At 66.1% G+C, this 57671-nt stretch carries 43 protein-coding genes (1 of these 43 running past the window's edge); 25 read left to right on the forward strand and 18 right to left on the reverse strand.

Annotation, left to right across the window (positions count from 1 at the left end):
• Window positions 1-143 precede the first annotated feature (143 nt).
• From ACT3SZ_RS07440 to ACT3SZ_RS07475, 8 genes are all read left to right on the forward strand, one after another.
• On the forward strand, window positions 144-3581 hold the full coding sequence (locus tag ACT3SZ_RS07440; protein WP_444617898.1) for a translation initiation factor IF-2 N-terminal domain-containing protein: 3438 nt from the start codon (window positions 144-146) through the stop codon (window positions 3579-3581).
• A gap of 314 nt (window positions 3582-3895) precedes the next feature.
• Entirely contained in the window at window positions 3896-4198 is a 303-nt protein-coding gene (gene rplU, locus ACT3SZ_RS07445) for a 50S ribosomal protein L21 (protein ID WP_301441726.1), read from the forward strand.
• A gap of 59 nt (window positions 4199-4257) precedes the next feature.
• Window positions 4258-4524: a 50S ribosomal protein L27 gene (gene rpmA / locus ACT3SZ_RS07450; RefSeq protein ID WP_038549531.1), complete on the forward strand. Its 267-nt coding sequence runs from the start codon at window positions 4258-4260 to the stop codon at window positions 4522-4524.
• Between the two features lie 113 nt (window positions 4525-4637).
• Window positions 4638-5618, forward strand: a complete 981-nt coding sequence (locus ACT3SZ_RS07455; RefSeq protein ID WP_444617900.1) for an ABC transporter substrate-binding protein — start codon at window positions 4638-4640, stop codon at window positions 5616-5618.
• Window positions 5619-5714: 96 nt separating this feature from the next.
• Entirely contained in the window at window positions 5715-7229 is a 1515-nt protein-coding gene (gene obgE / locus ACT3SZ_RS07460; protein WP_444617902.1) for a GTPase ObgE, read from the forward strand.
• Window positions 7230-7409: 180 nt separating this feature from the next.
• A complete protein-coding gene (gene proB / locus ACT3SZ_RS07465; RefSeq protein WP_444617904.1) occupies window positions 7410-8717 on the forward strand; it encodes a glutamate 5-kinase in 1308 nt (435 codons plus the stop codon).
• A 79-nt stretch (window positions 8718-8796) separates the two neighbouring features.
• A complete protein-coding gene (locus ACT3SZ_RS07470) occupies window positions 8797-10137 on the forward strand; it encodes a glutamate-5-semialdehyde dehydrogenase (RefSeq protein WP_444617906.1) in 1341 nt (446 codons plus the stop codon).
• Between the two features lie 446 nt (window positions 10138-10583).
• Window positions 10584-11435, forward strand: a complete 852-nt coding sequence (locus tag ACT3SZ_RS07475) for a hypothetical protein (protein ID WP_444617908.1) — start codon at window positions 10584-10586, stop codon at window positions 11433-11435.
• A gap of 3 nt (window positions 11436-11438) precedes the next feature.
• On the opposite strand, the gene ACT3SZ_RS07480 is transcribed toward ACT3SZ_RS07475, so the two are convergent.
• On the reverse strand, window positions 11439-12377 hold the full coding sequence (locus ACT3SZ_RS07480; RefSeq protein WP_444617910.1) for a YwiC-like family protein: 939 nt from the start codon (window positions 12375-12377) through the stop codon (window positions 11439-11441).
• 183 nt (window positions 12378-12560) lie between these two features.
• On the opposite strand from ACT3SZ_RS07480, the gene nadD reads away from it, so the two are divergent.
• From nadD to ACT3SZ_RS07525, 9 genes are all read left to right on the forward strand, one after another.
• Entirely contained in the window at window positions 12561-13322 is a 762-nt protein-coding gene (gene nadD / locus ACT3SZ_RS07485) for a nicotinate-nucleotide adenylyltransferase (RefSeq protein ID WP_444618066.1), read from the forward strand.
• A gap of 120 nt (window positions 13323-13442) precedes the next feature.
• Window positions 13443-13931 (forward strand): ribosome silencing factor, encoded by a 489-nt coding sequence (gene rsfS / locus ACT3SZ_RS07490; protein ID WP_444617912.1) that lies wholly within the window; start codon window positions 13443-13445, stop codon window positions 13929-13931.
• A gap of 12 nt (window positions 13932-13943) precedes the next feature.
• On the forward strand, window positions 13944-14708 hold the full coding sequence (locus ACT3SZ_RS07495; RefSeq protein WP_444617914.1) for a histidine phosphatase family protein: 765 nt from the start codon (window positions 13944-13946) through the stop codon (window positions 14706-14708).
• Entirely contained in the window at window positions 14705-15997 is a 1293-nt protein-coding gene (locus tag ACT3SZ_RS07500; RefSeq protein ID WP_444617916.1) for a DegV family protein, read from the forward strand. Before ACT3SZ_RS07495 ends, ACT3SZ_RS07500 begins: the two co-directional genes overlap by 4 nt.
• 624 nt (window positions 15998-16621) lie before the next feature.
• Window positions 16622-17362 carry a ComEA family DNA-binding protein gene (locus ACT3SZ_RS07505; RefSeq protein WP_444617917.1) on the forward strand — a complete coding sequence of 247 codons (741 nt, stop codon included), beginning with the start codon at window positions 16622-16624 and terminating at the stop codon, window positions 17360-17362.
• A complete protein-coding gene (locus ACT3SZ_RS07510) occupies window positions 17343-19421 on the forward strand; it encodes a ComEC/Rec2 family competence protein (RefSeq protein ID WP_444617918.1) in 2079 nt (692 codons plus the stop codon). The genes ACT3SZ_RS07505 and ACT3SZ_RS07510 overlap by 20 nt, the downstream gene beginning before the upstream one ends.
• A 53-nt stretch (window positions 19422-19474) precedes the next feature.
• The gene (locus ACT3SZ_RS07515; protein ID WP_444617919.1) at window positions 19475-19948 is read left to right on the forward strand and encodes a TIR domain-containing protein; all 474 of its coding nucleotides are present in this window, start codon (window positions 19475-19477) and stop codon (window positions 19946-19948) included.
• 40 nt (window positions 19949-19988) lie between these two features.
• Window positions 19989-20969, forward strand: a complete 981-nt coding sequence (holA, locus tag ACT3SZ_RS07520; protein ID WP_444617920.1) for a DNA polymerase III subunit delta — start codon at window positions 19989-19991, stop codon at window positions 20967-20969.
• Window positions 20970-21197: 228 nt separating this feature from the next.
• Window positions 21198-23024: an FAD-dependent oxidoreductase gene (locus ACT3SZ_RS07525; RefSeq protein ID WP_444617921.1), complete on the forward strand. Its 1827-nt coding sequence runs from the start codon at window positions 21198-21200 to the stop codon at window positions 23022-23024.
• A 48-nt stretch (window positions 23025-23072) separates the two neighbouring features.
• Here ACT3SZ_RS07525 and ACT3SZ_RS07530 read toward each other — a convergent pair whose 3' ends face one another.
• The 4 genes from ACT3SZ_RS07530 to ACT3SZ_RS07545 are packed head-to-tail and all read right to left on the reverse strand — an operon-like array spanning window position 23073 to window position 28209.
• Complete coding sequence (locus ACT3SZ_RS07530) at window positions 23073-24197, reverse strand: alpha/beta hydrolase family protein (RefSeq protein WP_444617922.1); 1125 nt, start codon at window positions 24195-24197, stop codon at window positions 23073-23075.
• Between the two features lie 41 nt (window positions 24198-24238).
• Entirely contained in the window at window positions 24239-25282 is a 1044-nt protein-coding gene (locus tag ACT3SZ_RS07535; protein WP_444617923.1) for an alpha/beta hydrolase family protein, read from the reverse strand.
• Between the two features lie 21 nt (window positions 25283-25303).
• The gene (locus ACT3SZ_RS07540; RefSeq protein ID WP_444617924.1) at window positions 25304-26539 is read right to left on the reverse strand and encodes a Zn-dependent hydrolase; all 1236 of its coding nucleotides are present in this window, start codon (window positions 26537-26539) and stop codon (window positions 25304-25306) included.
• Complete coding sequence (locus tag ACT3SZ_RS07545; RefSeq protein ID WP_444617925.1) at window positions 26536-28209, reverse strand: amidohydrolase; 1674 nt, start codon at window positions 28207-28209, stop codon at window positions 26536-26538. The genes ACT3SZ_RS07540 and ACT3SZ_RS07545 overlap by 4 nt, the downstream gene beginning before the upstream one ends.
• A gap of 145 nt (window positions 28210-28354) precedes the next feature.
• Between ACT3SZ_RS07545 and ACT3SZ_RS07550 the strand changes: the two genes are divergently transcribed.
• The gene (locus ACT3SZ_RS07550; RefSeq protein ID WP_444617926.1) at window positions 28355-29536 is read left to right on the forward strand and encodes a helix-turn-helix domain-containing protein; all 1182 of its coding nucleotides are present in this window, start codon (window positions 28355-28357) and stop codon (window positions 29534-29536) included.
• A 188-nt stretch (window positions 29537-29724) separates the two neighbouring features.
• The gene (locus ACT3SZ_RS07555; RefSeq protein ID WP_444617927.1) at window positions 29725-31083 is read left to right on the forward strand and encodes an MFS transporter; all 1359 of its coding nucleotides are present in this window, start codon (window positions 29725-29727) and stop codon (window positions 31081-31083) included.
• Between the two features lie 22 nt (window positions 31084-31105).
• On the opposite strand, the gene ACT3SZ_RS07560 is transcribed toward ACT3SZ_RS07555, so the two are convergent.
• Window positions 31106-31363: a hypothetical protein gene (locus ACT3SZ_RS07560; protein ID WP_444617928.1), complete on the reverse strand. Its 258-nt coding sequence runs from the start codon at window positions 31361-31363 to the stop codon at window positions 31106-31108.
• A gap of 107 nt (window positions 31364-31470) precedes the next feature.
• Here ACT3SZ_RS07560 and ACT3SZ_RS07565 point away from each other — a divergent pair, with 107 nt between their 5' ends.
• Window positions 31471-33006: an NCS1 family nucleobase:cation symporter-1 gene (locus tag ACT3SZ_RS07565; protein WP_444617929.1), complete on the forward strand. Its 1536-nt coding sequence runs from the start codon at window positions 31471-31473 to the stop codon at window positions 33004-33006.
• Here the strand turns inward: ACT3SZ_RS07565 and ACT3SZ_RS07570 are convergent.
• The 9 genes from ACT3SZ_RS07570 to ACT3SZ_RS07610 all read right to left on the reverse strand — a co-directional run bounded on the left by ACT3SZ_RS07570 (window position 32972) and on the right by ACT3SZ_RS07610 (window position 45381).
• The gene (locus ACT3SZ_RS07570; RefSeq protein WP_444617930.1) at window positions 32972-34183 is read right to left on the reverse strand and encodes an acyl-CoA dehydrogenase family protein; all 1212 of its coding nucleotides are present in this window, start codon (window positions 34181-34183) and stop codon (window positions 32972-32974) included. The genes ACT3SZ_RS07565 and ACT3SZ_RS07570 overlap by 35 nt on opposite strands.
• A 39-nt stretch (window positions 34184-34222) precedes the next feature.
• On the reverse strand, window positions 34223-37462 hold the full coding sequence (locus tag ACT3SZ_RS07575) for a UvrD-helicase domain-containing protein (protein ID WP_444617931.1): 3240 nt from the start codon (window positions 37460-37462) through the stop codon (window positions 34223-34225).
• Window positions 37459-40242, reverse strand: a complete 2784-nt coding sequence (locus ACT3SZ_RS07580; RefSeq protein WP_444617932.1) for a PD-(D/E)XK nuclease family protein — start codon at window positions 40240-40242, stop codon at window positions 37459-37461. The genes ACT3SZ_RS07575 and ACT3SZ_RS07580 overlap by 4 nt, the downstream gene beginning before the upstream one ends.
• A 117-nt stretch (window positions 40243-40359) precedes the next feature.
• Complete coding sequence (rpsT, locus tag ACT3SZ_RS07585) at window positions 40360-40626, reverse strand: 30S ribosomal protein S20 (RefSeq protein WP_444617933.1); 267 nt, start codon at window positions 40624-40626, stop codon at window positions 40360-40362.
• 206 nt (window positions 40627-40832) lie between these two features.
• On the reverse strand, window positions 40833-41852 hold the full coding sequence (locus ACT3SZ_RS07590; RefSeq protein WP_444617934.1) for a hypothetical protein: 1020 nt from the start codon (window positions 41850-41852) through the stop codon (window positions 40833-40835).
• Between the two features lie 46 nt (window positions 41853-41898).
• Window positions 41899-42507, reverse strand: coding sequence for a DNA-3-methyladenine glycosylase I (locus ACT3SZ_RS07595; protein ID WP_444617935.1), 609 nt, complete (start codon window positions 42505-42507; stop codon window positions 41899-41901).
• Window positions 42508-42511: 4 nt separating this feature from the next.
• Window positions 42512-43180 (reverse strand): alpha-ketoglutarate-dependent dioxygenase AlkB family protein, encoded by a 669-nt coding sequence (locus tag ACT3SZ_RS07600; RefSeq protein WP_444617936.1) that lies wholly within the window; start codon window positions 43178-43180, stop codon window positions 42512-42514.
• Window positions 43180-43713, reverse strand: coding sequence for a type II toxin-antitoxin system PemK/MazF family toxin (locus ACT3SZ_RS07605; RefSeq protein WP_444617937.1), 534 nt, complete (start codon window positions 43711-43713; stop codon window positions 43180-43182). Before ACT3SZ_RS07605 ends, ACT3SZ_RS07600 begins: the two co-directional genes overlap by 1 nt.
• Window positions 43714-43911: 198 nt before the next feature.
• Complete coding sequence (locus ACT3SZ_RS07610) at window positions 43912-45381, reverse strand: APC family permease (RefSeq protein WP_444617938.1); 1470 nt, start codon at window positions 45379-45381, stop codon at window positions 43912-43914.
• Window positions 45382-45489: 108 nt separating this feature from the next.
• On the opposite strand from ACT3SZ_RS07610, the gene ACT3SZ_RS07615 reads away from it, so the two are divergent.
• Window positions 45490-46404: a LysR family transcriptional regulator gene (locus ACT3SZ_RS07615; RefSeq protein WP_444617939.1), complete on the forward strand. Its 915-nt coding sequence runs from the start codon at window positions 45490-45492 to the stop codon at window positions 46402-46404.
• A gap of 150 nt (window positions 46405-46554) precedes the next feature.
• Here ACT3SZ_RS07615 and hisD read toward each other — a convergent pair whose 3' ends face one another.
• Window positions 46555-47868: a histidinol dehydrogenase gene (hisD, locus tag ACT3SZ_RS07620; protein ID WP_444617940.1), complete on the reverse strand. Its 1314-nt coding sequence runs from the start codon at window positions 47866-47868 to the stop codon at window positions 46555-46557.
• Window positions 47869-48660: 792 nt separating this feature from the next.
• Here hisD and lepA point away from each other — a divergent pair.
• Complete coding sequence (lepA, locus tag ACT3SZ_RS07625; RefSeq protein ID WP_444617941.1) at window positions 48661-50511, forward strand: translation elongation factor 4; 1851 nt, start codon at window positions 48661-48663, stop codon at window positions 50509-50511.
• A gap of 570 nt (window positions 50512-51081) precedes the next feature.
• On the opposite strand, the gene ACT3SZ_RS07630 is transcribed toward lepA, so the two are convergent.
• Both ACT3SZ_RS07630 and ACT3SZ_RS07635 read right to left on the reverse strand, forming a co-directional pair.
• Entirely contained in the window at window positions 51082-52023 is a 942-nt protein-coding gene (locus ACT3SZ_RS07630; protein ID WP_444617942.1) for a hypothetical protein, read from the reverse strand.
• A gap of 110 nt (window positions 52024-52133) precedes the next feature.
• Window positions 52134-54935, reverse strand: a complete 2802-nt coding sequence (locus ACT3SZ_RS07635) for a class I SAM-dependent DNA methyltransferase (protein WP_444617943.1) — start codon at window positions 54933-54935, stop codon at window positions 52134-52136.
• 674 nt (window positions 54936-55609) lie between these two features.
• Between ACT3SZ_RS07635 and ACT3SZ_RS07640 the strand changes: the two genes are divergently transcribed.
• The 3 genes in view from ACT3SZ_RS07640 to uca are tightly spaced (at most 11 nt apart) and all read left to right on the forward strand, a layout consistent with a single transcriptional unit that may run on beyond the window.
• Entirely contained in the window at window positions 55610-56521 is a 912-nt protein-coding gene (locus tag ACT3SZ_RS07640) for an urea amidolyase associated protein UAAP1 (RefSeq protein WP_444617944.1), read from the forward strand.
• The gene (locus tag ACT3SZ_RS07645; RefSeq protein WP_444617945.1) at window positions 56521-57228 is read left to right on the forward strand and encodes an urea amidolyase associated protein UAAP2; all 708 of its coding nucleotides are present in this window, start codon (window positions 56521-56523) and stop codon (window positions 57226-57228) included. The genes ACT3SZ_RS07640 and ACT3SZ_RS07645 overlap by 1 nt, the downstream gene beginning before the upstream one ends.
• 11 nt (window positions 57229-57239) lie before the next feature.
• On the forward strand, window positions 57240-57671 hold the 5' portion of the coding sequence (gene uca, locus ACT3SZ_RS07650) for an urea carboxylase (RefSeq protein ID WP_444617946.1). The gene runs 3231 nt beyond the window's last position; 432 of the gene's 3663 nt are visible here — the first part of the coding sequence; its start codon is at window positions 57240-57242; its stop codon lies beyond the right edge, outside the window.

Genomic DNA, 57671 nt, shown 5'->3' on the forward strand with positions numbered 1-57671 from the left:
TACCCCGGGAACCAGTTCGGGGCCGTCGGCCGGGACGTCCTACCGGAGGACGCCGCGACCCCACCTCCCCGACGAGAGCGTCGGTGCGGTGGGCGGTCGCGAACCAACGTTTTTCCGCGCGTGGCAGGTCAAGAGGAGAAAGCATGGCAAAGACAGGCCAGGAACTCGCCGCAGCGGCGGCGGACGTGAAGGTCGCAGACCTGGGGGAGAAGGTCCGTGTCCACGCACTGGCCAAGGCCCTCGGGATCCCGAGTGCGCAGATGATCACCGTGCTGGGGGAGCACGGTGTGGAGAACAAGCGCGCCGCGTCGACGGTGACCAGTGCCGAGGCGGAGCGGGTGCTCGGGGAGATCAGTGGGGCAGGGAAGGCAGAGAAGGCTGAGGCATCTGAGCCTGCTCCCGCGAAGAAGGCTCCGGCGAGGAAGCGGTCCCCGCGAAAGACGGCGACGAAGGCGAAGCCCGTTGCTGAGGTCGCCGAGCCAGCTGCTGAGTCAGTTGAGCCTGCCGTTGAGGCAGAGCCCGCAGCAGAAGCCGCGGCCGAGCCCGCAGTCGAAGCAGTGCAGCAGCCGAAGGAGCAGGCCGCACCGACGCGTCGTCGGGCACGTTCCAGCAAGGTGACGCGCAAGGCCGCGGCCCCGGTCACTCCTGCTGAGCCCATCGAGCCCGCCGAGCCTGTTGCGGCTGCGGAGCCCGAGGCGAAGCCCGCACAGCAGTCCACCGCGGCAGCACCGGAGGCATCCGAGAACGCCGAGACGAAGAACACGGGGTCGGCGTCGCGCCGTCGCCGGCGTCGGCGCGTGAGCCGTCCGGCCGAGCAGGACGCCACCGCTACCGAGCACGTTGCAGAGCAGGCGCCGAAGCAGCAGCCGAAGAAGCAGGCCCCGAAGAAGCAGCAGCCTGAGCCCCAGCCGGAACCGGTGCAGGAGCCGGTGCAGGAGGCCGCGGCGGAAGCACAGCCGGAGGCCGAGGCAGCGCGTCCGGTGGTGCGTCGTCGGATCGTCCGACGCGTCGGTTCGCGTAGCGCGGCGGCCGGTGCGGAAGCACTTCGTCGTGAACGCGAGGAAGAAAACAGCGGCAACGCCGGAAGCAACGCCCCGGCGTCCGATGAGCAGGGCGAGGGGGCGGCGTCCTCCCGTCGTCGTCGCGGCAGCCGTGGTCGCGGCCGGGGGCGTGCTGACCAGCAGGACCAGAACGAGCAGGCCAAGCAGGACGAGCCGAAGCAGGACCAGAAGCAGCAGTCCAAGCAGGACACACAGCAGGACGCGCAGCCGGAGAAGTCCCAGGACAAAACCCCCGAGAAGGCCCCGGAGCCGACCCCCGTGGTCGATGAGCCGGTGAAGCTCAAGGGGTCCACGCGGCTGGAGTCGAAGCGTCGGTGGCGTCAGGAGCAGGGCAACGAGAAGCACCGGGCGGTCACCCGCGCGGAGTTCCTCGCGCGCCGCGAGAACATTTTCCGCTCCATGGTCGTGCGCGACGCCCACCGTCACGACGGCAACGGCTGGACCACCCAGGTCGGCGTCGCGGAGGACGGTTTGCTCGTGGAGCACTTCGTCACCAGCGACGATCAGCAGTCCACCATCGGCAATATCTACCTGGGGCGCGTGCAGAACGTGCTGTCCAGCATGGAGGCCGCCTTCGTCGACATTGGAACGGGCCGCAACGCCGTGCTCTACGCCAGCGAAGTCGACTGGCGTTCCGGGCACGTCCGCGGCCGGTCGCGGCGCATCGAGTCGGCGCTGAAGCAGGGTGACCAGGTGCTCGTGCAGGTCATCAAGGAGCCGCTCGGACACAAGGGTGCCCGGCTGACCAACCGCGTCAGTTTCGCCGGACGCTACCTCGTGTACGTCCCCGGCGGACGCACGCAGGGCATCTCCCGCAAACTGCCCGAGGCCGAGCGCAAGCGTCTCAAGGCGATTCTGCAGCGCGTGGTGCCGGAGGACGGCGGCACGATCATCCGCACCGCCGCCGAGGGCGTCAGTGAGGACAAGATCGCCGAGGATGTCGACCGTCTGCACCGCCGCTGGGTGGACATCACCGAGCGCGAGGAGAAGGAGCGCGCCAAGAAGGGCGCCTCCCCGGTCACCATGTACGAGGAGCCGAACCTCCTGGTCAAGGTGGTTCGTGACATGTTCAACGAGGACTTCAACGAACTCGTCGTCGACGGCAATCGGTCCTGGCAGCGGGTGCGCGACTATGTGCACCGCATGGCCCCGGACCTGGAGTCGCGCGTGGTGCGCTGGAACCCGGAGGAGCACGGCGGCGACGACGTCTTCGCCGCCTACGAACTCGACGCGCAGCTCTCCAATGCGCTGAGCCAGAAGATCTGGCTGCCGTCGGGCGGCTACCTGATCATCGACAAGACCGAGGCGATGACGGTCATCGACGTCAACACCGGCAGCTTCGTCGGCTCCGGCGGCAACCTCGAGGAGACCGTCACCAAGAACAACCTGGAGGCCGCCGAGGAGATCGTGCGCCAGATGCGCCTGCGCGACATCGGCGGGATGATCGTGGTGGACTTCGTGGACATGGTGCTCGAGGAGAACCGTGACCTGCTGCTGCGCCGCCTGCACGAGTACCTCGCCGCCGACCGCACGAAGCACAAGGTCTCCGAGGTCACCAGCCTGGGTCTGGTGCAGATGACGCGTAAGCGCCTGGGCGTTGGCCTGGTGGAGAACTACTCCTCGCAGTGCGAGGCTTGCAATGGCCGCGGCATCATCCTGCACGACGATCCCGTCGAGCACGAGGAGGTCGACGACCGCCAGGAGCGCCGCGACCACGGTGGCCGCGAGGGTCTCAAGCAGGCCCGCCACGAACAGGAGATCCGCAAGCGCTACGAGGACAGCGCCATCGAGGATGCTCCGGCGCCCGCGCAGGAGGACCAGCACACCACCGCGGAGACCACCGCTGAGGTTGCCAAGACCGTGCACGGTGCCGACGCGCAGGGCGGTCGCCGACGCCGCAAGGGGTCGGGTCAGGATTCGGGTCCCGAGTCCGTGCAGGACATCGTCGCCTACGCGCTGAGCCGCGCCGGCGAGGAAGATCCGGACGAGCCCAGCGGCTCGGACTACGTGTCGGACGAAGAGTTCGGCGACGACGCCACGGAGCAGCTGCTGCGCGGCATCGTGCAGGACGAGCCCGCGCAGGACGCACCGACGCAGGACGCTCCGGCGCAGGACGCTCCGGCGCCGGTGGCGACGTCGCGTGGCAAGGACCGTCGCGGTCGCCGCGTGGTGCGCCGCGTGGCCCCGGCCGAGCCGGTTGTTGAGCCCGCCGCCGAACCAGTCGCAGAACCGGTCGCTGAGACTGCCGTTGAAAGCACCGGTGATTACGAGTCGGCGAAGGAGGCGTTCGAGCGCTCGCCGCGTCGTCGCCGTCGCGTCCGCGGCAACTCGCGTTCCGACGTCGCCCCGCGGCCGCAGGACTACGGTGCCGCGGCGTCCGACGCCGGGCGTCCTGCTGAGGCGGCGGCGTCCACCGAGGACGTCGCCGAGGCGTCCTCCCCGGAACCCGCGCGCGCTGCGGCACCGCAGGTGCGTTCGGACCGTAGGGGCCGGCGCCGGGTGGTGCGCAGCACCCGGTAAATCACCGGCGTGTCATTCCCCGTGAGGCCCGCACCCTGTGGAAGAGGTGGAGATTTTGTTTTCCCGGGGTAGGGCGGTAGCCTTGCATAGTCGCTGTTCGACCATTGGTCGATCGTGTCCGTCGGCACCCTGGAAATAACCGGGGCACCACGGTTGCGCCGCACGTCCGGCGCAGAATCGATCGGGTCGGACGCAGTGAAATAAGCAATGAAGTCCAGTCAGATTGCCTTTTCAGGCCGTGTCCTGCCTCGTGCGGGAATGATCGGTGGAGGGGCGGCCTGAGCCGAGTAGAGAAACAAAGGGGTAGCCCTTCCATGTACGCGATCGTCAAGACCGGCGGAAAGCAGTACAAGGTTGCCGAAGGTGACCTCGTCAAGGTCGAGAAGATCGAGGGAGAGCCCGGTTCGTCCGTGGCCCTCACCCCGGTTCTCCTCGTCGATGGCGCTGACGTCACTTCCGGTGACAACCTCGCCGATAAGACCGTTGCTGCCGAGATCGTCGACCAGACCAAGGGTAAGAAGATCAACGGCATGCACTACCGGAACAAGACCGGTTACAAGCGTCGTTACGGCCACCGTCAGCAGCTGACCGTCCTCAAGGTCACCGGCATCAAGTAAACCCAGCGACCGCTGCGTCCCGCGCGGCGGTACGACCTTTTCCGAGGAGGGAAAAGACCATGGCACACAAGAAGGGTGCTTCCAGCTCCAGCAACGGTCGCGATTCCGAGTCCAAGCGTCTCGGTGTCAAGCGTTTCGGTGGTCAGCAGGTCAAGGCCGGCGAGATCCTGATCCGTCAGCGCGGTACCTCGTTCCACCCCGGTGAGAACGTCGGACGCGGCGGCGACGACACCCTGTTCGCCCTGAAGGGCGGCGCCGTGCAGTTCAGCACCCGCCGTAACCGTCGTCTGGTGAACATCGTCGAGAACGAGACCGTCGAGGCCTAAACCTCCGGTCGGCGCCCCCTCGGGGTGCTAGGAACCCCAGGACATCCCAGATGTCCTGGGGTTTTGTTCTGTGCTTTGCGTAGGCACATGTGGTGAGGCTATCTTTACTTCTGATGACTACGCCGAACAACACAGTATCAGCGGCAGGGATTACCCGCCGTGCCTTCTTCGCCGGGGCCCTTGGGCTCGGCGCCGCCGGACTCCTCGCCGCCTGTGGCAGCAGCGGAAACAGCGGAAGCGGCGGAAGCGGTGACGGGGACGCACAGTCCTCCGGCGCGGCCAGCGGTTCGGGGGACCAGGCCCTGCGCGTCGTCGCACTGAACACCGGGCAGTTCGAGACCTGCCTGGCCCTCGGCGTCCTGCCTGTTGGTATTGCCCTGGCCAGTTCCGTTGGGACGGTCTCTGACGGTATCCCGGACTTCGTCAAGGACCGCTTCGGTGCTGACTTCGATCTGGACTCCGTGGAGTCCGTGGGCGAACGCCAGTCGCCGGACATGGAGGCCGTCGCCCGGCTCGAGCCGGAGCTGATCCTGTCCAATAAGCGTGCCGACAGCACCATCCTGGAGCAACTCGAACAGCTGGCCGAGGTGGTCCTGTCCAATGGCGGCTCCGAGGAGTGGAAGGCTGATCTGGGCATCATCGGCGAAGCGCTCGGGGCGAGCGAAGCGGCCGATGATCTTCTGAGCAGCTACGAGGAGCGCGCCGCTGACTGGGCGGAGCGCCGCGGCAGTGACGGAACCGTATCCCTTGTCCGCGGCAAGGGTGACGAGTACCTGATGATGGGTGCGCGGGCGCTGGCGAGCATCGTCGCGGTCGATTCCGGACTGACTCGCCCGGAGAACCAAACCTTCGACGACGCCCCGGGCCACGACATCTCCCTGGAGAATGCCGCCGATCTCGACGCGGACTGGTTGTTCTACGGCTTCCCGCAAGGGGCCTCCGAGGTGACTTCCAGCAACTCCTGGACCGCGCTGCCCGTAGTGGAGGACGGACGGTCCTTCGAAGTCGAGGTCGACCCGTGGTTCCTCAACGCTTCCGTCGTAGCCGCTGACCGGGTGTTGGACGACATGATGGAGTTCATCGGGGATGCCTGACCTGCGGTGCTGAGGTCTGTGTCCGGAGCGGGTGGTAGGATCGTCGGGATTCTCCAACCACCCCTTTTAACCGCCTGAACTGGAGGGCGTCCAATCATGTCACGCTTCGTGGACCGAGTCGTCCTGCATCTGCAGGCCGGCGACGGCGGAAACGGCTGCGCCTCGGTGCGCCGCGAGAAGTTCGTCCCCCTCGGCGGCCCGGACGGCGGCAACGGCGGGCACGGCGGGGACGTGGTCCTGGAGGTTGATCCGCAGGTCCACACCCTGCTCGACTTCCACTTCCACCCGCACATCAAGGCCGAGCGCGGTGCCGCCGGTTCCGGCGACCACCGCCATGGTGCCCGCGGCAAGGACCTCGTGGTCCAGGTGCCCGCCGGCACCGTCGTGCTCGACAAGAAGGGCGAGGTCCTCGCCGACCTCACCACCAAGGGGCAGCGCTACATCGCCGCCGCCGGTGGCCACGGTGGTCTGGGTAATGCTTCGCTGGTGTCGAAGGCGCGCAAGGCGCCTGGTTTCGCCCTGCTGGGTGAGCCCGGCGATATCGGCGAGGTCACCCTGGAGCTCAAGTCCATGGCGGACGTGGGCCTCGTCGGCTTCCCGTCGGCCGGTAAGTCCTCGCTGGTCAGCGTGCTGAGCGCGGCCAAGCCGAAGATTGCCGACTACCCCTTCACCACGCTGCAGCCCAACCTGGGCGTGGTCAACGTGGGCCATGAGGTCTTCACCATCGCCGACGTGCCCGGTCTGATCCCCGGTGCGAGCCAGGGCAAGGGCCTCGGCCTGGACTTCCTGCGCCACATCGAGCGCACCGCCGTGCTCGTGCACGTGGTGGACTGCGCGGCGCTGGAGTCCGACCGTAACCCGGTCGACGACATCCGCGCCCTGGAGACCGAGCTCAAGGACTATGAGTCGGAGCTCTCCGCCGACGCTGGCCTCGGCGACCTCAGCGACCGCCCGCGCCTGATCGTCCTGAACAAGATCGACGTGCCGGACGCCCGCGAGATGGCCGAGATGATGCGCCCCGAGCTCGAGGAGGCCTTCGGCTGGCCGGTCCTGGAGATCTCGACGGCCACCCACGAGGGCCTGGACCCGCTGCGCTACGCACTGATGGGGATCGTCACCGAGCACCGGCTCGCCCACCCCGTCGAGGAGGTCGCCCCGCAGGTCGTCACCCCGAAGAACCTGCGTGGCAAGGGCCGCGGAAAGTTCGCCGACTTCGAGGTCACCAAGGACCCGGAGTTCGAGGACGCCTACATCGTCTCCGGGTCGAAGCTGGAGCGCTGGATCATCCAGACCGACTTCGAGAACGACGAGGCCGTGGGCTACCTCGCCGACCGCCTGGCCAAGGCCGGTGTCGAGGAGGCGCTGTACAAGGCTGGTGCTTCGGCCGGCGACGAGGTGACCATCGGTGCGATCACCTTCGAGTGGGAGCCGCAGACCTCCGCGGGTGTGGACCTACTGCCCTCCGGGCGTGGCACGGACCGCCGCCTGGACCGCACGGGACGTTCCACCTCCGACGAGCGCAAGCGTGCCTCCCAGGCCCGCCGCGGTCTGATCGACGAGTACGACTTCGGCGACGGCGAGGAGCCGGACCGCGAACGCTGGCAGGGCTGACGCCAGCTAGATATAGCTAGAGCCAGCTAGAGCCAGCCACCCCGACACCCGATTCCGGGGGAGGGGAGGGGGCCTCGCGATGTGGGAGTTTCGTCGGATGTGTCCGAGTTTCCTCCCGTTGCGGGGCCCCTTCGCCTGTCTCGTGGCGAGGAACGGTGCGACTGGTCCATAATGAAAGGCATGTCTGACACCACTGATGCCTCTGACATGTCCGCAGAGCCCACGGTATTTGAGTACCCTGCGCCACTGGAGTTCGGGACGGATGCCGTGCATCAGCCTGGACCCGTTATCCCGGCGACCTCCAAGGAGTTCCCGGACGCCGAGGTCAGTGAGGATTCCCCTGCCTATGGCCACCATTCCGATGTGCGTGAGACGATCCGCAGCGCCAAGCGTGTGGTCGTCAAGATCGGTTCGTCCAGCCTGACCGACGAGACCGGCCTGGTTAGCCCGGACCGGATCGACGTCATCGCCGACGCGCTGGAGGCGCGCATGGACCGCGACACCGATGTGATCGTCGTGTCGTCCGGCGCTGTGGCCTGCGGCATGGGCCCGCTGGGCCTGGCGCAGAAGCCCACCGACCTGGCGACGAAGCAGGCCGCCGCGGCGTCCGGCCAGGTTCTTCTCGCACAGGAGTGGGCGCGCAGTTTTGCGCGCTACGGACGCTCCGTCGGCCAGGTGCTGCTCACTGCGTCGGACGCCGCGCGGCGTGACCGCGCGCGCAACGCGCAGCGCACCATCGACCGGTTGCGCCAGCTGCGCGCCGTGCCGATCGTCAACGAGAACGACACGGTGGCGACCTCGGAGATGCGCTTCGGCGACAACGACCGCCTGGCGTCCCTGGTGTCCCACCTGACCTACGCCGATGCGCTGGTGCTGCTCTCCGACGTCGCGGGCCTCTACGACCGCAACCCCGCCGAGCCGGACGCCCGCTTCATCGCCGAGGTGCGCACCAGCAAGGACCTGCGCGGCGTTGTCGCCGGCGACGGAGGACGGCTCGGCACCGGCGGCATGGCGGCGAAGGTGTCCGCCGCCCGCCTGGCGTCGCGCGCGGGCATTCCGGTGCTGCTGACGTCCACCGAGAACATCGGTGCGGCGCTGGACGAGGCACTGGTCGGTACGTGTTTCTGGCCGCGGGAGGACCGCCTGTCCGCCTGGAAGTTCTGGGTGCTCTACGCCGCCGACTCCGCCGGCACGCTGCACCTTGACGCCGGTGCGGCCGCGGCGATGGAACGCCACAGTTCCCTGCTCGCCGTCGGTGTCGCGCGGGTGGACGGTGCCTTCACCTCCGGCGAGGTGCTGGACATCGTGGGCCCGGACGGCGACCTGATCGGCCGTGGCGAGGTCAACTACGACTCCGCGACGCTGGAGGGCATGGTCGGCAAGTCGACCACGGACCTGCCGGAGTTTGCGCAGCGTCCGGTGATCCACGCCGACTACATGGCGACGTACTCGAACCGTCAGTCGCGGGTCTACGGGGCTACGAGCTAACCCCTCGCTCGGGCCGATCACCCAGATTGTTCAACAATCTGGGTGATTTTTGCGTGCCGGTCACGTAACCTTGGGAGTCATGACCGACGCGAACACCGCCCAGAACCCGTCCGCCGCTACCGCAACCTCCGGTGACACCGCCGGGCTGACCCCGGTGCGTGCCGCCGAGCGCGAAGAGGTCCTCGCCAAGGCGCAGAAGGCCCGTGAGGTCTCCCAGCGTCCCGCGCTGACCACCACGCAGAAGAACGACCTGCTCCTCGCCGCCGCCGACCGCCTCGTCGCCGAGACCGACTCCGTGCTCGAGGCCAACGGCCGCGACATCGACGCCGGACGCGAGCGCGGCATGTCCGAGTCCCTCATCGACCGCCTCAGCCTGGACGCCGCCCGCGTGGAGGGCATCGCCGGCGGCCTGCGCCAGGTCGCCGACCTCGCCGACCCGGTGGGGGACGTGGTGCGCGGTTCGCGTCGTCCCAACGGCCTGGAGATGCGCCAGGTCCGCGTGCCGCTCGGCGTGATGGGCATGGTCTACGAGGCCCGCCCCAATGTCACCGTCGATGCCTTCGGCCTGGCCGTGAAGTCCGGCAATGTGCCGCTGCTGCGTGGCTCGAAGTCCGCGCAGAACTCCAACGCCCGCCTCGTGGAGATCCTCCAGGACGTGTGCGAGGAGCACGGCCTGCCGCGCGAGACCGTGCAGCTGCTTCCCTGCGAGACCCACGACTCCGTCCAGGACCTCATCACCGCCCGCGGCCTGGTCGACATCGTCATCCCGCGTGGCGGCGCGGGCCTGATCAACGCCGTGGTCACCGGCGCCACCGTGCCCGCCATCGAGACCGGCACCGGCAACTGCCACTTCTACGTGGACGGCTCCGCCGACGTCGACGAGGCCATCGAGCTGGTCATCAACGGTAAGACGCGCCGCTGCTCGGTGTGCAACGCCACCGAGGTTGTCCTGCTCGACGCCGCCCTGTCCGACGAGGACAAGAAGCGCGTGCTGACCTCCCTGCAGGACGCCGGCGTCACCGTGCATGGCGAGGTCTCCGAGCTCTCCGCCCTGGGCGTGGGCGACGTGGTCCAGGCCGAGGAGAAGGACTGGACCGACGAGTACGGCTCCTTCGACATCGCCGCGGCGATCGTGGACGGGGTCGAGGCCGCGGTCGCCCACATCACCCGCTACTCCACGGGCCACACCGAGGCGATCAGCGCCACGGACTACAAGGCCACGAAGTACTTCGAGCAGAACGTGGACGCCGCCGCGGTGATGATCAACACCTCCACCGCCTGGACCGACGGTGAGATGTACGGCTTCGGTGCGGAGATCGGCATCTCCACCCAGAAGCTCCACGCCCGCGGTCCGATGGGCTTGCCGGAGCTGACGAGCACGAAGTGGATCGTCAACGGCGAGGGCCAGGTCCGGCCGTAGTCTCTGTTTCATTGCGGAATAGTCGCCCCTCCAGGTAGGCAATCGAGCTGAAATGCTGCCTGGAGGGGTGATCGCTCTGCGAGTGGGGGCTGGGGCGAGTTGAGGAGTGCTGGGCTCCGCTCGTAGGGGAGTCACTCGCGGGGAACGGCAAGGTGGCAACCCCGGAGGTTGGTGTGACCGACCTCCGGGGTTGCTGTCTGCGCGGGAACTCCGAGTCAGCTGCCCGTCCCCGTGCTGCAGGATTCGAAATTGTCGCCCCTCCAGGAAGGGATTCGGGCTGAAATGCTGCCTGGAAGGGTGATCGCTCTGCGAGTGGGGCTGGGGTGAGTGGCGAGCAGAGCCGGGGTGAGTCGGGAAAGGGGAGGGGGCCTACCGTCGCGGCGAGGGAACAACGCAGGCGGGTGGTGTGAGAGATCTAAGAAATTGCTCTCTGTAGGATGCCTTGCATGACGAAACATTCTCGGGAGACTCTCACCACCATGGCACTGACCGCCACCCTGGTCACCGCCATCGCCACTCCGGCGACAGCTCAGGCAACCACCCAGGCCACGCAGCACACCCAGGCAACAGCCCAAGCGACCACAACACCCCAGTGCCCCTCGGTGGTCACCCTCGTCGCCCGCGGCAGTGAGGAGGAGGAGACGTACGCGCCTGCGGCGTCCAACGGGTACTCCAACGGCTACGAGGGTGAGACGATCCACCGCTTCCTCGACTACGCCAGCGCCACTCATCCGGGCCTATTCGCCGCAGGTGAGCGCACCGTGCTGGCGATAGACGCCGAGCACTATCCGGCACGATTCCCCGTCGGGGAGGCCGGCGAGGATCCTGACCCGGCGACGATCGTCAACGGGGTGGGTCTGTTCGTCGACTCCATGTCGCGCGGACTGCCCGGCGGCATCGAGATGGTCGAGGAGTACGAGCGCGAGTCAGGCTGCCGTCCGGAGTATGTGGGTGTGGGCTATTCGCAGGGTGTCGCGGCGCTCGCCCCGGTGCAGCACATGCTCGCCGCGCAGGGCCGGCTGCGTGGCGCGGTGTACCTGGGCAATCCGTTCCACCGCGCCCCGGAGCTCATCGGTGGCGGGGCGATGTCGGACGTCCCGGTGCATAGTTTCTGCCTGCCGGACGACTTCGTGTGCGATACGGGCCCGCGCGCGATCATCACCGCCTTGCAGGACGACGAGGGCGCAGGTGCGCACGACACCTACTTCCACGACGCCGCCGCGAACCCGGACGCCGCAGGCCCCGGTGAGCAGCAGGCGGCGGACGTCCTCGCCGGTCTCGTCCAGAAAACCCACTAGAACTCAGTGGATGAAGAGGACCAGCGGGCCGGAGTACAGCAGCGCGGCCATGATGCATGCCACGGTGACACCGAGATGCAGCGGCATCTCGCGCATGCCGACCTTCTTCGGTGGCCAGGGCGTCCCCGCCGCGGCGGACGCCGGCACCGCCCGTGAGCGCCACAGGGCGACTGCGAAGACGATCACGGCGAGTAACCATGCAGCCCAGTGCACGTGGTTGACGAACAGCGTCGCCACCACGATAAGCAGCGCGGCGAGGTGAAAGATCTGTGATCCGAGCAGCCAGGCGCGGTCGCCCTTCTTGCGGATCATGGTCTTCACGTAGGGCACGGTGCCCACGGTGTACAGCAGCAGCCACAGGAAACTCACCCACACCGCCGTCGGCAGCGCGTCGACGACGTCCGGCGTGAACAGGTTGGACGTCCACGTCACCCCGGCACCGACGGGGGAGGACGCCCCGAGCGCGACCGTCGCGCCGACGGGCACGATGAACGCCGAGGCGGCCGTGGTCGCCACGCCGGACGCCAACGACCGCGGCGTCCCCCGCCATGTCTCGTACACCGCGATCGCGACGAGCGGGCCGAAGACGAACACCCACCACAGCAGGTGCGGCTGCAGCAGCAGCGCGGCGAGGCCGGCGAGCGCGGCGAGCGTCCCGTAGACAAGCGCGGGCGTGCGCGCGCGGCGGCGCATCGTGGGGTTGCGGGAGCGCAGGAACAGGCCGATGGCGAAGAACGCCAGGTAGCCGACGGTCCAGGCCACCGTCACCGCCAGGAAAGTCAGGGTCATACCGGCGGTGCCGTGCAACCCGTCGCCGCGGTTGGCAGGGGTGAGGGTGTCCCAGATCTTCAGGCACCAGAACAATGCGATGACCGGTGGGATCACCACCATCGGCCATGCGCCGTGCTGGTTGGGGATCCACGGGTTCAGTCTCGTCGCCATGGGGAAAGGATATCGCGGCGAGATACGTTCGTTGTGCTTTCTTTCGTACCTGGGTTACCCGTAGCATGGGCGGACGTGAGCCAGAACCGCCTACCGGAACAGCGTCCGGAACACCGTCCGGAACAGCCTCCGGAGCACCGTCCCGACCGTTTCCCGGACAAGCCGCCGGAGCGTATCGGGGTGATGGGTGGCACGTTCGACCCGATCCACAACGGGCACCTCGTCGCCGGCAGCGAGGTCGCCGACCGGTTCGGGTTGGACGTGGTGATCTACGTGCCTACCGGACACCCGTGGCAGAAGCGCGACAAGGTCGTCACCGCCGCGGAGGACCGGTACCTGATGACCGTCATCGCCACGGCGGCGAACCCGCAGTTCCTGGTGTCGCGCGTGGACATCGACCGGCCCGGGGCGACGTACACCGTGGACACGCTCAAGGACATCCAGCGCCGCTATCCGGACGCCGAGCTGTACTTCATCACCGGGGCGGACGCGCTGGAACGCATCGTGACCTGGCGGCACTGGGAGGACGTGTTCAATCTCGCGCACTGCGTGGGCGTGACACGTCCCGGCTACGACCTGGCGGACGCCGGGGAGGCGCTGCGCAGCCAGGTCGACTCCGACCGGCTGAGCCTGGTGAACATCCCGGCGATGGCCATCTCCTCGACTGATATTCGTGAGCGCGCGCAGGACGGACGCTCGGTCTGGTACCTCGTGCCCGACGGGGTGGTGCAGTACATCGGCAAGACCGCGCTGTACCGGCGCAGGAACAAGGACAGCCACGGCGGGCTGCCGTGGGCGGTGTCGGATCCGGAAGAACTGGAAGAACTGGGGGACCCGGCGGCGTCCGGTGCGTCCGGCGGTACGGAGCCCGACGCAGACGTCGAGCCGGACGTGGACTGGAACCCCGACGAGGACGGCGACCGCTTCCCCGACGGCTGGTTCTGAGCCCCTGCGCCACGCCGCCCGGGTGCTCCGGGATGCCTGATGCTGCGATCCGACGTCCGGCTTGTAGAATCACTGGCGGAAAACATCTGACCTCTACTCCCATGAAGGATCCGGCACCACGTGACCGCTAGCTCCGACGCCATCAACCATGCGGGCATTGCCGCCCGCGCCGCCGCCGAGCGCCTCGCCGAGGACATCGTCGTACTTGACGTGACCTCCCGAATGCCGCTGGCGGACTGCTTCGTGCTGGCCACCGGCGACAATGAGCGCATGGTCAACTCCATCGTCGACGAGGTGGAGGAGAAGCTCGCCGAGGTCGGCGTGAAGGCCCGCCTGCGCGAGGGCCACCGCGACAACCGGTGGGTCCTGCTGGACTACAGCACCATCGTGGTGCACGTCCAGCGTCGCGACGAGCGCGAGTACTACGCCCTCGACCGCCTGTACCGCGACTGCCCGACCGTCGAGGTCGAGGGTGTGGAGCAGGCCGACCGTGGCTTCTGGGCCAGCGATGTCAGCGCCGAGGAGATCGAGGCCGATGATCCCCTCTCCGCGCAGAGCGTCGCCGACCTGCCGCTGGCAGGCCCGGCACCCGACGAGGACGAGCTCTAGGACCCGGTGCCCGTGTCCTCGGGTGTATCTTCCCAGGTCCAGGGGACACGTCTGCCCGAACGCCGGCTGATTCTGATCCGCCACGGGCAGACCGAGTTCAACCTGGCCGGACGCATGCAGGGTCAGCTCGACACACCGCTGACCACCGCAGGACGCGCCGAGGCCGAGGCCGCCGCAACGGAGTTGGGCACCTGGCCGATCGGCACGGTGGTCAGCTCGGATCTGCAGCGTGCCCGCGACACCGCCGCCCTGCTCGCCGATGCGCTCGGCATGGGATACACCACCGACGCGCGGCTGCGCGAGACCGACCTCGGTGACTGGTCGGGCAAGGCGCACGAGGACGTGGACGCGGTCTTCCCCGGCCAGCGTTCGCACTGGCGGCTGAACCCTACGTGGGCACCGCCGAACGGCGAGACCCGCCTGGAGGTCTCCGACCGTGCCTCCGAACTCGTCGACGAACTCATGGCCGGCAACGCGTGGGACGCTGGGACGGTGATGCTCGTCGCGCATGGCGGCACCATCGCCGCGCTGACCTCCCGCCTGCTCGGCATCCCCACCGAGCACTACCCGATGTTCGGTGGCCTGGGGAACGCACGCTGGTCGCAGCTGGTCGCGCGTCCTACTGCGGATGTCACGAACGCTGCGTCCGACGGCTCGTCCGACGCTGATCTGTGGCGCGAGCCCCGCTGGTTCCTGGAGGGGTGGAACGTGGGCGTGGCGGCGCCGAAGCCGGTGGCCGTGGTGAACGCGGACGAAGGTGAGGTGACCGGGCGATGAGCGTACTGGTGGTCACTGACTCGTCGGCGTGCCTGCCCCCGGCGCTGGCCACGGAGTACGGCATCACCGTCCTGGACTTCCACGCCGAGGGCGAGGGGGAGGACGAGACGACGGCCGGGCTCGGGGCACTGGAGCTCACGGCCTGTTACGCCCGGCTGCTGGAACGCGGCGGGGACGACGGGGTCGTCGCCCTGCACATCTCCAAGGAACTGTCCGGCACCTGGTCGTCTGCGTCGCAGGCCGCCGCCGTGCTCGACGGGCGCGTGGAGGTCATCGACACCATGTCCGGTGGCATGGTCATCGGGCAGGCGGCGATTGCAGCGGCCCGCTGTGCTGACGACGGTGGCTCGCTGGAGGAGTGCCGTGGGGTGGCACAGCACGCCATCGACACCGGTCAGTTGTGGCTGTTCGTGAACCGGCTGGACACCTTGGCCCGCGGTGGACGTCTCACCGCAGGTCAGCGCCTGTTGTCCACGGCCTTGGCGATCAAGCCCATCATGCACCTGGCGGGTGGACGCCTGGAGCTCGCGGCGAAAACCCGCACCCGCTCGAAGGCGATGGAGCGCATGGTGACCCTCGCCGCCAACGCCTACCGTGACGTGGCCGAGGCGTTGCTTCCCGCGGAGGAACTGGACGAGCCGGATGAACTGGTGGCGGCTTCGGAGTCGGACGACGTCGAATCGAAGGCCCAGGATTCTGCCGCGACCGTAGCCGCGTCCGAGTCAGACGAGGTGACCTCCCCGGTGGACACCGACGGTGCCGACGACGTTGAGGATTCCTCTGGCGCAGGTGAGGACCTTGCAGTGTCTGACGACGAATCTGTAGAACCCGCCGAAGACGCTGAAACTGCCGACAGCGACGAGGCCACAGAGGTTGCGGAGGCCGCAGAGCCTGCGGGTGTCGCAGAGTCATCTGAGGTACCCGATTCCGCTGCTCCGTCGGATCGTCCCCGCATCTTCAACTTCGGCGGTCGCGACAGGGCCGATAAGACGGAGAAGTCAGATAAGACCGACAAGGCTGAGAAGACTGACAAGTCGGACAAGGCCGAGTCCGAGCGTTCGCGGTCCCGACGTCGTAGCGAAGAGCAGGTCGTACTCGTCGATTTGCCCCGCGTGCCGATGCACCTTGCCGTGCACCACCGTGAGGCGGAGGAAGCCGCCGAGCAGTTGCGCGCGAATTTGCGCGAGAAGCTGCCGGACTGTGTGGTGATCTCCGTGGTGGACATCTCCCACGCGATGGCCGTGCACACCGGACCGGGCGCCCTCGCGGTCTCCCTCGTCCAGGACTAGCCCGAGGCTCCAGCCACATCGCTCCAGCCACGCACCGGTGAGATCCTCACCCTTCCAGGTAGGCAATCGGCCCGATTCGCTGCCTGGGAGGGTGATCGCGCTACACGAGGGTGTGCGGAGGCTGCCGGCCTCGGTGGATTACGAGAGATCGCGGAGTCAGTGATGGACCCTTCCGTGCGACAGCAAGCCCGGAGGGGCACTGGGGGTCGCTCTCCTCACATCGACACGCGCCGGTAAGATCCTCACCCTTCCAGGTAGGCAATCGGCCCGATTCGCTGCCTGGGAGGGTGATCACGCTGCATGGGTAGGTGGCAGGCAGGGAGGCACCTGCGGATCACCGTCCGAGGAGCAGGACTGAGTTCTATCCACAGCCCCCAGGTTGTCCACAGTGTCATGGGCCGATGGGCGGCATGGGGGAAAGTGGTGTCCGGGCATGCACTTACATGGTGACCCATGGGCGGAGACGCAGAGCATAGGACACCGGCATCACGCCGGCGAGGCGGCACACGGCAGGCGGTGGCTGACAGGGTGGAAGCCCTGACCCAGCCGGTGCCGGGCCATGAGCTGGCGGATGTTCGGTTTGAGCGTCGGACCGTGATCGGTCCCCGGTCCGCCCGGATCATAATGGCAACGGTCGCGGCCTTGGTGGTCGTGGTGGGAGGGGTGATGCTCGTCAACGATAGGGACGGTGACGGAGCCGGTGACAACGCCCGGGGGGATGTTGTGGCAGGGCTGTCGCCAGGGGAGGACAGTGAGGCAGGAGAGGCCGGAGCGTCGGGAGCGTCAGGGGTGTCGGGGGTCGCCGGGGTAGAGCTGGCGGGGGACACCGGGGGAGCTGACGCGGACGCTGGTCAGGACGGTGGTAAGGACGATGCTGCAGGTGTGGGGCCTGTGGTGGTGTCGGTGCAGGGGTTGGTGCACCGGCCGGGTCTGGTCACCGTCGACGCCGGGACCAGGGCAGGTGAGGTGATCGACCGCTCGGGAGGGGTCCGGGGGGACGGTCGTGTGGAGGGGATCAACCTCGCCGAACCCGTGGTCGACGGCATGCAGATCGTGGTGGACCCGGAGGGGTCGCGGGTGCTGTACCCGGGGGAGCGCGGCGAACCCGCGCAACAACGGCAGCAGACACAGCAACAGAATCAACAGGACCAGACAGGCAGCACAGAAAGTACGGGCCTGGTGAACATCAACACCGCAGACGCGACCGGGCTGACCACGTTGTCCGGGGTGGGCCCGGCGACGGCGGAAGCGATCATCGCCTGGCGAGAGGCCAATGGGTCCTTCGCGGCGGTGGAGCAGTTGATGGAGGTCAAGGGCATCGGCCCGGCGAAGTTCGAGGCGTTGCGTGACGGCGTCACGGTCTGAGTCACCGTCTGAGTCACGGTCTGACTGGTCGGTCAATCCTGACCTCACCCCGCACCCGGGTTCGGGCACGCCGTGGTCGGCGAAGGACCGTGATCCGGTCAGTCCGGACGTGGTGCGTGCGCGTCGGGGCCCGGATCTGCGGTTGGTGCCGTTCGCGGTGGCGGTGTGGTTGGCGGTGACGCTGACCATCGTGGTGCGCACCCCGTGGATTGCGGCAGCCCTACTCGTTCTCGCCGGTGTGGCGGGGGCGATTGTGGTGTATCTGGGGCCGTTTCGTCCTGGGTCGTCGGTGGCGGAGGACCGTCCACGGGTGATCGTGCGCACGTGCGCGTTGGTCGCGGCGGTGGCGGCGGCGTCGTCGGGCCGGGCGTCCTGGCTGGTGGCGCGGGTGGACCGCCATGAGTTGCGTGGCATATCGACGCGCCTGGCGCAGGACGTGGAACTGGCGACGGCGCCGAAGCGGCTGTCGGGAGGCAGCGTCCTGCTGAATGTGCGGGTGGAGGACCTGGGCACGGTGCCGGTGTTCCTCGACGCCCGTGACGTGGAGCCGGCGGTGTTGTCGTGGCAGCCGGGGACGACGCTGGCGCTGCAGGCGGTGGCGTCGGGGACGCAGGACGCCGCGATGGTGCCGCTGCGGCTGTCGGCGTCCGGCGTCCCGCAAGTCGTCGCCGCGCCGGACGGTCTGGCCGGGGTGACTGCGCATCTGCGCGCCGGGTTGGCGCAGGCGGCGCAGGATCTGCCCGGTGGGACCGGTGACCTGGTGCCGGGCATGGTGGTCGGCGATGTGAGCATGCAGGACCCGGTGGTGCGCGAGCAGTTCCTGGCCACCGGGCTCACGCATCTCACGGCCGTGAGCGGTGCCAATCTGGCCATGGTCACGGGCAGCGTGCTGGTGTTGGCGACGGCGATGGGCTGGCCGCTGTGGACGCGCTACGCGGCCGCGGCGTCCTGCTTGGTGGCGTTCGTGCTGTTGGTGGGTCCGGAGCCGAGTGTGCTGCGGGCCGCGGTGATGGGTGCGGTGGGGTTGGTGGCGGCGTTGTCGGCGCGTCGGGCGCACGGGTATGCGGCGTTGTCGGCGGCGGTGATCGTGTTGCTGGCGGTGGATCCGGGCCTGGCGGTGGAGTACGCGTTCATCCTGTCGGTCGCGGCGACGGCGGGGATCGTGGCGTTGGCGCCGCTGGTCGCGCGCCGGATGCTGCAGGGCTGGACGCGGCGCAGGACGGCCCGGCGTGGGCGTCATCATCCGCCGGCGCGGTGGCAGGCGATGCTGGTGGGTCTGGTGGCGGTGAGTCTGGTGGCGGATGTGGTGACCGCCCCGGTGATCGTGCAGATGACCGGGGTGGTTTCTCCGACGGCGATTCTGGCCAATGTGCTGGTCGGCGTGGCGGTGCCGCCGGTGACGGTGGTGGGCATGCTCGGCGCGCTGCTGGCCGGGGTACACGTCGGCGCGGCGACAGTGGTGCTGTGGGGCGCGGCGCTGCCGGCCTGGTGGATCCTGGCCGTGGCGGCGCGGTTGTCGCAGGTCCCGGTGCTGCACACCCCGGGCGGCATGGTGGCTGCGGTGGTGCTCGTTCTCGTCGCGGTGGCCGTGGTGACTGTAGTGGTGTCGGCGCGGTGGCGGCGTGCGGCGCTGGTGGTGGTGCTGCTCGCCGCGCTGGCCACGGTGGCCGGTGTGCGCGCCGGTATCCTCTCGACCGGCCCGTATGCCCAGGCCACGGGGGCGGATGTGCTGGAACGGGTGTGGGCGGACGACCTGGGGGAGGTGCGGTGGACGGTGGGGGTGCGGATGGTGTCCGGGACGCCCGAGATTATGCGGCGCGGCGGTGGGCAGGACGCGCTGGTGGTCGTCGCCGCTGACGAGGACGCGGTGCTGCTGCACGAGTACCGCCTGAACGCGGAAGCGTCGCCGCAGCGTCCTGACCTGTACGTGGCCACGGCGTGCGGGCGCAGCCGCGGGATGCCGAGCCGCACGCCCGCCGGCGTGCCGGTGGCTTTTCCCTGCAAGGACGGGACGGTGGTGCTCGGGGAGGACGGACTGCACGCGGACGGGAGCCCATGAGGTGGGGTATGTTCGGTGAGGACGTGTTTGTTCCTGAAACCAGGAGGATGGCCGTGGCCACGACAGCGTACTACTCGTTCCACCACAATAATGACGACCACCGGGTGCGCCTGGTGCACGAGATCGACACCGTGACCGGGCAGCCTCTGCTGGAGAAGCAGGAGTGGAACCGAGTGAAAGCCGGGGGGAACCGGGCGGTGAAGGAGTGGATCGACGAGAAGATGGCGGCGTCGGACGTGGTCATCGTGCTCGTTGGTTCCGAGACCGCGGGGCGGCACTGGGTGCGCTACGAGATCGAGAAGGCGTGGGAGGACGGGAAGCCGCTGCTCGGGGTGCGGATCCACGGGCTGGCATCGCCGGGAGAAGAGGGCGAGGACCCCTTCGAGCGCGTCGACGGGGTGTACGGGGTGCCCCTGTTCGACCCCACGCGGCGCGATGAGCACGGGGAGGTCGACTCCGCGGCGACGCTGGCCACGCTGCAGGAACGGCTGCCGGAGTGGGCCGCGCAGGGGGTCATTGGGGCGTGAGCTGACGGCCGTGTCCGGGCCGGCCGATAGGATGGGCCGCATGGCAACGAGTCCCCGTCCCCCCGCACCGGTGAACCTCATCGTCGGTGCCGACAGCTTCCTCGCCGAGCGTGCCCGGCACCGCATCGTGGCGGCGACCCGGGCGCACGCCGGGATCGATGACCTGCCCGTGGACATGCGCAAGACCTCCGAGCTCAACGCGGGCGAACTCGCGGAGCTGCTCAGCCCGTCCTTGTTCGCCGAGGACCGCATTGTGGTGGTCACCGGTGTGGAGGACGCGGCGAAGGAGTCCGTGGCGATGATCGAGATGGCGGTGTCCGACCCCGCGCCGGGTGTGGTGCTGATTCTGCAGCACACGGGTAAGGGGCGTCAGAAGGCCTTGGCGACGAGCCTGCCGAAGAAGGGGCCGAAGGGTGCGGTGGAGGTGTTCTCTGCCGCGGAGCTCAAGGGGCGGGAGCGTCAGGGGTTCGTGGAGCAGGAGTTCCGTGATCTCAAGGTGCGCGTGACCCCGGACGTCACTGCCGCGTTGCTGGACTCGGTGGGTACCGACTTGCGGGAGCTCGCCAGTGCGATCAGTCAGCTCGTCGCCGATTCCGATGGTCAGGTCACCGAGGAGACGGTGCACCGCTACTACCAGGGCTCGGCGGAGGTGTCGGGGTTCGACGTGGCTGACCTGGTCATCGCCGGACGCACCGACCGCGCGCTCGGCGCGGCGCGGCGGGCATTGCAGCTCGGGGTAGCGCCGGTGCTGCTGGCCTCGGCGTTGTCCGGCGGCATCGACGACATCGCCCGGGTACATGGGGCACGGGTGAATCCGCGGCAGCAGGCCGGCGAGTTCGGCATGCCGCCGTGGAAGTTGGAGAAGACGGTGCGTTCGGCGAGGTCGTGGAAGGCGTCGTCGGTGGCGGCGGCGGTGCAGATCGTCGCCGAGCTGGATGCCGGGGTGAAGGGCCACACCGCGGATGCGGGCTGGGCGGTGGAGGACGCGGTGCGTCGGCTCGCCGAAATCGCACGGGGGTAAGTCAGTACACCCCCGATATCGTGGTGGAGGTGGGGTGGCCGGTCCGTGTGACCGGGGTTGTCGCCGTCGGCAAAATTATATTCGTACAGCGATGTTTTTAGAGTGGTCGTCAGGGCAGGGTGCGGGTCCTACCGTGGTCGGGGTCGGTCCGAATGTGATCTACTGCACACATCTCGGACCGTGACACTTTCAGGCTCTCCAGCTTCTCCGCGAACGAAAGGACGGTTCATGACCGCGACCGCCACATCCACCGCCGCAGATCTCGACCAGCAGGTCCAGACCTGGCTCACCACCTTCGCAGACGCCCTGAACACCACCGACCCCGACGCCGCCGCCGACGCAGTCTCCGCACTGTTTGAACCAGATGGCTTCTGGCGCGACTTCGTGGTCTTCACCTGGAACCTGCACACCGCCGAGGGTGCCGACTCCATCGCCGACATGGTGCGGGAGAACAACGACCGGGTCGGAGCCACCGACCTGATCGTCGAGGACGCCACCGACGAGGGCGACGGCGTCACCCGCGGCACCGTCACCTTCACCACCCCGGTGTTCAAGGCCCGGGCGATCGTGCGGCTGCGCGAGGGAAAGATCTGGACGCTGCTGACCTCCGCGCGCGAACTCCTCGCCCGCCCCGAACCCAAGGGAACCAACCGGCCCAAGGGTGTGGAGCACGGCCCGGACGCTCACAAGCTCAACTGGGCAGACAAGCGTGCCCGCCGTCAGGAACGCCTCGGCTACGAGGACCAGCCCTACGTCCTGATCATTGGCGGTGGGCAGGGCGGTATTGCCCTGGCCGCCCGCCTCAAGCACCAGGGTGTGCCTACGCTGGTGGTCGAGAAGTCCGAGCGCCCCGGCGACCAGTGGCGCGGGCGCTACCACTCCCTGTGCCTGCACGACCCGGTCTGGTACGACCACCTGCCCTACCTGCCGTTCCCCTCGACCTGGCCGGTGTTCACGCCGAAGGACAAGATGGGCGACTGGCTGGAGCACTACACCGGCATCATGGACCTGGACTACTGGGCCAAGACCACCTGTGAGCGCGCGTCCTACGACGAGGCGTCCGGCACCTGGGAGGTCGTCGTCTCGCGCGACGGCGAGCAGGTCGTCCTCAACCCCACCCAGCTGGTGCTGGCCACCGGCATGTCGGGTGTGGCGAACAAGCCGTCCTTCCCCGGTGAGGAGGAGTTCCGCGGGGAGATCCGCCACTCCTCGGAGCACCCCGGCGGTGAGGCCGACAAGGGCCGGCGGGTGGTGGTGCTCGGCGCGAACAACTCCGCGCACGACATCTGCAAGGACCTGCACGACAACGGTGCTCACCCGGTGATGATCCAGCGGTCCTCCACGCACATCGTGAACTCCGATGCTTTCATCAAGCACGTGACCTCGCCGTTGTTCTCTGAGGAGGCTGTGGACTCCGGCATCGACACCGACACCGCCGACATGCTCTTCGCGTCCATGCCCTACAAACTGCTGCCCGCCGGGCAGAAGCAGGCCTTCGACGCCGTGCGTGAGGAGGACGCCGAGTTCTACAAGGGCCTGGAGGACGCCGGCTTCATGCTCGACTTCGGTGAGGACGAGTCCGGCCTGTTCCTGAAGTACCTGCGCCGCGGCTCGGGCTACTACATCAATGTTGGCGCCTCCGAACTCGTCGCCGACGGGTCGATCGAACTGCACTCCGGGGTCGGCATCGAGCGCTACACCGCCGACGGCGTGGTGCTCACCGACGGCACCGAACTGCAGGCCGACGTGGTCGTGCTGGCCACCGGCTACGGCTCGATGAACGGCTGGGCGGAGATGCTGATCAGCCCGGAGGTCGCCGACAAGGTCGGCAAGTGCTGGGGCCTGGGATCCGACACGGCCAAGGACCCCGGCCCGTGGGAGGGCGAGCTGCGCAATATGTGGAAGCCCACCCAGCAGGACAACCTGTGGTTCATGGGCGGCAACCTGCACCAGGGACGCCACTACTCGCGCTACCTGGCGCTGCAGCTCGCCGCCCGCCACGAGGGGCTGGACACTCCGGTGTACAAGCTCGCCCCGGTGCACCACACGTCCTGAGTGTGGGGCGCTGGCGCGGGGGACGCGCCGGCACCCGCGCGGGGAGCGCTACTGCGGGGCCTCGGCAAGCTCCGTGGAGCCGTCCAACCGGGAGTTCAGCTCATCGCGCGGCGATGTGGTGACCCGGTGGATGATGTCGAGCACCCGCTCGTAGTGCGCTGAGGTGTTCTTCAGGAAGGACGTGTGGTCCTCGCCATTGAGCATGATCAGCTTCGCGTTGCCGCCGTCCTGGCTCACCGCTGTCACGTAGTGCTCTGAGTTCTGCGGGGACACCAGGTCATCGTCGGTGCCGTGCACTGCGACGACGGGGATGTGCCGGTTGATGTTCTGGATCGGGTCGATGCTGTCGTAGCGATCCGGCATCTCCGTGGGCGTGCCCTTCATCGCTTCGACGATGTTCTCGTCGCCGTGCTCGGCGGCCCACACCAGGTCCAGCGGCCCGGACAGGGACACCACACGGTTGGGGGTGAACTTCGGGTCCGCGCCGAGCTGCCCGGTTTCCAGGTCACCGCGCGTGCCCGCCCAGGCGGCGAGCTGTGCGCCGGCGCTGTGGCCGACCACGGTTTCGTCGTCGAGGGTGATCTGCGGATACTGCTCGTCGACGGTGGGGACGAAGTCCAGGGCATCGGCCACATCGGTGAAGGTCTGCGGCCAGCCGCCACCCTCGCTGACGTCGCGGTACTCCACGTTGAGCACCGCCATCCCGCGCGAGGCCAGGTCGGCGGCGATATTGCGTGAGCCCGGTGCCCCGCCGTGCCACGCACCACCGTGGATGAACACCACGAGCGGGACGGAGTCTTCCTCCTGCGTCCCGTCCTGTGCGCTTTCGGTGCCGCCGGGCAGATAGAAGTCCGCCCAGTTCTGCGTGGGGTCGGGGTCGCCGTCGCGCACGGGGTAGAGGAATCGTTCGACGAAACCCTCGGCGACCTCGTCGGACGGCACGTCGGTGGCCACGGTCGGGGCGGCAGCGGTGGACGTTGCGTCCGACGCGTCCGCAGCGTCCGACGCAGTGGTGCTCGCGGTGGTGCTCGCGGCGCCGGTGGAGGACGCACCGTCGTCGCCGGAGTCGGTGCTGCACGATGTCAGGGCGCCGCCCAGCGCGGCGACCGCGAGCATGGAGAAGACGGACGAGGCACGTCCGGCACGGCAGTTGCGGGGAAGGGGTAGGGACACGGCGGAATCACTCCTCGAGGGTCAGGGTGTTGGTCCTGAGCTTACTGTGCCCCCGCGCCCGCGGTCTCGGCGATGATATCGAGCAGACGCGGGTAGTAGCGCGACGAGGACTGCAGGAACGACAGATGGTCCGCCCCGTCGAACAGGACGAGTTCGGCGCGTCCGCCGGCCTCGGTGACCGCGTCGACGTAGTGTTCCGAATTCTCCTGCGGGACCAGGTCATCGTCGGTGCCGTGCACGGCTACGACCTGCACCTGCGGGTTGATATTGCGGATCGGGTCGATGGAATCATAGGCGTTCGGCAGTTCATCGGGCGTGGCCTCCATGGCCTCGACGATATTGTCGTCACCGTTCTCCGCCGCCCACACAAGGTCCAAGGGCCCGGCCAACGACACCACCCGGGTGGGGGAGAACGCCGGGTCCGCGCCGACCTCGTCCTGTTCCAGGCGCGACCGGGAGGCAGCCCAGGCGGCGAGTTGGCCACCGGCACTGTGCCCGACGACGGTGGCGTCGTCCGTGTCGAGCTGCGGGTAGTTCTCGTCGATGGCAGGGACGTGGTCCAGGGCGTCGGCCACGTCGGTGAAGGTCTGCGGCCAGCCGCCGCCCTCGCTGACGCCGCGGTACTCCACGTTGAGCACCGCCATCCCGCGCGCGGCCAGGTCCGAGGCGATGTGGCGCGAGCCGTGCGCCCCACCGTTCCAGCCGCTGCCTTGCAGGTAGACGACCAGCGGGACGGAATCCTCGGCGACGTCCGTGCCGTCTGTCGCCTCTGCGTCGTCTGTGTCGGGCAGATACAGGTCCGCCCAGTTCTCCTCCGGGTCGGGCTCACCGTCGCGCACGGGGTAGACGATCCGCTCCACGAAACCCTCGGCCACCTCGTCCTGCGGCACCTCGGCGACCACGTCCAGCCCAGTGCCGCCGCCCGCGCCGATGGCGGGCGGGGCCTCGGCGGAGACGCCACCGTCGGTGTCACAGGCGGTCAGGCAGGACGCCGCGGCGACGGTGCCGATCAGGCTGAGCGCGCCCGTCGCGAGGGCGCGCGGGCTGTGCCAGCTGCGCCGATTGCGCCGTTGCTGTCGTGTCACCGCAAACGCCTCTCGTGGTGGTCAGTGACCTCCGGAGTCTACCGACTTGGCCAGACGGCGCACGACCTCCGTGAGCACCTCGACGCCGGCGAGCATGTCCGCGTCGCTGGTGAGCTCGGCCTCGTTGTGGGAGACCCCCTCGACGCTCGGGACGAAGAGCATCACCGTGGGGACCCTGTCCTTCATATTCGTCGAGTCGTGGCCGGCCACCGTGTAGACCTCGCGGTAGGTCTGCCCCAGCCCCTCCGCCACCTCGGCGGCCAGATCGACCCCGTCTGCGGGGTAGGGGTTCAACGCCCACTGGTGGGTGAGGGTGCGGTCCACCACGACGTGGGCCTCCTGCTCCGCTGCGGCGACCACGGCCGCCAACCGCTGTTCCGCCCACTGCAGGACGTCGCTGTCGGGAGAGCGCAGGTCCACGTTCATCGTCACCTCGCGGGCGATGGTGACCGGCGAGTTCGGCTCCAGGGTCAGCTGGGACACCGACGCCTGGAGTGTGCCGGACGTGACCTCGTCCGTCATGCGACGCACCGCGGCGATGATCAACGATGCTCCGAACAGGGCGTCCCGCCGGTCCGCCATCAGTGTCGACCCCGTGTGGCCCTGCTCCCCGTGGACGGTGACACTGAACTTCCGTGCGCCCCACGTCGCGGAGACCAGACCGATGGTGGTGCCGGTGTCCTCCAGCACCCGACCCTGCTCCACATGGATCTCCGCGTACGCGGCCACGGCGGGCGGCGCGGCCACCGGCCGCCAGTCGGACGCTGCCACCGCGTCCTTCACGCTCACCCCGTCACGGTCCGTCGCCGCCAACGCGTCCTGGAGACTCAGGGCACCGGTGAAGACCGAGCTGCCCATCATCGACGGGGAGAACCGCGAGCCCTCCTCGTTGAACCAGTTCACGACCGCCAGGTTGCCGAGGTCCTCCTTCTGCGACCGTAGTGCGGACACGGCGTGCAGGCCGGCGAGCACACCGTAGGACCCGTCGAAACGTCCTGCCAGCGGTTGTGAGTCCATGTGGGAGCCCACCAGCACGAACGGCTGTCCCGGGGTGCGTTCGAAGAGGCCGAACTGGTTGCCGATCTCGTCGAACTGCACCCGGCCGCCGCGCCGGGTGACCTGCTCGGTGAACCAGGACCGCACGTCACAGTCATCCTGGGTGGCGGCCTGCCGTTCGATCCCACCACCGGAGGTGGCACCGAACCTGGACATCGCGGCGAAGTCCTCGAGGAAGCTGGAGGTGTCGGTGTTCGTCATCGGTTGTTCTCCTTGTTGTTGGTCGCCCAGTACCCGTCCCCGAAGACGGTCTCGCCACCCACCACGGTGGCCAGCACCGGGATCGTGCTGATCTGTGAGGGGTCGACCGCGGGGTCGGTCGGGTCCTGCCCGAGCACCACCAGGTCGGCGAGCTGGCCGGTTTTGACCTGACCCTTTCGCCCGTACCAGCCGGTGGTCCGTGCCGAGCCGACGGTGTAGGCGTGCAGCGCCTGCGCGGCGGTGATGCGGTCGTCGGGCCCGTACGCACGCCCGGACTCGGTCAGCCGCTCCACGAACGACTGGATGACCGACAGCGGAGCGCCGCCGGCGACCGGACGGTCCGAGCTGCCGGGCAGCACCACCCCGGCGTCCAGCACACGCCTTCCCGGGTACGACAGAGTGCTGCGCTCCGGGCCCAACTTGTCGACCATCGAATCGCCGAACTCGGCAATGAACCGGGGCTGGGGGACGAGCACGGCGTCCAGCGCCGCCATCGACGCCAGTTGCTCGTCGCGGACCACCCCGCCGTGCTCGATGCGGTGCGGCATTGACGGGGCACCGAACCGGCGCCGCGCCTCGGCGATGACGTCCACGGCGTAGTCGACCGCGGCGTCCCCGATGGCGTGCATCGCCAGGGACCAGCCTCCGGCCGCAGCCTCCAACGCCTGACGGCGCATGGCCTCGGGATCACCCTGGAAGTACCCGCGGTGGTGGGTGCAGTGGTGGTAGTCCTGCGACATCGCCGCCGTCGACCCGATCAGCGAGCCGTCGGTGAAGATCTTCGCCGGGCCGATCTGCAGACGGTCGTCGCCGACGCCCGTACGCACACCCGCGGAAAGAGAACGTATCTGCGCGTCGGTGTCGGCCCCGGCGACGTCGTGCAGCGCGTCGATGGTCACCATGGTCTGCATCCGCGTGCTCAGCAGCCCCCGGTCGCGAGCAGTCTGGTAGGCGCCGAACTCCCGCGGGCTGTGCCCGATCCACCCGCCGGCGATGCCTGCGTCGGTGACTGAGGTCAGTCCCTCCGACACGTATCGCGAGGTCGCCAGGTCGAGGGCGCGGGTGATCAGTTCCTCCGACTCCGGTTGCAGCAGTGCCTGCACCGGGCGCATCGCGTTCTCGTCGAGCAGGCCGGTGGGACGGCCGTCGGCGTCGACCTGGATCTCCCCGCCCTCAGGCTGTTCGGGATGCTGCCCGGCGACGCCGGCGCGACGCAGCGCCTCGGAGTTCACCGTGAGCGCGTGGCCGGAGTTGTGCTTGATGACGACGGGACGTCCCTCGGCGACCGCGTCGAGCCGGTCGATCTGCAGCGGGCCACCTCGCAACGCGAGGGGACGGAAGTTCGAGGCGATGATCCACTCCTCGGCGTCCTGCCCGGCCCGTCGCCCCAGAGCGCCGTAGACCTCTTCCGGAGTGCCGCAGTCGGCGAGGTCGACCTCCAGCAGGGTCTGCCCGAACCACACGCTGTGGGCGTGGACGTCGTTGAAGCCGGGCAGTACCGTGGCCCCGCCGGCGTCGATCGTCCGGGCCGGGCGGTCGAGCCCATCCAGACCCTCGTCCACCCCGATGATCACCCCGTTCCACAGTCCGACGCGGCTGGCGCGCGGACGGTCAGGGTCACCGGTGAGGATTCGCGCGTTCTCGATGACGGTGTCGGGTTGCAGGGGCATGGAAGTCACCTCGCGGACAGGGCAGGGGATCCTGCCGGACTGTTGTTACGGTCCTCCGCACCGTAGGCCGCCGCACATGCCCGGCGGTCACGATCCGGGCCGCTACTGTGATTCTGCCGCCGACTCACGGCGTAGGGTTGTGCACATGCACTCCACAGGGCCCCGAGCGGCCAGCCATGACGGGGACGAGCGGGACGAGGTGGAGGGGCGCGACTGGCTCCGGCTGGTCGGCCGACTCACAGACGAGGTGCCGCTGCTCGTCGATGAGTTCCTCTCGGAACTGCTGAGCTCCCAGCTCTACTCCGGTGACCTGGTGACCAGGCAGGACCTCGCGGACTCCGCGGCGGAGACCTTCGTGTACCTCATCGAACGGCTCCGGGCACCCTCGGACGCCCCGGACCGTCACCAGATCGCCCGCCGGCTCGGACGACTGCGCGCACGCCAGGGAGTGGCGATGCAGGATCTGGTCGACGCGGTGCAACTGGACTTTCCGGTGATCTGGCGACGGCTGCGCCACCACGCCGGCGAGGAGTTCATGGGCGTGCTCATCGACCATGTCGAGCACGTTCACCTGGTGGTCGACCGGTACTCGTTCTCGGTGCGTGAGGAGTTCATCCGCGAGTCGGCGAGGATCGCGCAGAACGTGAGTATCGCCAACCAGCGGCACCTGGCCAGGCTTTTCGCCGAGGGCTCCGTGAGCTTCGACGTGCTCGGCGACGTGGCCACCGGGCTGGGGGTGTCGGTCGACGCGCCGTGTGAACTCGCGGTGATCGCCCCGGAAGATGTCGGGAACGCACGACGCACCATCGGGGACGAACTCGCCGACGGCACACTGTTCGGCCACGAGATCGGCCCGACGCTCGTCGTCCTGCGCCCCGCGGACCGGGCGGGATCCCTCGGGACGCTTCTGGGGGAATGCGCCGGGGTCCTGTATGAGGAGGTCCGCGGTCTGGCAGCGGTGCGGGTGGCCGCCCGTGGCGCGGTGGAGATGTTGCGCGCCCACCCGACGCTCACCAGATTGCATACCTACCCCGAACTGCTCCCCGCCGCCGTCCTGCGTCACATCCGCGGTCGACTTGTGCCGGGCTACCTGCAGCACGAGAGCGACGCGATCGCCAGGCTCGCACGTGACAGCACCGATCCGCTGGTGCCCACGGTCCGGACCTTCCTGTCGACCGGGACGGTGAAGGCAACGGCGTCCGCCCACTTCTGCCACCGCAACACCGTGGTGAACCGATTGGGAAACTTCGCCCGGATCACCGGCCTGGATGTCACCCGGCCCGAGCACGCCGCGATCGCGCTGCTGCTCCTGCCCGTCGCCGAGTGACCGCACACCGCCCGCGCAGTTTAGGCATCTGCACAATGGTTCGGGTCTGGTGTCCACCGCTTTGACAACGTTGTGTGACCTGCCTCGCACGTTTGGAGGTCTGCTGCTTACGCTCACACACGTCCATCGAGAAGAGGAGAAGACCTGTGGCCCAAGACGACAGTCCCGACCCGACCGGGTCCGCGACCATGACCACGAGCACAAGCTCAACCCCGTCGGCGAGCACGTCCGCTGAATCCGCGACCGTGGCGGTCAGCGACAAGGACGTGGCCCGCATCGCCCGCGCGGCCTTCGTCGGCACAGCGCTGGAATGGTACGACTACTTCCTTTTCGGCACGGCAGCGGCACTGGTGTTCAACCACCTGTTCTTCACCGACCTCAACGCGCTCGCCGCCACCATGGCCTCTTTCGCCACCTTCGGCGTAGGCTTCGTCGCCCGACCGGTCGGCGCCTTCCTGTTCGGCCTGCTCGGCGACCGAGTCGGGCGACGTCCGACCCTCATCATCAGTATCGTCGCCATCGGTACCGCGACCGGCGTAATCGGTCTCCTGCCGACCTTCGCCAACATCGGCATCGCGGCCCCGATCCTGCTCGCGCTACTGCGGCTGTTGCAGGGAATCGCGGTCGGCGGTGAGTGGGGTGGCGCGACGACGATCGCCATCGAGCATGCGCCGCCGGAGAAGCGCGGCCGTTACGCTGCGATTGTGCAGCTGGGATCCCCCGTGGGCACACTGCTGTCCTCGGCGGCGTTCACGTTGGTGCTCATGATGCCGTCCGAGACCGTCGACGCGTGGGGCTGGCGCCTGCCGTTCCTGGCCGCCTTCCCGCTGCTCGGGATCGCGCTGTTCATCCGGCTTCAGGTCGAGGAGTCGCCGGTGTTCGCTCAGCTCATGGAGGACGAGGACGCGCCGAAGACGTCCGCCTTCGAGGTATTCCGCTCCGGCTGGCGCCAACTGTGCGTGGCCATCTGCGTCGCACTTCTCGGTGTCGGCGGGTTCTACGTGATGAACACCTTCGTGGTCAGCTACGCCACCGGCACCCTGGGCGTTGAGCGCCAACCGGTCGTCAACGCAACCTTGATTGCCGCGGTCGTGCAGATCGGGGTTGTCCTGGTCTTCGGCCGTGTCGCCGAACGCTTCGGCCCGGGCAAGGTCGTCGCCTTCGGAGGCGTGGTCACCGCGTTGGCCTCCTGGCCGCTGTTCATGCTGATCGACACCGGAAGCATCGTGGCCATCACCGTGGCGATCTCGATTGGCATCGGTGTTCTCACGATCTCCTACTCGGTGACCGGTGCATTGCTCAGCGAGCTCTTCCCCGCGCATCTGCGGTACACCGGCGTTTCCCTGGGCTACAACCTCGCCGGGGCGATCACCGGGTTCCTGCCCTTCATCGCCACGGCCCTGATGGGGCTGCAGGATGAACCGTCCGCAACGCCGGCCATCGTGATCCTCGCCGTGATCTCACTGATCACCGCGTTCGGTGGAATTGTGGGGGAGCGGTGGCGCGTGACCGACGACGTCGTGGTCCAGGCGGACGGCGGACGCTGAACCGTTGTCGAACCGGCGATGTCTACCGGAGTTTCCCGGCGTCGTGGAGTCGTTTGACGATCTCCGCGGCGAAGACACTGGTCTTCACGTCCACGCCGGTGACCTCGCGGTACTCAGCGGCGAGCTCCGTCCATGAGTGCTGCGCGGCGAGCGTCCTGAGCTGCGCGAACCGCGGTTCGCAGAAGTAGTCGACGGCGCTGACATCGGCGAAGGTGTCGACGATGAATGAGGCGGCGTCCCGGGCGGCACCGGGGGCGGGGATAACTTTCCCGATATCCAATTTCTTACTCCCGATTCGTTTTATCGGTCCCGTCGGAGACCTATAACAACTACTCTTCGACTGTAACGATGCAGACGATTCCATGAGACAGATTCGGTGACCCACCCATGACAGACAACCACGATGGTGCTGGTGCTGCCGGCGCCAGCCCGGTGACCAGTGACACGGTGGACATCACCGTCGCGAACGCGGATCCGGCGCTGTTCAACGCCGACCTCGCGCCCATCCCGCGCAAGTACCGCAAGTGGGGTGCCTTCGAGATCTTCAACGTCTGGACCAACGACGTCCAGTCCCTCGCCGGCTACACCCTGGCTGCTTCCCTGTTCATCGGTGCCGGTATCAGCGGCTGGTACGTCTTCGCCGCGATTGTGCTGGCTGGTGTGATCGTCAACTGGCTGGTCAACCTCTCCGGTGCGCCCAGTGTGAAACTCGGCGTGCCCTATGCGGTGATGGCCCGCATGTCGATGGGTGTGCTGGGAGCGCGGTTCCCCGCGCTGGTCCGCGGCGTCGTGGCGATCTTCTGGTACGGCGCGCAGACCTACTTCGCTTCCACTGCGGTGGCGCTGGCGATCAACGCCATATTCGACTCGCCGCAGTCCGGGGAGTTCCTGGGGATGAACGTGGTGTCGTGGATCTCCTATGTGATCGTCGCGATCCTGCAGGTCGCCCTGTTCAGTCGGGGCATCGACGCGATCACCAAGTTCCTCAACTTCGCCGGACCCGCGGTGTACGCGGTGATGGTGGTGCTGCTGATCGTGATCTGGGTGCGCGCCGGATCCGAGATGCTGCCGGCCGTGGGCTCGATCTTCAACAGTGACGGGGTCACCGGGTGGGGGACCGTCTCGGCGTTCGCCGGCGTGGTGGGCACGATGGTGGCCTACTTCTCCGCGGTGATCATCAACTTCGGTGACTTCTCCCGGTTCTCGAAGTCGGAGAAGTCCATGCGGCTGGGCAACTTTACCGGCCTGCCGTTGTCGCTGGCCTTCTTCACCTTCCTCGCCTTGTTCATCACCGCCGGAGCCTACGTGGTCTTCCAGGACGGTCAGGGCACCCCGATGGACAACCCATCCGACATCATCGGCCAGGCGGACTCGGTGATCCTGTCGATCATCGCCGCGGCGACGTTCCTGGTGGCCACGGTAGGTGTGAACCTGGTGGCGAACTTCATCCCGCCAGCCTACGACATGGCCAACCTGGCCCCGTCGAAGATCAGCTTCCGGACGGGCGGGATCATCACCGCCATCCTCGGCTTCATCATCGGCGGCCTGTGGGTCGCGGTGATCGAGGACATCGGACTGCCCACCTTCGTGGACACCCTGGGCGCGATCCTCGCACCGCTGTACGGGGTGCTCGTCGTGGACTACTACGTGATCCGGCGCAAGCAGGTCGATCTCACCGACACCTTCAGCCTGGACCCGAACGGCCCGTACTTCTATCGCAAGGGGTGGAACATCAAGGGGTTGGTGGCCGTCGCCCTGGCCGCGGTGTTCGCGGTGGCCACGGTCTGGTGGTCGGCGCTGGAGGACTTGTCCGGTTTCGCCTGGCTGATCGGTGCCGCCCTCGGCGGACTGCTGTACTACCTGGTGATGCTCGGGGACCCGACTCGCACTACCCGCGGTTCCGGAACGCCTGCTGACCAGTGAGTGCCTGACCGATGCTGAGCTGGTGCATCTCGGCGGTGCCCTCGTAGGTCAGGACCGATTCCAGGTTATTGGCGTGGCGCATGGGGGAGTACTCCAGCGTCACGCCGGACGCACCGAGCAGGGTGCGGCACTGCCGGGTGATCTCCAGGGCGACGCGGGTGGAGTTCAGTTTCCCCACGCTGACCTGGTGGGGTTTCAACTCCCCGGCGTCCTTGAGTCGGCCCAAGTGCAGGGCCAGCAGGAAGGACTTGTCGAGTTCCACGGCCATGTCCGCCAGTTTCGCCTGGGTGATCTGGAAGGAACTGAGCGGACTGTCGAACACCTGCCGGGTGGACACATAATCCAGGGTGGTGGCCAGGGCATCGCGCGCGGCACCGAGCGCACCGAAGATGATGCCGAAACGTGCCTCGTTCAGGCAGGTCAGGGGCCCGCGCAGCGTGGTGGTGCCGGGCAAGCGGCGTTCCTCGGGCACCCGGCAGTTGTCCAGCACGATCTCCCCGGTGACCGAGGCGCGCAGGGAGAGTTTGCGGGGGATCTCCGGGGCACTGAACCCTTCGGTGTTGGTGTCGATGATGAACCCGGAGTAGCCGTCTTTGCCGCTCTCGCCGTCGCCCTCGGTACGCGCCCAGACGACGGCCACATCAGCGACCGGGGCGTTGGTGATCCACATCTTCGTGCCGTTGAGGAGCCAGTCGCCGGTGGCGGCGTCGCGGGTGGCGCGGGTGCGCATATTGGCGGGGTCGGAACCCGCATCCGGTTCGGTCAGCCCGAAGCAACCGACAGTGGTCCCGGCGGCCATGCCGGGCAGGTAGTGCTCCTTCTGCTTCTCGGAACCCCAGTGGTGGATGGCGAACATCGCCAACGAGCCCTGCACGGAGACCAGCGAGCGCAGCCCGGAGTCCACCGCCTCGATCTCCATGCAGGCCAGGCCGTATTCGGTGGCGCTGGCCCCGGCGCAGCCGTAGCCGTCCAGATGCATGCCCAGCACGCCGAGCTCGCCGAGTTTGGGTGCGAGTTCGCCGACGGGCAGGGTGCCGTCTTCGAACCAGGTGTTCAGCTGCGGGGCAAGTTCACGCCCGGCGAACTCTGCGACGGTGTCGCGCAGGAGCCGTTCGTCGTCGCTGAGCAGGGTGTCGGCGGTGATGAGGTCGAGTGGTGAGGTGGGTCCAGTGGTCATTGGTGGTGTTCTTTCCCGTTCAGGTGTTTTATGGCTGGCTCACGTTAAGGACACATCCAGCACCGTGCCGAGCAGCGGCAGGTGGATGAGGATCGCGGCCGGGGGCTGGCCGTCGATGTCGGTGAGCGCGTGGTGGTAGGTGTGCATCTGGCCGAGGTAGGTGGAAACCACGTGCCCGACCGGATCTTCACCAGGATAGGTCTTGTGGTCGACGATTACCCGACGCCCGCCTTCCAGGGTGAGGAGTTCATCCAGCCAGCCCTGGGCGCGCTGGTGCTGCGGGTTCGACCAGGCGAAAGGAACCTCGGTGGCGCTGGACGAACCCGGGTAGGTCGATGCCAGCCACCGGGTCCACCGCTCGCCGGCCTCGACGACCCGCTCGGCGTCCACCCGGTCACCGACTCTCCAGGTCTCCACTAATCGCGTGGCGGTGGAGAGTTTCTGGTCCTCGCTGAGATGCGTCAGCGGGGCGGCGAGGTAAGCGTGGATGCAGTCGCCGACCTTATTCCAGTCCTTGCCTCCGCCGGTGACCAGCGCGGGGCCGAGGTCGGCGACCTCGGTGACGGTGGCGCCGGACGCCACGGCGTCGGTGGCCTCCACGCCGCTGGGGGCGAAGGTCGCTGGCAGCAGGTCGAGCGGCGTCGGGGCGTCCTGCCTGTGGGCGTCCAGCACCGCCGCGTGCGGCGTCGGGACTGGGGTTGCGTCGGCGGCATCACCGCCGGTATCGGCAGCCGATGCCTCGATCTCTCGGACGGGACAGTCCAGCAGCTCGGCGAGCTGCTCCTCCTGCAGGTCCGCCTCGGCCAAGGCCTTCCACTTGCCCACGGCGGAGTAGGGGGCCAGTACCGTGCGCGTGCGCGAGCGGGTCATCGCGACGTAGAGCACGCGCTGCTCCTCGATCATGTCGGAGCGTCGACGGACGGCCTGGGAGTCCGCCTCGGTGAGCATCTCCTTGACGGTGCTGACGGCGGTGATGGTCGCCGGCCAGAACCGCAGTTCGCGTCCGGCCAAGGGTGATTCCATCGTCAGCGACGAGGTCGGCTGCACCCACACTCCAGAGGGAGTGAAGCGGTCGCGCATATCCGGCAGCGCCACGACCACGGTGTCCCACTCCAGCCCCTTGGACTGGTGGATCGTGTCCACGAACACCGCGCCGGGATCGGCGGTGGGGGTGGAGACCGCGTCCTCGGAGAGCAGGTGCTCGAGGAATCCGGCGGGGGTGGACGGCTGGCCGGCGGACTCCGCCTCGCCGGTGTAGTCCTCCACCGCGCGCAGCACCCCGAGCACCGCGCCGGTGCGCTCCGTCGGCTCCGACCAGGTGGCGATGCGCCGACGCAGGTTGAGCGCGTCGATCACCGCACTGACGGTGTCGGCGACGGGCACCTCCGACAGGGTGGCACGCAGGTGGCGCAGCGGATCCAGGGCCGCGTCCTGCGACCAGTGGGAAAGCTTCTCCTTGCGCTCCTCGCGGGTGGGCAAGGAGGTCAGCGTGGCGAACCAGTCCTGGTGGGCGGGGTGCTCATCGAGGAAGGTGACCAACTCGATGAGCGCCTGGGAGTCGTTTTCGTCCAGCAGCCAGGCCAGGGCGGCGCCGACGAGCTGGCCCTCGCGGGTCTGCGACAGCGGGGTGCCGCCGCCGGTGCAGGGGATTCCGCGTCGGCGCAGTTCGGCGCGCAGTTCCGCGGCGTGAGTGTTGTTGCGCACCAGTACAGCCCGTCCCCTGGCCGGCACACCCTCGGAACGTTCCAGGGCGGCCAGGCCAGTGGCGATGCGGGCGAACCAGGTGTCCTTATTCTTGCGGGCCTTCTCCGCTGGTGCCCACAGCACGGCCGCCCCGCCGGAGCGATCCTCCGCCAGGTGGTCGGGGACGGTGAGCGTCACGTTCTGCTCGGGGAAGAGGTGGCTGAACAAACGGTTGGACAGGCCGAGGGGTGCGGCATGGGTACGCCAGGAGTGCGACAGGGTCTCCGAGGTGCCGGCCAGACCGGTGGGGTCGGTGATGGTGCCCACCGCCGCGTCCATCAGCGCGGGGTCGGAGCCACGGAAACCATAGATGGACTGCTTCGGGTCACCGACCCAGATGACCTCTTCGACCAGTGCGGCGAGTTCGGTGAACAGGGCGAGCTGCAGGGGACTGGTGTCCTGGAACTCGTCGACGACGAGGATGCGGTAGCGCGCCGCCAGGGTCTCACGCACCGCGGTGGTGGTCGCCTGCGGGACTCCCTCGCCGCGCAGTAGCCGCAGGGTGAGCTGCTCCTGGTCGGTGAAGTCGATGAGACCGAGGGCGTTCTTGTACTCGGCGTAGGCGTCCAGGCAGGACGCCGCGGTGCCGAAGACCAGCCGGATCAGCGCGTCCAGGTCGGCGCGCAACGCCGGATCGGCGGCGATGTCCTCGGCGGAGACCACCTCGCCGTAGGCCTCCTTGATCGGCTTGGTGGGCGAGTCGACGCCGGGGACCTTGCCCTCGGCGGTGCGCAGCCAGTCCTTCCACGGGATGCTGGCGCGCTCACGGCGCACGCGCCGGGCGAAACGGTCCAGGCCGGCGAAGCGCGACTGCAGGCTGGTGGCGGAGCGTTTGGCGATCAGCCCGGACTCGATGTCGGCGCGCAGCTGGTCAGGGATGCGCTCGGCGGCACCGGCGAGCAGGGCGCGGGTGTCGACCGGTGTGGCTGCGGTGTCGCCGTCCTGTGCGCCGGCACCGTCGAGCGCGGCGTGCAGTTCGGCGATGCTGGACTCGGCGAAACCGGCCAGTTGATCGGCGGGGATATCGTTGGCGCGGGCCTGCTCGGTGACGGTGTGCACCGTCTTCGCCCAGTTCACCCCGGAGCTGAAGTAGCTGCCGTCGGAGTCATCGTCGTAGCCGGTACGGGCCAGCAGGTCGCGGTGGTCGGTCTCCGCGTCGGCGATGATGCGGTCGGTGGCCAGGCGGAAGGCGTCGCGCTGTGACTGCTCAGTGAGCACGGAGAGTTCGGGGGAGCGTCCGGCGTCCATGGCGAAGTCGGTGAGCACCCGACCGGTCACGGAGTTCACCGTGCCGATCAAGGACGTCGGCAGGGCCGCAGCCTGCTCCAGCAGCCCGTCGTTGACGAGGGTGCTGCGGATGCGTTCCTTGAGTTCTGCCGCCGCGGCACGGGTGAAGGTCGTGGCGATGATCTGCGAGGGACGGTAGGGGTGGGTGCCGTCGGCGTCGACGCGGCGCAGCCGTTCGGTGAGCAGTTCGGTCAGCCGGTAGGTCTTGCCGGAGCCGGCGGATGCCTTGATGATGGTCCAGGTTGTCATGAGAAGTCCCCCGTGGCGCCGGTGATCAGCGGGTAGTCGGTGTACTTGGCGTTCTTCTCGGGGAAGAAGCCGGTGGTGCGGGCCGCGGCGAGTTCGCGCTCGTAGGCCTCGGTGGTGTCCTCGTCGAAGGGGGAGACCGGGGTGGTGTTCTTCTTCGGCTTCTCGTAGGCCTGCCAGTCCTCGACGTTCACGAGGTTGCCGAGGTCGGTGACGCGTCCGGCGGAGAGGTCGTCGAGAATGCGGTTGAGCCCGCTGACCGCACGGTCCCAGAGCTCGTCGGTATCGGCCGCGCCGATGTCGGACGGTTCGACGGTGAGTGTCTCGGCAGCACCGAAACGCTCGTCGGTGGTGTCGAGGCGGTTGTCGCGCAGGTTGAAGTAGGCGACGGGGATCTCGGCGAGTGGCTGCGAGGTTTGCGTTGATGAATCGGCGTTGCCGGATGCCACCGAGGCGGCGTAGACGGCGAGCTGCAGGGCGGTACCGTCCTGCACGGCGTCGCGGTACTTCTTACGCGCGAAGGTGTACTTCAGGTCGATGACCCCAGGCGTCCCGTCTGCCATGACGACATCCATGTCGCGCAGACCGCCGAGTTCGAGCTCGGTACCATCCGGGCCGTGGCTACCTTCCAGCGGCATGGTGAACGATGCCTCGACCGCTCGGATGGCCACGCCTGCCTCGGCGAGTGTGGTGAACAGCCCGGCGATGGACTCTTCGGCCAGGGCGAGGGTGGTGCCGAGTTCCCGGCTGCGTCCGGGCATTTGCAGTTCGGCGGCGTACCAGGGCAGCAGGAGGCGTAGTTCGTCGCCGATTTCCGTGCGGTCGGCGAGGATCGTGACCGGTTCACCGGCGTTGTTGGTGAGGTGGCGGTTCACGATGTTCTCCACCACGGTGTGCAGCCACGTGCCGACCATCTGGTTGCCGCTGGGGATCGTGGCCAGCCCACCGGCGCGGATTCCCAAGCGCCTATCCAGCAACCACTCCAACGGGTGGACCAGCAATTTCTCCCACTGGGAGAAGCTGATGCGGGTGGGCAGCAGGTGCTCGCCGGCGGCGAAGGTTCGCGAGATCGGGTCGGGTACGTCGATAGTGACCGGCTCCGGCACCGTGCGATGTGCGGCCGGGAGCTCGGCGAGCTCCGTGGCGGGCTCGCGACCCTGACGGTGCAGGTCGTCGATAAGGAAGGTCAGCGCCGGGTGCTGCGAGGCGGCCTCTCCGTTGATCGATGCCACGGTCAGCGCGGTGACTGAGCGACGTCGGCGCAGGGCGCGCAACTGGGAGTCCAGGGCCAGGCGGGCGTCCGCCTCCGGGTCAGACAGGACGACCCCTGCGTTGGTCAGCCATTCGACCTCTGCAGGGCGCAGACGCGCCCGGGGTGTGGCGGAGGTGTCCACCGGCAGCCACCACACCACCGGGGAACTGCCGGTACCCAGGTGTGCGGGGTCGGTGACGACATCGGCGACCTCGTCGGCGCGGGCGTTCATGCTCAGCCCACCGGTGGCGGTGAACTCCGCGATGACCTGGTCGAGTTCGCGGGAGGAAACCCGCTCGCCGAGCTGCTCAAGCAGTTCGCGCAAGGGGGCAATGCGACTGCCGACATTGGAAGAGACCGACTGGCCACGTCCCTGGTCGGTGAACTGACGCTGCAGCCACCCCAGGTGGGTGGAGACCTGGGCTGTGACGTACCCGGCCTCGCCGTCGCCGCCGACTACGAGCGGATTCTCGCGGATCAGCTTGTCGAACTCGGTGATCTTATCCACCGAGGTGGGCTTGTCCTTCACCTTTTCTAGGGCCTCGGCGACTGCTGCTTCCCAGGCCGGCCCGCCGACACCAGGCTGCTGGTTAAGCGCACCAACGAGCCGCGAGCGCAGCGCGCCGGGCAGGAGGGACGAGGTGAAGCCGTCCACGGTGATGCTGGTGTTCAGCAGGCCGACCAGGGCGGGGATATCGTGCGGAGTGGTCATCGCCCGCAGGAACAGCGGGATGACCTGAGCGTAGGACGATGCCTCCCGCGCAGCGACTCCCAGCGGACTCTGACCAGTGCGTACGCGCTCGCGGTCGAGGAGGTCGGTGGAACTCCCGGCGACGATGGTGTGGCGGGTGGGCGCGTCGGAGAGGTCCTTGAGCAGACGGGCTGCGACGGGGGCGGCATCCCACACAGTGTCCGCGGTGACCACGGTCAGCTCCTCCAGGGGCGCGGGTGCGGGCAGCTCGGTGACGGTAATGCCGAGGGCGGAGAGGCTGCCCAGGATGCGACGCCACACCGGCGGCAGGTCGGCGAGTTCTCCATCGACGTCGACTTGCTCGATTCCTAACGGCCAGGCGCTGTTGGACGCCGCCAGGTCGCGTAGCGCCCGGTCGACGTCGCGGAGCAGGTCCGCCGTCCCCGGGGCCCAGCCCGGTTCCTCGGCGAGGCTCGCCTCCACGGCGGCGAGTACCTGCAGGCGCCGGGGTGCCGTGGGGTCCGTCGCGCCATCCCACCCTGAACGCACCAACTCATCGCGCCAGGCCAACAGTTCGCGGGCGACCGTCCAGTGGTCGGCCTGGAAACTCGCGACCGGCCAGCTCTGCGGGTCCGCCGAAGCGAGCACGCGGGTGAGCACTGCCCGATAGGCGGCGATGCGTGTTGGTTGGTCGCTCTCCGGGGCGGAGAGCGCTAGGCGGGTAGCGAGGATGTCGGTGAGCTGTGCGGGGCCGGTTGTCACGGAGCCGAGGCCGCCGGTGGTGGCGGCGGCGTCGACCCAGCGGGCGCCGTCGAAGCCCCAGCCGAAGGTGATGTGCATGCCCTACAGGGTAGCGGTCGGTCCGGACATGGAATTCTTAAGTGTTCGAACAGCAGAAAACCCCGCCCCCGGTATGCACCGGGAGCGGGGTTAACGGCGTGCGCGAAGAGCGCTGACCTATGCCTCGAGCTTGTTCAGCTGGGCAGCCAGGCCGGACTTCTTGTTCGCGGCGTTGTTCTTGTGGATGACACCCTTGGTGGCAGCCTTGTCGTACAGGCGGTTGGTGATGCGCAGCTGTGCGGTGGCAGCTTCCTTGTTGCCGGAGGCGACAGCGGCCTCGAACTTGCGGGTCTCGGTGCGCAGGCGGGAGCGGACGGCCTGGTTGCGCTGGCGGGCGGCCTCGTTGGTGAGGACGCGCTTCTTCTGCTGCTTGATGTTAGCCATGGGGCTACCTCTTTCTGAACGGTGAATCGGTGATCGTTCGCCACTTCCACCCGGGTGAGCCGTGCACACGGTCTCTAACAATCGGCCCAAGGTCCTGCCGGTTGCGGTGCACACGCCGCGAGTGGTCGCGGGTCAACCTGACGAACTCTACCAGTTCACCGCGGACCACCGAAATCAACGGCAACCATCACTCCAGTCCGATCACCTCACGGCTCATTCAAGTCACGGGTGCGCCGATCGTCCGCCGGCGGGTAGACCATGCGCTGCGGCATCGCCCCGGTCAGCAACGCCTCGATCTCTGCAGCGGCGTCCATGACCGCGCGCCACCGGAACTCCTTCGGCAGCCGGTCTACCGAGCCCAACAGTCCGGAGTCCGGCAGGAAGGGGATCAGTCCGGCCCGGGCGATGGCCACGATGCCGGCAGTCATCGCCTCCTGCGCCTGCACCTCGGTGAAGTGACGGCTGGTCATCAGGTCCGGATCCACCAGACGCGACGGCAGCCACCAGTGGCTCGTGGTCGGCATGTCCGGCGGCCAGGGCATCGCACTGTCCGACCAGGTCCGCGGATCCGACCACACCTGCGGGGCGTGGGCCAGGAAGATATGGCCCAGCACCTCGGCGACGACCGCCAGGGACTCCGGCGCGCCCGGGCCGCCCAGTTCCTGTGCCAAGCGCAGCACGTACCAGGCTGAGGCAGTGTCCAGCTCCACCGGCGGGACGGAGCCCGGAAGAGCGGTGTGCACGTTGAGGGTGAAGGGGCCGGTGCGTTCGACCTGCGCGGGGTCGTCCTGCATTTCCACGACCATGCCGATGCCACGCAGTCTCTCCAGCAGCGTGGGCCACACGTCCGCGGCGTCCAGCGTGGTCGTCTCGTCCTGCCGGTAGCCGGAGTCCTCGATGTCGGCGATGAGGTCGATATCCAGTACGTAGGTCTCCGACAGGGAGACTCGCGCGGCACCGTCGGCGGCGCGGTAGCCGTTGGAATAGGCCTCGATCTCCGGGACGAGGCGGGCGGTGCGGGCGGTGTCGGTGGCATTGTGCCGGTAGCGCGAGCGGTAGCGGCGGAAGATCTGCATCGTCGCCTCGACGGCGTCGGCCAGGGGCAGGTCGCGTTGGCGCACGGCGAAGTCCAGCAGCACGGGCACGGTAGCGTGGCGTTCACGCGCATTGCGCAGGCTCCACAGTTCGATCTCGAGGGCCTCGAAGGGTGTCATGCTGGTGGTCATCGTGTGTTCGCCTGCCTTCCTGTTTTGCAGACGATAGTACACGTGACTACCAGGGATCTCCGGCCTTTTCGCCATGCTCGTCCCACAGTCCCGAACAGCCGCGGCGGTGCGTGCCCACCAGGTGGGTGTCCACGATGCCAATGGCCTCCATCAGCGCGAACATGGTGGTAGGGCCCACGAACACGAAGCCTTCCTTCTTCAACGCCTTCGACAGGGCGACGGACTCCGGCGAGGTCGTCGGCACGTCCTCGGCGTGCTGCGGCAGAGGCGTGCGCGCAGGACGGAAGGACCAGACGAACTCCGCCAGGCCGGTGCCTGGCCCGTGGCGTCCGCGCAGGGCGACGGTGGCGCGCGCATTGGTGACCGTGGCGCGGATCTTGCGGGCGTTGCGCACGATCGCTGCGTCCTGCAGTAGTTCTTCGATCTGTGCGTCGCCGAAGGCGGCGACGGCGTCCGGGTCGAAGTCGGCGAAGGCGGCGCGGAAGGCGGGGCGTTTGGCCAGGATCGTCGCCCAGCTCAGCCCGGCCTGGAAGGCCTCCAGGCTGATGCGTTCGAACAGGCCGCGTTCGTCGGTGACGGGCACGCCCCACTCGGTGTCGTAGTAGTCGCGCAGCAGGTCAGACGCCTCAGCCCACGCCGGACGCACCACTTCCATCCCGCTAGCCCTTCAGCCCGGTCTGACGCAGCGTGATGTTCAGCCGGCCGTGAAGTTCCAGGTCATAGGGCCCGGTGTTGGGGTACACCTTGGTCACGCCGTGATAGTTCTGCCGCGCGGGACCGCCGAAAACGAACAGATCGCCGGACGCCAGCCACAGGTCCGTGTAGGGACGATTGCGGGTCTCGGCATTGCCGAAGCGGAAGCGGCAGGTGTCGCCGATGGACAGCGACACCACCGGCCCGTCGGAGCGTTCGTCGGCATCGCGGTGCATGCCCATCTTCGCCGCGTCGTGATAGTGGTTCACCAGGGCAACGTCCGGAGTGTAGGACGCCGCGAGCGCGGCGTCCCCCGTCGTTTCCACGACGGCGCGGCGTCCCAGTTCCACCAGCCAGTCCGGCACTGGCAGGACGAGGGCGTTGTTTACGTCGGTGGCGCGGCGCGTATAGCGCCCCGGCGTCCAATGCCAGCCGAGGCAGAGCATGGACACGCTCATCGGATTGCCGTGGATGCGCGGGGAGTGCGGCGGGACGGGGCCCTTGGCCCACGCGGCGTACTGGGCGACGATCCAGCGCTGCTGGGCGATGTCCAGCCACGCGGAGCGGTGGTGGGCGCCGTCCGGCAGGTCGGAGGCGGGGGCGTGCAGGTCGAACAGGGTGGGTTGGTCAGTCATCACGACCATCCGTAGCTGCGACGCAGGGCGGTGGCCAGGCGGTCGTAGCGGCGTTCGGGCATGGAGACGCCGCGGCGCTGGATGGACGCCTCGGGGATCTCGATGGTGCGGTCGGCCCGCGCCCAGCACTCATTGCCGCGCGGGTCCCACAAGCCGGCGCCGATGGACACCCAGTTGTCGTCCTCTGCGTGCTCGGGGTTGGAGCTGATAAGCATGCCGAGCAGGGTGTGACGGTTGCGGCCCACGACCACGCAGGCGCGCAGCTCCGGGGTGGACTCCCGGTTGGGCAGCACGTGGTACCAGACGACCTCGCCGGGGTCGGCCTGTCCGTCCATGTCAGGAGCGTAGATCACGGGGCGGGCGTGGTCCTGGGTGGGCGTGGTGACCGTGACGGCGCGCACCGCGGTCTCGGTGTGGGACGACTGGTCGAGGCCCAGGTTGGCGTGCAGCTCGGCCAGGCCCGCGTCCAGGTGGCCGCTGTGGTGGAAGTAGCGCTCGATGATGCGGCGCAGGGGATTCCGGACGGAACTCATGGGCACCACTCTAGCGTGGGGGACGGACGTGGAAGCAGCGCAGTCGAACAGGCAGGTGGGAGGGGTTGTCGGTTGAGGTGACGGTTGGTTGAAGTAGGCCCCGCGTATGCGGGAAGGTCCGCGTGCGTCGAGCCGGGCAGGTGGTCTGAGCGCGATAACCCGCAGGTATGCGGGTTAGACTTACTCAACTGGGCCGGCTTATCGATCAGGACGTGAGGGGTGTTCGCCCCGCCGTTTCCGTCGCTCAAGTTTCTCAAAGAGACGCTCTTCTGAGTCGATTCCAGCATGGACTCCTCGGGGGATCCTGAGCAAGAAGACCATGCCGAGCAACCACCAAGCGCCTAGTAGCGCGTACGAGATCGGGTGAATCGAAGCAGGCATACCAGGAATGTAGAGAGACAAGAGTCCGAGAGTGAGGATCACGCCCAGGATTCCTACGGCAATGCCGACCTTTCCTTTGCCTCCGGTGGTGAAGGGGCGCTCCATATTGGGCTCACGACGCCGGAGGAACAAGAAGACGACACACACCATGAAGTAGGTGAGGACGATACTGGGGGACCCTGAGTCGACGAGCCATTCGAGCGCGCCTTCGCCAAGGAACGGTGCGAGAATCGAGAGAACCCCGATGAACGCAATGGCATTCGAAGGTGTCTGGAACTTCGGGTGAACGTGGCCGAACCACCGCGGAAGCATTCCCGACTTTCCCATCGCATACATCAATCGCGATGAACCAATCAACATGGCAATCCACGATGTGAGGATCCCCGCAATGCCGCCTGCGATGAGGACGTTGGCCATGAACTGACTATTGAAGAGAGCTCCCATCGCATCCGCAGTCGCTAAGTCAGAGTTGACAAGGTCATCGAGCGGCATGGACGATGCCGTCGTTAGCGCAGTAATGATGTACCACACGGTGGCGATGACCACCGATATGACGATGAGCTTTCCAACTTTCCGGGGGCTCATCTTCAGCTCTTCTGCTGTCTGGGGAATTACGTCGAATCCGACGAAAAGAAATGGCACGACAATAAGTACCGTGAAGAGTCCAGATGCGTTGGTGAAGAAGGGTTCCATATTTCGGACTGATCCCGATGCCCCCGACCCGATCACCAGAAGGAGTCCGACAATAACGAGGAAAAGCACGACGAACGTCTGGATGATGCCCGCAGTCTTAATTCCTACGTAATTAATGATCGTGACAATCACTGCCGATAATGAGCCTACGAGCGCCCAAGCGAGATAGACATCGGAGCCAAACACCGAATACAAGTATCCAGTATTGATGTCGGGGAAAATATACCCGATGGTTCTGGGTAGGGCAACGGCTTCGAATGCGACAATGGTGATGTATCCGCCGGTAATCCCCCAAGATCCGATAAAAGCCCACCGGGCGCCCATTCCACGCATGATGTAATGGTGCTCTCCGCCGGCCTTAGGCATCGCTGACGTTAGTTCCGCGTAGATGAAGGCGACAACGATCATGATCAGGCCGCCCGTAGCTAATGCAATGACGGATCCCATTGTGCCTGCGGACTCAAGCCATCCCCCAGTGAGGACGACCCAGCCGAATCCGATCATCGCTCCGAACCCTAGGGCATAGGAATCTAGGGTACTGAGCGTTCGGCGTAGCTCGGGCTCTTTGTGCGCCGACACGGCTTCTGCGGCCACGGCAGCTCCTCTCGTCTTGACGTGCTGTGATGTGGTGGGAGTCACTTTACTGAACAAATTAAAACGGGACAAGCCTGTATAATCCGGGGGTTATGATAGGGTTATCCGATGGCGATTACACTGGCTCAGCTTCGCGCGTTCACTCAGACGCTGGAGAGGGGTACATTCACCGGTGCCGCGTCGGACCTTGACGTAACGCAGGCTTCGATCTCGGAGCTAATCCTTCGGCTGGAGGAACATCTTGGGGCGCGACTGTTTGTGAGAGGCGGCAGGCAGCTGGTGCCGACGGCGGCTGCCGTAGAACTGCAGAAGTACGCTTGGCGTGCTCTTCAGGCCACGGATGACGCTCGTCATGCAATTGACGCGTTGCGGTCGCTAGACTCCGGGGTGGCCACTTTCGGTGTTCCGCGAAATGCCAACTATTACGGTCTATCTGAACTCGTCTCTACCTTCCACGCGAGTCACCCCAATGTCCGCGTGCGCATGGTCGGGCTAAACTCCCACGATGTTGCTGAGTCAGTGAGTTCCGGACATTTGGAAGCTGGCTTGGTAGTGCTACCAGTAGTAGGGGAAGGGCTGCAGTACGAGCCTTTGTTTCAGGACGAAGTGCTCTTCGCGACAGCCGGGGACGCGCCGAGTTCCGGTGTGGCCGATGTTGTCGACCTGATGGACGCGGGACTTGTGCTCTACGATGCGCACAGTTCGTGGGTTGATCCGACCCGTCGGCAATTGCTTGATCGTGCGCAAACAATAGGTGTCCAACTTGAACCGCTGATCGAGGTCGAGCAGGTGGAATCTGCACTCAGTCTGATCGCTGGCGGTACCGGCGCGACGATTGTCAGTGACTCTATTCGCCGTATGGGAAAGATCCCGCGGGGGGTGAACCTGTACCGTTTCGAACCCAGGTTCACCGAGACCACCGCGCTAATCACGAGGACCGACGGGGTGGTATCACGGGCCACGCAGGAGATTATTAGTCTCGTGCGCTCAACTATTGCGAGTCCGCCGGCTGAAGTCATCTAGCAGGAGGAAAGGATGCTCAGTTGGCTATCTGGATATGCGATGAGCCGCAGCGGCGGTGCGTTGCGGCTCGTTGCATACCTGAGTGGAGCTGCGGACACAGCCCGCCGTCTTTCGGTGGGCGGTGGTGTCTGCTCGCCGGCGTGGAGGGTGCTACTGCTTGTAACGGTCCAGGCGGTATGTGGCGGTCCGGCTATGAGCCTCCATACCCTCCGCGTCTGAGATCACTTGTACAGCCTCAGCGGTTGACGGCGTGGCCTCCCGAGCTACGCGCTGGTAGGTAAGCGGTTTGAGGAAGCGAGAGACGGAGAGCCCCGCGCTGTGCTTCGCACCGCCTGCAGTGGGGAGGGTGTGATTGGTCCCGGCCATTCCCTTGTCTGAGTAGGCAACCGTGCTCCACGGACCGAGGAAGATCGAACCGTAGTTGGTCAGGTTGTCGTGGTACCACGCATCATCGGAGGTGATGATTTCCAGGTGCTCTGGCGCCAGATCGTCCATGAGCGCGACGGCGACTTCGGGGGAATCAACCACAGTGATCGACCCGAAGTCTCGCCATGCGGGACCGGCAATATCCTTAGTGGACAGCGTAGAAAGCTGATCATCGATGGCTGCAGTGACAGCCTTGGCCAATTCCTCGGAAGTAGTGATCAATGCCGCTGGAGACTGCGGACCATGCTCGGCCTGTCCGAGAAGGTCAGCGGCCACGATCGCGGGCTCGGCGGTCTCGTCGGCAATGACTGCGACCTCGGAGGGGCCAGCCGGCAGGTCGATAGCGACTCGTCCGAACAGCTGACGCTTCGCCTCCGCGACAAATGCGTTGCCGGCACCAACGATCATGTCGGCTGGGAACTCGTCAAGAAGCCCCATCGACAGGGTGGCCAGGGCCTGTACTCCACCCAGCACATAGACGCGGTCGACGCCGGAGAGGTATGCAGCGTAGAGCACAGCGTCGTTGGCCTTACCGTCCGGACCGGGCGGGGTTGCGGCGGTCACCAAAGGAACACCGGCCTCTTTGGCAACACCGATAGACATGAATGCACTCGCCGTCAGCGGGAATCGGCCAGCAGGAAGGTACGCACCGACCTGGCGGATTGGAACGTAGCGCACACCGCAGACAACACCGGGCGCGGTTTCGCACTCAAAACCCTGAAGGTGCTTGCGTGACTCCGCAGCGAAGGCCTTGGTTCGTGCGGAACCGAGTTCGATTGCCTTGCGCAAATCCTCGGGAAGGCGATCGCCGCTTGATTCGAGATCTTCTTTGCTGACGATGAAGTCGCCGGAGTAGTTGTCCAGTTTCTGGGCGTATTCCTTGACTGCCTCGACGCCGCGGTCTTCGATATCCCTCAACATGGTGCTGACGGTCTCGGCGACCTGGGGATCATACTGGGCGGCAGGGGTCTGGCTCGGCTCCTTCAGGAACTTGTAGGTCCCGGTGTAAGTCTTCAATGCCTGCGGGGAGAAACGCATTGGTGATCCAATCTGGTGGAAGGTGAGTTAATTACCGCCGAAGCATGCGGCCCGGAGGATGTGCGTTTGAGCCTAGTGGCACCTCAAGGCACAGGGCAACCTTGGGTTAACTGGTGCGGAGCATTGGGTTAACCAATGCTGTCGGTATTCGTCTTTCCTACCAGTACATCTCTAGCGGTTTCGCTTCTGCGCAGCGGGATTCCGCTCAAGTTGCTCGGTGAATTTGAGGTCGACTTGTCCCCTTGGGTTAACGCGGTGGTTTGGGGTGTCGGCGCAACCGCCCAAACATTGTGTGGTCGTGGCCCACCCCCATCGCGCAAGACGAGACTTGACAGAGTGTCGACACGACACCTGGCGAGTCTGCCGAGGGCGGTCAGTGCACGGCCCCCGGCCTGGGAGGCCCCGAAGGGTGCTTCAGCCACCCTGGAGAGTCGGCGACTGTGCCGTGGCCGGATCTCCTCGGTAATTCATCAGCCGAACCCCTAGGGGGGCCCGCACTAGTAGATCGAAGATCCACAGTCGAGGAGCAGGAATGCCATGCGGGGTGGGCTGGCTGGTCGATGGTGTCGGCCCCGGATCCTAAGGCGGGCGGGTAACGAGAAGAGTTCACACCGTCTGGACAGACTTGCTTACCTCGAAGGTCAGCTCGGTGTCCTCTGTGTTTACGTCCGTGCTTCGCCCAGACGCACGCATGAGTCCAATGCTCGAACCGTGGCACGGTAGACTCGGCCTGATATCTTCCTGCGGCAGCGATCCGTCGCAGGACCATGCACCACCAGGAGGACGACACCCATGGCCCCCAAGCAGAAGAACTACGCCCGCGAGACGTTCACTGACCCCGCGCGGATCCGGAACTTCTGCATCATCGCGCACATCGACCACGGCAAGTCCACGCTGGCCGACCGCATCCTGCAGATGTCCGGTGTCATCGAGGACCGCGACATGCGCGACCAGTACCTGGACAACATGGACATCGAGCGCGAGCGAGGCATCACCATCAAGGCGCAGAACGTGCGTCTTCCGTGGGTGCCGAAGTCCTGTGCGCACAAGGACGAGGAGCTGGTGCTCCACCTCATCGACACTCCCGGTCACGTGGACTTCACCTACGAGGTCTCCCGCGCGCTGGAGGCGTGTGAGGGCGCGATCCTGCTGGTGGACGCCGCCCAGGGCATCGAGGCGCAGACGCTGGCGAACCTGTACCTGGCGATGGAGAAGGACCTGGAGATCATCCCGGTCCTGAACAAGATCGACCTTCCGGCCGCGGACCCGGACAAGTACGCCCTGGAGATCGCCAACATCATCGGCTGTGAGCCGGAAGAGGTCATGCGGATCTCTGCGAAGACCGGCGAGGGCATCCCCGACATGATCGACAAGGTCTGTGAGCTAGTCCCTGCTCCGCAGGGTGATCAGGACGCACCGGCGCGCGCGCTTATTTTCGACTCCGTATACGACATCTTCCGCGGCGTGGTCACCTACATCCGCATGATGGACGGGAGGCTGGAGCCGCGACAGAAGATCCAGATGATGTCCACGGGTGCCTCCCACGAGGCCCAGGAGGTCGGCATCATCTCCCCGAAGCCGGAGAAGTCCAAGGGGCTCGGCGTGGGTGAGGTCGGCTACATCATCACCGGCGCGAAGGACGTCCGCCAGTCGAAGGTGGGTGACACGGTCACCTGGGCCATCAACGGTGCCACGGAGCCGCTGACGGGTTACCGCGAGCCCACGCCGATGGTCTACTCGGGCCTGTTCCCGATCTCTGCGAACCAGTACCCGGAACTGCGAGAGGCGATCGAGAAACTGCAGCTGAACGATGCCTCCCTGACCTTCGAGCCGGAGACCTCCACTGCGCTGGGCTTCGGCTTCCGCTGTGGCTTCCTGGGACTGCTGCACATGGAGATCACGCGCGACCGCCTGGAGCGGGAGTTCGATCTTGACCTGATCTCCACGGCACCTTCGGTGGTCTACCGCGTGGTGGGGGAGGACGGCACGGCGATGCATGTCCAGAACCCGTCCGACTGGCCGGCGGGCAAACTCAAGGAGATTTGGGAACCCATGGTGGACCTCACCGTCATCGTGCCGGAGGAGTTCCTGGGCCCGACGATGGAGCTGTGCCAGTCCAAGCGCGGACAGATGAAGAACATGGACTTTCTGTCAACGGACCGCGTGGAGCTGCGCTACCGGATGCCGCTGGGCGAGATCGTCTTCGACTTCTTCGACATGCTGAAGTCCAGGACGAGGGGCTATGCATCGCTGAACTACGAGGAAAACGGCGAGCAGGAGGCAGACCTCGTGAAGGTGGACATCCTTCTGCAGGGGGAGCCGGTGGATGCGTTCAGTGCGATCGTGCACCGGGACCACTCGCTGCACTACGGCAATAAGATGACGAAGAAGTTGAAGGAACTCATCCCGCGCCAGCAGTTCGAGGTGCCTGTGCAGGCGGCGATTGGATCGAAGGTGATCGCTCGCGAGAATATTAGAGCGCTGCGTAAAGACGTGCTTTCAAAATGCTACGGCGGAGATATTTCCCGCAAGAAGAAACTGCTGGAGAAGCAGAAGGAAGGCAAGAAGCGCATGAAGTCCATCGGGTCCGTTTCCGTCCCGCAGGAGGCGTTTGTTGCTGCTTTGTCGACGGATGAGGGTTAGTCTCGGGCACGACGTGACATACCAGGTCGCTTCTTATGCGGGTTAGTCATCATTTTCGAACTGCTTGTTCGCTAAATCTTCATCATTGTTCGCATCCTGGGCGGTTGCAACCTTGCTTAGGGCTCCAATCAATCTGACGGTGACTATTGCTGCATGCAAGAGTAGGCCCACGGAAGACCCAAAGAAAAACGATGAGACTTCCCTTCCGAGAACTAGAAACCCGAGGATGGAAATTACCACCAAGAGAATTACTGCGAAGCTCTGTGCAATTAACGAACGCCATCTGTCGGTGAGATCCTCACCAGCTTTGCTGCGAAATTGTCGAAAAACGGGGCCAGAAGACCCTACGCCAAAGGCAAATGTGACTCCAACGAAAGCTCCTAAAACGCTCCCTGCTGTTGCCACGACACCGCAAACCGTCAGGTAAGTTGTGAATATGCTACCTTCGATACCGTCGCGTATCTGGGACTGTCCAATAGCGCCAACTAGCCCGCCAAGTACAATACAATAGGCAGAGTGCCTTAATTGACGTTTCATACTACTTGCCCTCTTCGTGATTAGTGGAGCAAATTACAGTGTAATCCTCGGAGGATTCTCGTTCGCTTTCCTGTGAAGTTTTACTTCTGCGGCGTCAAGGGTGTCAGAAATTTCCTTGACGGATATTCTGTTCGATGCAGTATTCACTGGCATTTCAAGAACCACGTAATCCTTTATTAGGTCGACGTGGTCAATTTCATAGCCGCCACTACCATCGGCTTTCTGAGTTCGCGTGGTGGCCTTCATCTTTTTTGCGACGCCGTCTCCGAATAGTGACCTAAGAGAGTTGAGGAAACCGTGATTTGGTATCTGGCCGACGCCCCCGTAACTCACGGAAATGTCGACCGCGATTTGTGCGCCGTAGTTTGATATAACAGATGCTGTAGCCTGAGAAACGGGGTCCTTTCCGCTAATCGAGGTAGCTTTCACTCCTTTTTCGATCCCTATTTCAAGTTTCGACACTTCGTTTGCTGAACTGAGGACAGAGTGTAAGTTGTCTCCGGCGATAGGTACAAACTTGTGATCCTTTGTACTGTAACCCACATGTTTAATTATTTCATCTAGAATCTGGCCGATTGCGCTAGGGGTTGGCCCGTTCGCAGTTCTGAACATACCCACGATTCCCCTGGGGGAATTCTGGACCGGCCGTATGATCCCAGCTTCTACAATTTCCTGGCCCTTGGACAATTTGATAGATTCCAGGGTTTGTGTCTGGGTCGAGGTGTCTGAGACCATAGGAGCTTTCGGACCTGTCCTCCGTTTTCCGAAATAAAGAAGATCTAATGAATTATGGCCAGTAAAGACACCTACTTCGTATATTTCATTCTTGATGGAAAGTGTTCCCATGGGATTTGCTGCAAGGCCTTGGATAATTGCATCCCAGAATTGTTTACGCATGGAGACATTGGATGCGCTTCCGTGGCTTGCCCGAGCCTTATAGTACCGGATTGATGTAGTGGTGTTTTGAGTTGCCATTTTATTCCTATACCTTTATATTGTTTCGAGCGCGATTGATTCTTTTGTCTTTATTGCTGAAGTTTGTCGGTAGATTGGCTACAGGAAAAGCGGAATGGGGGAGCGTTGAGTTACTCCATTCTCGAAAATAGAAATGATACGATGGACGACTCATTTCCCTGATAGGAGACGTTGTAGGCAGATTCGACGGCGGCGTCGAGGGTACGATGGGCGGTAGTCAGGGCGGGGAAGAGGAAGTCGTTGTTGGGGTCGTACATCTCCGAAATGGTGGAGTTTGGGTACTGGGCTCGGGCGTTGAGGACGGACTGGGAGGCTTCCTCGACGGCCTTTTGGTGTGCTACTCCCCGAGATCCTAAGAGGTCCGGCCAAACGAAATTATTGTAGACGACGCCGCCCGAGTATCGGTAGTCGCTTTTCAGTCGGCCAGCCACTCGGCGCATCCACGAGTTATGGATCTGTGAGTGCAGGATGCCGAAGTGGTACAAGGTGGCGTTGGGGATGAGGAAGACAAGGTCACTGCAGAACGTTTCAGGCTCGACCAATCCCAGTGGGATGTATCGGCGCCGTTGTGAAGATACCTTGGGGATAAGGATCGAGGTGCTATCTGCGATGATCTCAGTGCCGAAGTGTTGTGGTGTGGCAGCTGCTTTGAGCGTTTGTGGTCGTTTCGATTTGTTACGGAAATCGCGTACCGCATTTATTCTTTGCCGTGACAGTGGCATGCTGCGAAGGTCGTTTGGTGTGATTTCGCCGAGCCACAGCACCCATCGCTCCTTGCCCTGAAGAAACTCCTGAGATCCCAGCCACCGGTGGAAGTACTTCGCTGCTGTAGGCTCTGCATTCAGGAAGGCGTCCTTTTCCTCAACGGTGAAGAGGTAGTTCCCATTGTCGATGGGCTGTGATCCGATTCCAATTTTCGGTACATCGCAGATCGGCGCTGAGCGGTTCCAAACGAAGACGTCCGGCGCGTCCGCCAAGTAGGCGTTGAGCTGGTTCGGGTACTGGAGTGCCGCAGGGGCGTCTGGTGTCGCATGGTGGAAGAGCCTCTTCGGCCCACCCAGCTTCGAGAAACCTACAATCACACAGAATACGTTCGCCTGGTCAGAGGCTTCATTGCGCCATCGAAATGTGTCGTGGGCGAAGTCGATGCGTACACCCAGGTCCCAGATCGGGGACCACACGTTCGCCACTTGTTCGCCCTGGCAGATGGAGTTCGTGGAGACGAAGGCGCATCGGGCCGGAGCGTCCTCGATGAACTCAGCAGCTTTCGCATACCACCCGGCCACGAAGTCGATGTTGCCGATGTTCTTCGAGGCTCCAATAGCAGCGAATACATCCTTGATGTCCTGCTTTTGCTCCTTTGATTGGTTGCGCGCACCCAGGAATGGCGGGTTGCCAATGACGTAGGTGCAGTTTTTAGGGGCAATGACCTCGGTCCAGTCCACTTGGAGAGCATTGCCGAGGACAATGGTCGCAGCGTCCCGCAGAGGGAGATCGTCTATGACCCTAGAGATGATCGTGGAGGTTTCGATGTTCGCCTGCAATTCAGCGATCCAGAGGGCGGTCTCGGCGACCGAGACGGCGAAGTCATTGATCTCGAGGCCATAGAACTGGCGGAGGGAGACCTTTACCGGGCTCTCGGCGACCTCGTCGAATGACCAGGAGATTTGGTCTCCCATGAGCACGGAGAGCACTTTGTTCTCGAGGCGGCGCAGGGAGATGTACGTCTCAGTGAGAAAGTTTCCGGACCCGCACGCCGGATCGAAGAAGGTCAGTGACCCCAACTTCGTCTGGAACTCCTCCAGATTCTCGCGATGTGCTTTCGGCTTCAATCCCTCCTCGGAAAGGATGTTTTCTAGTTCCTCGGTGAGATCATCGAGGAACAGCGGGTCAATGACTTTATGGATGTTCTCCGGGGAGGTATAGTGCATCCCGCCGGAATGACGGGTTTCCGGGTTTAGGGTGGACTCGAACACTCCGCCGAAGATTGTGGGGGAGATGGTCGCCCAGTTGGTGTCTTCGCTGACCTCGGCGAGGAGCACTTCCTTAATCTCGTCGGTGAACTGCGGGATCTCATCGGACTTCGCGTCGCGGAAGAGCCCGCCGTTGACGTAGGGGAAGGACTTCAGAGCATCGACGGCGTACGGGTCGCGATCCCCGGCAGGAGTGTCAAGCCAGTCGAAGAGCTCCTTGAGCGCACCACGAATTTGGGTGGCAGGGAATGCGCTGAGGTAGGTGAAGAACGCGTCCTTGTCGAACAGACCGGCGTCCTCCGCGAAGAGGCAGAAGACCAACCGGACGCAGAGCACGTTGAGGGCGTGTTGGTTCTCTGTGGTCTCTGGGTTGATGTACTGCTGACTGAGTAGTTTGTAGAGTCGCCCGATGAGGGCGCCGGCATCGATCGAGACCTGAGTCTCGCGGACCCGGCGAGTGCGTTGCGGATCGACGAGGAAGTCCAGGAGGTACAGGTGTTCCGGAAGCTCGTCGAGGGTGAATGAGGTGAAGTGCTCGGTGGGTTTGGGAGTGTCAAGGTCATGGATGCGGAACTCGTTGAAGTCGCAGACGATGATCGTGTCCGGCCGCTGGGAGTTCGGCATCGAATCCGCATAGGCCTTCGCTTGTTCGAACGGGGTGACCTTGCGGTTCTGGCGGGTCTCGGCCTTGTCTAGGGAGATACCCAGGGTTTTCTGCTCGATGAATGTCTTCGCATCAGCTACGACGACATCGATGTAGCCGCGGTCGACCGTGTTTTGCTCGAAGCGGACTGCGGTGGTGACATCCTCCATGCCCACCACATCCCGGAGGAGCTCCAGCCAGAAGCTCTGCGTATCTTCTTTCTCGTTGCCGCGACCGCGCCACTTGGTGGCGAAGTCACGGGCGGCACGCTTCTGTTGGGCCGGAGATGCGTTCATGAGGGAGAGTGTAGAGGAGACGAGGGATAGGGTGTGGTGGATATGTGGAGGCGGGTTCGAACGGGGGTGGATTTACCGGCGGCACGCCGATGACCCGATGCGGGCCTCCCTCCGTCCATGTTGAGCACCTGGCCGCAGATGATGGAGCGGTTGTCCGAGGTGAGGAACCGTGCCCGCAGAAGTGATTGGTATCCGTAGCGATGGGCAGGCCGCCGAAGCGCCGTACAAGAAAGGTTTCGGCTTCCGCTCACGGTGCGCGTTCATCGACCTTTGGCCCCGGCATGGTTGGCGTACCCCTGCGATGCTGAGTCGCCAGGGACGGCGCCGTGGCCAACAACGCCGTGCACGCCTCGTGTGTTGATCGGGCCGAGTCGTGTTCGTTGCGTCCTGATGCGCACACTTGATCGTGGAGTCGACCGACACAGTCCAGTCGATCTCGGTGGCGGTGTCCGTATCTGGGACTGTCCGGGGCACGGCTCCCATACGGGGTGAAGTCAATGGCGTAGTGCCGCTGGCGTTTTCCATACTTTCTGTCACGGGCCAATAAGTCAGCGGAATCGACTTGGGTGCGTACAAGAACTTTTACTGCTCCGAAACACGATCTGTACTGGTTAGCAACACGGGACCGCGATCATCGACAAGGTATCGATCAAACGACAGATACCCGAAGGATGATGACGATGAGCACCACCACCAAAGCCACCGCCCAGCCCACCACGCCACCCACTGCGGCCGAGGAGAAGGCGCGCGACCTCCACGTCACCGACAGCGTGACCAACGCCCGCAGCGACGCCCGCGCCCAGGGCACACAGACCAACCCCTATATGCCCTACCTCCCGGCGAGCAGCAGCCCGTACGTCCCGGCAGGTGTCAATCCGCAGGACCTCACCTGGGCAGAGACCGTCGGTCCCGGTGGATACACTCACAAGGTTGTTGCCCGCGGCACCCGGATCCGCCTCGAGGACGTCGTCGGCACCACCTGCGCCCACGTCCTGCTGTTCAACGCCCTCGAACCCTGGGAGCGCTACAACGCCGCGGACTCGGTGAAGATCCCGTGGCAGGCCTACGTCACCACCGGCCACCCGCTGCTCTCCGGTGAAGGCAGGGTATTGGCCACCGTGGCCGCGGACACCTCCGCACGCCACGACACCTTCTGCGGCACGATGACTGCCACCCAGACAGCACGTAAATACGGGGATCCCGCCATCCACGGCGTCTTCCCCTCGGGTCAGGGCCTGTTCGAGCAGGCGGGGGCGAAACACGGGCTCGAACCCCGCGACCTCCCACCGTCCATCTCCTTCTTCAAGGGCACCCATGCCGAGCAGGACGGCAGCATCACCTTCACCGGTGGGGCAGGGGAGGGCACGCATGTCGACCTCGTCGCGGAAATGCCGCTGATCATCCTGGTCGCCAATTCCCCGCACCCGCTGGACCCGGCCACCGACTACGTTAGCGGCCCACTGCGCGTCCACGCCTGGCGAAGCGAACCAACCGCACTCAGCGACACCGACACCGACACCATGTCGCCGGAGAACCAACGCGCCTACCTGAACACCACCGACTACATCGAAGCAAGGGGACTCTGATGACTACTTCCACCGTCGAACCCGGCGCGATCCACTCGCCCGGCAGCGTCTTGGACTATAGCGAACCCGCCGTCGCCGGCGAGGTGATCCTCGATGAGACCGTCGCACCGCGCGATGGCTGGTCAGCCACCGTGAAGAAGGGTGACGTGCTCACCATCATCGATGTCGGCGGCAACCAGTCCGCAGACTGCCTGATCTACGACGCCGCCGACACCACCGAGCGCTACAGCGTGCCGCACACCCTGGCAGAGCAGCGCAACGTCTACGTGCGCACCGGCACCGTCCTGCAGTCCAACCTCGCCAACCCGCTGATGACCGTGGTTGCCAACGAGGTCGACCGTCAGGACACCATCGGTGGTGCCTGCGGCAAGGAGTCCAACACCCTGCGCTACGGCCACCACACCCACCACGATCACGGCTGCCGCGAGAACTTCCTCGTTGAGGCCCGTAAGTACGGCATGGGTCCGCGCGATCTGGTGTCCAACCTGAACTGGTTCATGAACGTGCCCGTGGAGCAGGACGGAACCCTCGGCATCGTCGACGGCATGTCCGCCCCGGGGCGTCGCGTGGCCGTGCGTGCCGAGCGGGACGTGCTGGTCATCGTCTCGAACTGCCCCCAGATGAACAATCCCTGCAACGACTTCAACTGCACGCCGTTGCGCATGACCGTCACCCGCCCCAGCACCCGTCCCACCACCACCGGATAGAGGCCCACACCATGTCCCGAGCACCCTTTGACAGTCTGCTGATCGCCAACCGCGGTGAGATCGCCCTGCGCATCATCCGCTCCGCCCGCGCGCTGGGCATCCGCACCATCGCGGTCTACTCCGACGCCGACATCGCCGCACCCCACGTGCGCGAGGCCGATGAGGCCCACCGCGTGGGGCCCGGTCCGGCGGCAGAATCTTACCTTGACGTGGAGCGCATCCTCGCCGTCGCCGCGGAGTCCGGTGCCGGTGCGGTGCACCCCGGCTATGGCTTCCTCTCCGAGAACGCCGACTTCGCACGGCGCGTCGAGGCCGCCGGCATGAGTTTCGTCGGCCCGACCCCCGAACAGCTCGAACGCTTCGGGGTCAAGCACACCGCCCGCGAACTGGCCGATGCCGCCGGCGTCCCCATGCTCCCCGGCACCGGACTGCTGGAGACAGGG

Origin of the sequence: Corynebacterium sp. AOP40-9SA-29, assembly GCF_052377405.1 — a bacterium.
In the GTDB taxonomy this organism is placed as follows: domain Bacteria; phylum Actinomycetota; class Actinomycetes; order Mycobacteriales; family Mycobacteriaceae; genus Corynebacterium.

Coding starts and splice junctions, on each gene's coding strand:
- ACT3SZ_RS07590 (WP_444617934.1), bottom strand. CDS start 41,852: ATGACCACCAGCATGACACCCTTCGAGGCCCTCGAGATCGAACTGTGG.
- ACT3SZ_RS07500 (WP_444617916.1), top strand. CDS start 14,705: ATGAGCGTACTGGTGGTCACTGACTCGTCGGCGTGCCTGCCCCCGGCG.
- ACT3SZ_RS07440 (WP_444617898.1), top strand. CDS start 144: ATGGCAAAGACAGGCCAGGAACTCGCCGCAGCGGCGGCGGACGTGAAG.
- ACT3SZ_RS07580 (WP_444617932.1), bottom strand. CDS start 40,242: ATGCACATCACCTTCGGCTGGGGCTTCGACGGCGCCCGCTGGGTCGAC.
- holA (WP_444617920.1), top strand. CDS start 19,989: ATGGCAACGAGTCCCCGTCCCCCCGCACCGGTGAACCTCATCGTCGGT.
- ACT3SZ_RS07570 (WP_444617930.1), bottom strand. CDS start 34,183: ATGACCACTGGACCCACCTCACCACTCGACCTCATCACCGCCGACACC.
- ACT3SZ_RS07505 (WP_444617917.1), top strand. CDS start 16,622: ATGGCAACGGTCGCGGCCTTGGTGGTCGTGGTGGGAGGGGTGATGCTC.
- ACT3SZ_RS07595 (WP_444617935.1), bottom strand. CDS start 42,507: ATGGAAGTGGTGCGTCCGGCGTGGGCTGAGGCGTCTGACCTGCTGCGC.
- ACT3SZ_RS07550 (WP_444617926.1), top strand. CDS start 28,355: ATGCACTCCACAGGGCCCCGAGCGGCCAGCCATGACGGGGACGAGCGG.
- nadD (WP_444618066.1), top strand. CDS start 12,561: ATGGGTGGCACGTTCGACCCGATCCACAACGGGCACCTCGTCGCCGGC.
- ACT3SZ_RS07565 (WP_444617929.1), top strand. CDS start 31,471: ATGACAGACAACCACGATGGTGCTGGTGCTGCCGGCGCCAGCCCGGTG.
- ACT3SZ_RS07470 (WP_444617906.1), top strand. CDS start 8,797: ATGACCGACGCGAACACCGCCCAGAACCCGTCCGCCGCTACCGCAACC.
- ACT3SZ_RS07635 (WP_444617943.1), bottom strand. CDS start 54,935: ATGAACGCATCTCCGGCCCAACAGAAGCGTGCCGCCCGTGACTTCGCC.
- ACT3SZ_RS07615 (WP_444617939.1), top strand. CDS start 45,490: ATGGCGATTACACTGGCTCAGCTTCGCGCGTTCACTCAGACGCTGGAG.
- ACT3SZ_RS07645 (WP_444617945.1), top strand. CDS start 56,521: ATGACTACTTCCACCGTCGAACCCGGCGCGATCCACTCGCCCGGCAGC.
- ACT3SZ_RS07630 (WP_444617942.1), bottom strand. CDS start 52,023: ATGGCAACTCAAAACACCACTACATCAATCCGGTACTATAAGGCTCGG.
- rplU (WP_301441726.1), top strand. CDS start 3,896: ATGTACGCGATCGTCAAGACCGGCGGAAAGCAGTACAAGGTTGCCGAA.
- ACT3SZ_RS07545 (WP_444617925.1), bottom strand. CDS start 28,209: ATGCCCCTGCAACCCGACACCGTCATCGAGAACGCGCGAATCCTCACC.
- ACT3SZ_RS07455 (WP_444617900.1), top strand. CDS start 4,638: ATGACTACGCCGAACAACACAGTATCAGCGGCAGGGATTACCCGCCGT.
- ACT3SZ_RS07605 (WP_444617937.1), bottom strand. CDS start 43,713: ATGAGTTCCGTCCGGAATCCCCTGCGCCGCATCATCGAGCGCTACTTC.
- rpmA (WP_038549531.1), top strand. CDS start 4,258: ATGGCACACAAGAAGGGTGCTTCCAGCTCCAGCAACGGTCGCGATTCC.
- ACT3SZ_RS07480 (WP_444617910.1), bottom strand. CDS start 12,377: ATGGCGACGAGACTGAACCCGTGGATCCCCAACCAGCACGGCGCATGG.
- obgE (WP_444617902.1), top strand. CDS start 5,715: ATGTCACGCTTCGTGGACCGAGTCGTCCTGCATCTGCAGGCCGGCGAC.
- ACT3SZ_RS07575 (WP_444617931.1), bottom strand. CDS start 37,462: ATGACAACCTGGACCATCATCAAGGCATCCGCCGGCTCCGGCAAGACC.
- ACT3SZ_RS07640 (WP_444617944.1), top strand. CDS start 55,610: ATGACGATGAGCACCACCACCAAAGCCACCGCCCAGCCCACCACGCCA.
- ACT3SZ_RS07555 (WP_444617927.1), top strand. CDS start 29,725: ATGACCACGAGCACAAGCTCAACCCCGTCGGCGAGCACGTCCGCTGAA.
- ACT3SZ_RS07540 (WP_444617924.1), bottom strand. CDS start 26,539: ATGACGAACACCGACACCTCCAGCTTCCTCGAGGACTTCGCCGCGATG.
- hisD (WP_444617940.1), bottom strand. CDS start 47,868: ATGCGTTTCTCCCCGCAGGCATTGAAGACTTACACCGGGACCTACAAG.
- ACT3SZ_RS07600 (WP_444617936.1), bottom strand. CDS start 43,180: ATGACTGACCAACCCACCCTGTTCGACCTGCACGCCCCCGCCTCCGAC.
- lepA (WP_444617941.1), top strand. CDS start 48,661: ATGGCCCCCAAGCAGAAGAACTACGCCCGCGAGACGTTCACTGACCCC.
- proB (WP_444617904.1), top strand. CDS start 7,410: ATGTCTGACACCACTGATGCCTCTGACATGTCCGCAGAGCCCACGGTA.
- ACT3SZ_RS07475 (WP_444617908.1), top strand. CDS start 10,584: ATGACGAAACATTCTCGGGAGACTCTCACCACCATGGCACTGACCGCC.
- rpsT (WP_444617933.1), bottom strand. CDS start 40,626: ATGGCTAACATCAAGCAGCAGAAGAAGCGCGTCCTCACCAACGAGGCC.
- ACT3SZ_RS07525 (WP_444617921.1), top strand. CDS start 21,198: ATGACCGCGACCGCCACATCCACCGCCGCAGATCTCGACCAGCAGGTC.